Annotated in this window: 52 protein-coding genes and 1 tRNA gene (1 of these 53 running past the window's edge); 28 read left to right on the top strand and 25 right to left on the bottom strand. The window is 62.2% G+C overall.

Features of this window, described 5'->3' with window-relative positions; all coding sequences use genetic code 11:
- Nucleotides 1–346, top strand: the 3' end of a protein-coding gene (locus tag VFV96_17255; GenBank protein HEU5072154.1) for a carotenoid biosynthesis protein. 347 nt of this gene lie to the left of the window's left edge; 346 of the gene's 693 nt are visible here — the last part of the coding sequence; its start codon lies beyond the left edge, outside the window; its stop codon occupies nt 344–346.
- Here VFV96_17255 and VFV96_17250 read toward each other — a convergent pair.
- Nucleotides 343–1,650 (bottom strand): hypothetical protein, encoded by a 1,308-nt coding sequence (locus tag VFV96_17250; GenBank protein ID HEU5072153.1) that lies wholly within the window; start codon nt 1,648–1,650, stop codon nt 343–345. The two genes, VFV96_17255 and VFV96_17250, sit on opposite strands and share 4 nt — an antisense overlap.
- 94 nt (nt 1,651–1,744) lie before the next feature.
- Here VFV96_17250 and thrH point away from each other — a divergent pair, with 94 nt between their 5' ends.
- Complete coding sequence (gene thrH / locus VFV96_17245) at nt 1,745–2,356, top strand: bifunctional phosphoserine phosphatase/homoserine phosphotransferase ThrH (GenBank protein HEU5072152.1); 612 nt, start codon at nt 1,745–1,747, stop codon at nt 2,354–2,356.
- A 6-nt stretch (nt 2,357–2,362) separates the two neighbouring features.
- Here the strand turns inward: thrH and VFV96_17240 are convergent, their stop codons facing one another.
- A complete protein-coding gene (locus tag VFV96_17240) occupies nt 2,363–3,340 on the bottom strand; it encodes an NAD(P)H-dependent glycerol-3-phosphate dehydrogenase (GenBank protein ID HEU5072151.1) in 978 nt (325 codons plus the stop codon).
- A complete protein-coding gene (plsY, locus tag VFV96_17235) occupies nt 3,337–3,984 on the bottom strand; it encodes a glycerol-3-phosphate 1-O-acyltransferase PlsY (GenBank protein ID HEU5072150.1) in 648 nt (215 codons plus the stop codon). The genes VFV96_17240 and plsY overlap by 4 nt, the downstream gene beginning before the upstream one ends.
- Before the next feature lie 88 nt (nt 3,985–4,072).
- On the opposite strand from plsY, the gene VFV96_17230 reads away from it, so the two are divergent.
- From VFV96_17230 to VFV96_17215, 4 genes are read left to right on the top strand one after another with little or no spacing between them, the layout of a single operon-like run.
- Nucleotides 4,073–5,113 carry a Gfo/Idh/MocA family oxidoreductase gene (locus VFV96_17230; protein ID HEU5072149.1) on the top strand — a complete coding sequence of 347 codons (1,041 nt, stop codon included), beginning with the start codon at nt 4,073–4,075 and terminating at the stop codon, nt 5,111–5,113.
- Nucleotides 5,110–6,333, top strand: coding sequence for a lipid-A-disaccharide synthase (gene lpxB, locus VFV96_17225; GenBank protein ID HEU5072148.1), 1,224 nt, complete (start codon nt 5,110–5,112; stop codon nt 6,331–6,333). Before VFV96_17230 ends, lpxB begins: the two co-directional genes overlap by 4 nt.
- A 9-nt stretch (nt 6,334–6,342) precedes the next feature.
- A complete protein-coding gene (locus VFV96_17220; protein ID HEU5072147.1) occupies nt 6,343–6,606 on the top strand; it encodes a hypothetical protein in 264 nt (87 codons plus the stop codon).
- Entirely contained in the window at nt 6,603–7,484 is an 882-nt protein-coding gene (locus VFV96_17215; GenBank protein ID HEU5072146.1) for a hypothetical protein, read from the top strand. The genes VFV96_17220 and VFV96_17215 overlap by 4 nt, the downstream gene beginning before the upstream one ends.
- A gap of 47 nt (nt 7,485–7,531) precedes the next feature.
- Here the strand turns inward: VFV96_17215 and dxs are convergent, their stop codons facing one another.
- The 5 genes from dxs to VFV96_17190 form a co-directional block, all read right to left on the bottom strand.
- Nucleotides 7,532–9,517 (bottom strand): 1-deoxy-D-xylulose-5-phosphate synthase, encoded by a 1,986-nt coding sequence (dxs, locus tag VFV96_17210; GenBank protein ID HEU5072145.1) that lies wholly within the window; start codon nt 9,515–9,517, stop codon nt 7,532–7,534.
- The gene (locus tag VFV96_17205; protein ID HEU5072144.1) at nt 9,514–9,792 is read right to left on the bottom strand and encodes an exodeoxyribonuclease VII small subunit; all 279 of its coding nucleotides are present in this window, start codon (nt 9,790–9,792) and stop codon (nt 9,514–9,516) included. Before VFV96_17205 ends, dxs begins: the two co-directional genes overlap by 4 nt.
- 77 nt (nt 9,793–9,869) lie before the next feature.
- Complete coding sequence (locus VFV96_17200) at nt 9,870–10,487, bottom strand: FHA domain-containing protein (GenBank protein HEU5072143.1); 618 nt, start codon at nt 10,485–10,487, stop codon at nt 9,870–9,872.
- 146 nt (nt 10,488–10,633) lie between these two features.
- Nucleotides 10,634–13,708: a preprotein translocase subunit SecA gene (gene secA, locus VFV96_17195; protein HEU5072142.1), complete on the bottom strand. Its 3,075-nt coding sequence runs from the start codon at nt 13,706–13,708 to the stop codon at nt 10,634–10,636.
- 147 nt (nt 13,709–13,855) lie between these two features.
- Nucleotides 13,856–14,992, bottom strand: coding sequence for a phosphatidylserine/phosphatidylglycerophosphate/cardiolipin synthase family protein (locus tag VFV96_17190; protein HEU5072141.1), 1,137 nt, complete (start codon nt 14,990–14,992; stop codon nt 13,856–13,858).
- A gap of 162 nt (nt 14,993–15,154) precedes the next feature.
- On the opposite strand from VFV96_17190, the gene VFV96_17185 reads away from it, so the two are divergent.
- Complete coding sequence (locus VFV96_17185) at nt 15,155–17,266, top strand: protein-disulfide reductase DsbD domain-containing protein (protein ID HEU5072140.1); 2,112 nt, start codon at nt 15,155–15,157, stop codon at nt 17,264–17,266.
- A 66-nt stretch (nt 17,267–17,332) separates the two neighbouring features.
- Here VFV96_17185 and pnp read toward each other — a convergent pair whose 3' ends face one another.
- Together pnp and rpsO are read right to left on the bottom strand one after the other, a co-directional pair.
- Nucleotides 17,333–19,693 (bottom strand): polyribonucleotide nucleotidyltransferase, encoded by a 2,361-nt coding sequence (gene pnp / locus VFV96_17180; GenBank protein HEU5072139.1) that lies wholly within the window; start codon nt 19,691–19,693, stop codon nt 17,333–17,335.
- A 220-nt stretch (nt 19,694–19,913) separates the two neighbouring features.
- Nucleotides 19,914–20,171: a 30S ribosomal protein S15 gene (gene rpsO / locus VFV96_17175; protein ID HEU5072138.1), complete on the bottom strand. Its 258-nt coding sequence runs from the start codon at nt 20,169–20,171 to the stop codon at nt 19,914–19,916.
- Nucleotides 20,172–20,385: 214 nt separating this feature from the next.
- Here rpsO and VFV96_17170 point away from each other — a divergent pair, with 214 nt between their 5' ends.
- Nucleotides 20,386–21,279, top strand: a complete 894-nt coding sequence (locus VFV96_17170; protein HEU5072137.1) for a LysR family transcriptional regulator — start codon at nt 20,386–20,388, stop codon at nt 21,277–21,279.
- 3 nt (nt 21,280–21,282) lie between these two features.
- Here the strand turns inward: VFV96_17170 and VFV96_17165 are convergent, their stop codons facing one another.
- Genes VFV96_17165 through VFV96_17145 form a run of 5 tightly spaced genes read right to left on the bottom strand, consistent with a single transcriptional unit; the run spans nt 21,283 to nt 25,005 of the window.
- A complete protein-coding gene (locus VFV96_17165; protein ID HEU5072136.1) occupies nt 21,283–21,636 on the bottom strand; it encodes a hypothetical protein in 354 nt (117 codons plus the stop codon).
- Nucleotides 21,637–21,690: 54 nt separating this feature from the next.
- Nucleotides 21,691–22,740, bottom strand: a complete 1,050-nt coding sequence (locus VFV96_17160) for an arabinan endo-1,5-alpha-L-arabinosidase (protein ID HEU5072135.1) — start codon at nt 22,738–22,740, stop codon at nt 21,691–21,693.
- A 7-nt stretch (nt 22,741–22,747) separates the two neighbouring features.
- Nucleotides 22,748–23,578 carry an amidohydrolase family protein gene (locus VFV96_17155; protein HEU5072134.1) on the bottom strand — a complete coding sequence of 277 codons (831 nt, stop codon included), beginning with the start codon at nt 23,576–23,578 and terminating at the stop codon, nt 22,748–22,750.
- 21 nt (nt 23,579–23,599) lie between these two features.
- Nucleotides 23,600–24,619 (bottom strand): zinc-binding alcohol dehydrogenase family protein, encoded by a 1,020-nt coding sequence (locus VFV96_17150; GenBank protein ID HEU5072133.1) that lies wholly within the window; start codon nt 24,617–24,619, stop codon nt 23,600–23,602.
- Nucleotides 24,616–25,005, bottom strand: coding sequence for an RbsD/FucU family protein (locus VFV96_17145; GenBank protein HEU5072132.1), 390 nt, complete (start codon nt 25,003–25,005; stop codon nt 24,616–24,618). The genes VFV96_17150 and VFV96_17145 overlap by 4 nt, the downstream gene beginning before the upstream one ends.
- Before the next feature lie 360 nt (nt 25,006–25,365).
- Between VFV96_17145 and galK the strand changes: the two genes are divergently transcribed.
- From galK to VFV96_17105, 8 genes are all read left to right on the top strand, one after another.
- A complete protein-coding gene (galK, locus tag VFV96_17140) occupies nt 25,366–26,547 on the top strand; it encodes a galactokinase (GenBank protein HEU5072131.1) in 1,182 nt (393 codons plus the stop codon).
- A 55-nt stretch (nt 26,548–26,602) separates the two neighbouring features.
- Entirely contained in the window at nt 26,603–28,552 is a 1,950-nt protein-coding gene (locus tag VFV96_17135) for a sodium:solute symporter family protein (GenBank protein ID HEU5072130.1), read from the top strand.
- Nucleotides 28,553–28,607: 55 nt separating this feature from the next.
- Nucleotides 28,608–28,787 (top strand): hypothetical protein, encoded by a 180-nt coding sequence (locus VFV96_17130; GenBank protein ID HEU5072129.1) that lies wholly within the window; start codon nt 28,608–28,610, stop codon nt 28,785–28,787.
- A gap of 91 nt (nt 28,788–28,878) precedes the next feature.
- Nucleotides 28,879–29,919, top strand: coding sequence for an aldose epimerase family protein (locus VFV96_17125; GenBank protein ID HEU5072128.1), 1,041 nt, complete (start codon nt 28,879–28,881; stop codon nt 29,917–29,919).
- Nucleotides 29,920–29,939: 20 nt separating this feature from the next.
- Nucleotides 29,940–30,617, top strand: a complete 678-nt coding sequence (locus VFV96_17120; protein ID HEU5072127.1) for a GDSL-type esterase/lipase family protein — start codon at nt 29,940–29,942, stop codon at nt 30,615–30,617.
- A gap of 69 nt (nt 30,618–30,686) precedes the next feature.
- On the top strand, nt 30,687–31,358 hold the full coding sequence (locus tag VFV96_17115; protein HEU5072126.1) for a CerR family C-terminal domain-containing protein: 672 nt from the start codon (nt 30,687–30,689) through the stop codon (nt 31,356–31,358).
- A gap of 21 nt (nt 31,359–31,379) precedes the next feature.
- Nucleotides 31,380–32,780, top strand: coding sequence for a TolC family protein (locus VFV96_17110; GenBank protein ID HEU5072125.1), 1,401 nt, complete (start codon nt 31,380–31,382; stop codon nt 32,778–32,780).
- A 172-nt stretch (nt 32,781–32,952) separates the two neighbouring features.
- Entirely contained in the window at nt 32,953–33,351 is a 399-nt protein-coding gene (locus VFV96_17105) for a response regulator (GenBank protein HEU5072124.1), read from the top strand.
- 68 nt (nt 33,352–33,419) lie between these two features.
- Here VFV96_17105 and recN read toward each other — a convergent pair whose 3' ends face one another.
- Nucleotides 33,420–35,105 carry a DNA repair protein RecN gene (gene recN / locus VFV96_17100; protein HEU5072123.1) on the bottom strand — a complete coding sequence of 562 codons (1,686 nt, stop codon included), beginning with the start codon at nt 35,103–35,105 and terminating at the stop codon, nt 33,420–33,422.
- 30 nt (nt 35,106–35,135) lie between these two features.
- On the opposite strand from recN, the gene VFV96_17095 reads away from it, so the two are divergent.
- The 4 genes from VFV96_17095 (at nt 35,136) to VFV96_17080 (ending at nt 39,184) form a co-directional block, all read left to right on the top strand.
- Nucleotides 35,136–35,648, top strand: coding sequence for a hypothetical protein (locus VFV96_17095; protein HEU5072122.1), 513 nt, complete (start codon nt 35,136–35,138; stop codon nt 35,646–35,648).
- A 12-nt stretch (nt 35,649–35,660) separates the two neighbouring features.
- On the top strand, nt 35,661–36,449 hold the full coding sequence (locus VFV96_17090) for an MBL fold metallo-hydrolase (GenBank protein HEU5072121.1): 789 nt from the start codon (nt 35,661–35,663) through the stop codon (nt 36,447–36,449).
- A 61-nt stretch (nt 36,450–36,510) separates the two neighbouring features.
- Nucleotides 36,511–38,199: a TIGR03790 family protein gene (locus VFV96_17085; protein ID HEU5072120.1), complete on the top strand. Its 1,689-nt coding sequence runs from the start codon at nt 36,511–36,513 to the stop codon at nt 38,197–38,199.
- A 46-nt stretch (nt 38,200–38,245) separates the two neighbouring features.
- Nucleotides 38,246–39,184 (top strand): endonuclease/exonuclease/phosphatase family protein, encoded by a 939-nt coding sequence (locus VFV96_17080; protein HEU5072119.1) that lies wholly within the window; start codon nt 38,246–38,248, stop codon nt 39,182–39,184.
- Between the two features lie 6 nt (nt 39,185–39,190).
- Here VFV96_17080 and VFV96_17075 read toward each other — a convergent pair whose 3' ends face one another.
- On the bottom strand, nt 39,191–39,772 hold the full coding sequence (locus tag VFV96_17075; protein ID HEU5072118.1) for a YdcF family protein: 582 nt from the start codon (nt 39,770–39,772) through the stop codon (nt 39,191–39,193).
- A gap of 90 nt (nt 39,773–39,862) precedes the next feature.
- Between VFV96_17075 and uvsE the strand changes: the two genes are divergently transcribed.
- The 3 genes from uvsE (at nt 39,863) to VFV96_17060 (ending at nt 43,151) form a co-directional block, all read left to right on the top strand.
- Nucleotides 39,863–40,792, top strand: a complete 930-nt coding sequence (gene uvsE / locus VFV96_17070) for a UV DNA damage repair endonuclease UvsE (protein ID HEU5072117.1) — start codon at nt 39,863–39,865, stop codon at nt 40,790–40,792.
- A 376-nt stretch (nt 40,793–41,168) separates the two neighbouring features.
- Nucleotides 41,169–42,485 carry a M20 family metallopeptidase gene (locus tag VFV96_17065; protein HEU5072116.1) on the top strand — a complete coding sequence of 439 codons (1,317 nt, stop codon included), beginning with the start codon at nt 41,169–41,171 and terminating at the stop codon, nt 42,483–42,485.
- Nucleotides 42,486–42,488: 3 nt separating this feature from the next.
- Nucleotides 42,489–43,151: a trimeric intracellular cation channel family protein gene (locus VFV96_17060; GenBank protein ID HEU5072115.1), complete on the top strand. Its 663-nt coding sequence runs from the start codon at nt 42,489–42,491 to the stop codon at nt 43,149–43,151.
- Nucleotides 43,152–43,446: 295 nt separating this feature from the next.
- On the opposite strand, the gene VFV96_17055 is transcribed toward VFV96_17060, so the two are convergent.
- The 8 genes from VFV96_17055 to VFV96_17020 all read right to left on the bottom strand — a co-directional run bounded on the left by VFV96_17055 (nt 43,447) and on the right by VFV96_17020 (nt 53,517).
- Nucleotides 43,447–43,522: transfer RNA gene (locus VFV96_17055), tRNA-Phe, on the bottom strand.
- A 112-nt stretch (nt 43,523–43,634) separates the two neighbouring features.
- A complete protein-coding gene (locus tag VFV96_17050) occupies nt 43,635–46,115 on the bottom strand; it encodes a glycoside hydrolase family 2 TIM barrel-domain containing protein (protein HEU5072114.1) in 2,481 nt (826 codons plus the stop codon).
- 84 nt (nt 46,116–46,199) lie between these two features.
- Nucleotides 46,200–48,284: an elongation factor G gene (locus VFV96_17045; protein ID HEU5072113.1), complete on the bottom strand. Its 2,085-nt coding sequence runs from the start codon at nt 48,282–48,284 to the stop codon at nt 46,200–46,202.
- Between the two features lie 253 nt (nt 48,285–48,537).
- A complete protein-coding gene (locus VFV96_17040) occupies nt 48,538–50,022 on the bottom strand; it encodes a rhamnulokinase family protein (protein HEU5072112.1) in 1,485 nt (494 codons plus the stop codon).
- 67 nt (nt 50,023–50,089) lie between these two features.
- The gene (locus VFV96_17035) at nt 50,090–50,899 is read right to left on the bottom strand and encodes a BtpA/SgcQ family protein (GenBank protein HEU5072111.1); all 810 of its coding nucleotides are present in this window, start codon (nt 50,897–50,899) and stop codon (nt 50,090–50,092) included.
- Nucleotides 50,900–50,940: 41 nt separating this feature from the next.
- Nucleotides 50,941–51,318 (bottom strand): YkgJ family cysteine cluster protein, encoded by a 378-nt coding sequence (locus tag VFV96_17030; protein HEU5072110.1) that lies wholly within the window; start codon nt 51,316–51,318, stop codon nt 50,941–50,943.
- Between the two features lie 31 nt (nt 51,319–51,349).
- Nucleotides 51,350–52,636: a lactate racemase domain-containing protein gene (locus VFV96_17025; GenBank protein HEU5072109.1), complete on the bottom strand. Its 1,287-nt coding sequence runs from the start codon at nt 52,634–52,636 to the stop codon at nt 51,350–51,352.
- Between the two features lie 86 nt (nt 52,637–52,722).
- Nucleotides 52,723–53,517, bottom strand: coding sequence for an SDR family oxidoreductase (locus tag VFV96_17020; GenBank protein HEU5072108.1), 795 nt, complete (start codon nt 53,515–53,517; stop codon nt 52,723–52,725).
- A 107-nt stretch (nt 53,518–53,624) separates the two neighbouring features.
- Between VFV96_17020 and VFV96_17015 the strand changes: the two genes are divergently transcribed.
- From VFV96_17015 to VFV96_16995, 5 genes are all read left to right on the top strand, one after another.
- The gene (locus tag VFV96_17015; protein HEU5072107.1) at nt 53,625–54,578 is read left to right on the top strand and encodes a DHH family phosphoesterase; all 954 of its coding nucleotides are present in this window, start codon (nt 53,625–53,627) and stop codon (nt 54,576–54,578) included.
- A 68-nt stretch (nt 54,579–54,646) separates the two neighbouring features.
- On the top strand, nt 54,647–55,390 hold the full coding sequence (gene rph, locus VFV96_17010; GenBank protein ID HEU5072106.1) for a ribonuclease PH: 744 nt from the start codon (nt 54,647–54,649) through the stop codon (nt 55,388–55,390).
- Nucleotides 55,391–55,407: 17 nt separating this feature from the next.
- A complete protein-coding gene (locus VFV96_17005; protein HEU5072105.1) occupies nt 55,408–56,031 on the top strand; it encodes a histidine phosphatase family protein in 624 nt (207 codons plus the stop codon).
- Nucleotides 56,028–56,924: a 50S ribosomal protein L11 methyltransferase gene (locus VFV96_17000; protein ID HEU5072104.1), complete on the top strand. Its 897-nt coding sequence runs from the start codon at nt 56,028–56,030 to the stop codon at nt 56,922–56,924. Before VFV96_17005 ends, VFV96_17000 begins: the two co-directional genes overlap by 4 nt.
- 45 nt (nt 56,925–56,969) lie before the next feature.
- Nucleotides 56,970–57,272: a hypothetical protein gene (locus tag VFV96_16995; GenBank protein ID HEU5072103.1), complete on the top strand. Its 303-nt coding sequence runs from the start codon at nt 56,970–56,972 to the stop codon at nt 57,270–57,272.
- The last annotated feature ends 399 nt before the right edge of the window (nt 57,273–57,671 follow it).

Raw genomic sequence — 57,671 nt, 5'->3', positions numbered from 1 at the left:
TTCACACCATGGCTACCGGGTCATTGCCCTGGCCACGCTGCTCACGACGTTGTTTGGCTTTGGTTTCGCCACTACTGGCGCGACGGATGGCCATTCCCCCGGCGCATGGATTTTTTTGCTGGCCGGCTGGAGCATCATCAGCCTCCTCATTCAAACACTGATGACACCGCTGCTCATCGACAAGTTTCCTCAAACACGTCCGGCCAACTCAATGCCACTGTGGGTCTGGTGTGCGCTCTCGCTGCGTTTTGCCGGCGTGTTGCTGCGGCACAACGAATGGGCCCCGGCCACCGTCATGGCCGCCGGCGCGCTGTTCGCCGTCGGCAGCCTCCCGGGACGCCGCTAACGGCTGCCATTCTGCTCCACCAGCGAGTTTAAATACTTCTCCACATTCGGGTAACCGTCGCCGTTGAAATCGCCGTTGGCAACGCTCGCCGCCCGGGGATCAAGTCCATGAGCCACCTTCCACGCGTCGGGAATTCCGTCAGCCGCCGTGCTCAGCGGAGCGGCACCGCCCGCGAGTTCGCCGAGGCCGCCGACTTCCATCTCGCTGCGAATGATTTTTCCGCGCGCCCCGAGCGAAGCCACTTCATCAATCAAGCGCCGGTCCACCGCGTCGCGCCGCAGCGACGCGCCGGCCGTGGCCAGCACATTCGAACAAGCCGCCGCCGCGGGTTGCAGGGTCACCGGAACTGGCGGTTGCATGGAAGACCGCGGAACAAAGGTCGGCTGGTGCTCGCCGGCGCCGAAGTCCGCCGCCACCACCGCCCGGCCGTTCAATGTGCCGTCGCAATCCAGGTCGGCCACGTTGCCCTCCTGAAACACGTGGTCCGTCGCGGCAAACTGGCCGACGAAACGGTCATTCGAGGACGGCCCCTTGATGAAATAATTGCCCACCACGTCAAGTTGATGCGGCGCCGCCGAGTGACCGCCCACCAGACCGGTGACGCCCCAGTTGTAAACCACGTTGTTGAGATATTGGATGCGCCCCTTCGCCTTGGGATTGCGGCTGTGGTTGTTGATCCAGAGGTTGTGGCTGAACGTCACGTTGGTGACGGAATCCACGAGCGCGCCAAAGCGCTGCGGGTCGAGCCCTTCGCCAATCAGGCAGTGCTGGAAGGTGATGTCGTGGCTGCCGCGCGTCACCCCGAGACAATCCCAGCGGCCCCATTGAATCGAGCAATGGTCAAAAATGAGCTGGCTGCCGCCGGCGATGTTCACCGCACACTTCCCCCGGTCACCGCCGATGCCCTCACGAAAGCGCAGGTAGCGAACCACCACGTTGCTCGCACCGCTGAACGACACGGAGCGCCCGTAAAGGGCGATGCCCTCGCCCGGCGCGGACTGGCCGGCCAGCGTGACATCGCTGGCGACCGCCACATTGGACTGAAGGCGAATGACGCCCCCCACGTCGAAGACGACCGTGCGATGTGGTTTGCTGACGGCGTCACGGAACGAGCCCGGACCGGCATCCTGCAAATTCGTCACGCGATACACCTTGCCGCCGCGGCCGCCGGTGGTCAGCGCGCCGAAGCCTTCTGCGCCGGGAAACGCGGGCACGGCGCGGTCCGCCATCCGCGGCGCGGTCGCACAAGCAGCGAGTCCAAAGCTCACGCTGCCAAGAAGCAGGAAACGGCTGAATGATTTCATGGTTTTATCCGCGCAGTTGTGACACGCACCGACGGTCGAGTAAAGCCAACACAGGCTCGACAGCCCGGGTCCAAATTGGAATCCTCCGCGCCCGATGCAGCAGGCCATTGTGACCTTGGACATGGAAGGCGTTCTGACGCCGGAAATCTGGATTGCCGTCGCGGAGAGAACGGGCATTGCCGAACTTCGCCGCACGACGCGCGACGAACCGGATTACGACCGGCTCATGCGCTACCGGCTCGACATTCTCGGCCGGCACGGCATCACGCTGTCGCAGATTCAGGCCGTCATCGGCTCGCTGCAGCCCCTGCCCGGCGCACTGGAGTTCCTGAACGAACTGCGCACGCTCGTGCAGGTCATCATTCTCTCGGACACATTCGAGCAATTTGCGCAGCCGCTGATGCGCCAGCTCAACTGGCCCACGCTGTTCTGCCACCGGCTGATCGTCGAGAACGACCGCGTCACCGGCTATCAACTGCGCATTCCCGAGCAGAAGCAGCGCGCTGTGGCCGCGCTGAAGCTGTTGAATTACCGCGTCATCTCGGCCGGCGATTCCTACAACGACACCGCGATGCTGAGCGAAGCGCATGTGGGCTTTCTCATCCATGCGCCGGAAAATGTGAAGCGCGAGTTTCCGAAGTTCAAAGCCGTGGAGTCACACGCCGAGTTGTTGCGGGAAATCAAGGCCGTCCTGGCGGCCAGTTGATCAGAATTAGTCTTCCGCCTTGAACGCACGGGAAATCAATTCCCGCACCGCCAGCTTCGCATCCTTGCCCTCGTAGAGCACGCGATAGACTTCATCGATGATCGGCGTGGGCACGTCCTTTTCCTGCGCGAGGCGATACGCCGAACGCGCCGTCGGATGACCTTCGGCCAGTTTCGGGTGCGACGCCTGAATCGCCTCCATCGTTTCACCCCGGCCCAACCGGTCGCCCAGGTCGCGATTGCGGCTTTGCCGCGAGAAACAGGTCAGCATCAAATCGCCCAAGCCGCTCAGGCCGGCAAACGTGTCCGGCTGCGCGCCACAGGCCACGCCGAGCCGGCGCATTTCGGAAAGCGAGCGCGTGACCAGCCCGGCCTTCGTGTTGTCGCCATAGCCAAGGCCGTCGCTCACGCCGGCGGCGATGGCGATGACGTTCTTCAACGCGCCGCCGTATTCGACGCCGAGAATGTCCGTGCTGCGGTAGATGCGAAACTCCGGCCGGTGAAAAAGTCCCTGCACCGTGCGCGCCGTGCCGTCGCTTTCGCAGGCGCACACCACGGCGGTGGGAATGCCGAGCGCAACTTCCCGGGCAAAGCTCGGTCCAGACAGCGCCGCCACGCGATTGGCTGGTGCATGTTCCCGCAAAATGCGGCTCATGGTTTCGCCGGTTTCATATTCGATGCCCTTGGTGACACTGACCAAAATCGCCGGATGGCCGGCGAGCCGTGCCGCAACTTGACGGAACGCCTGCGACGGAATGGCCATGATCAGGCATTCGCGCCCGCCAACCGCCTTTTCAAAATCCGCTTCCACCTTCCAGTCCGTCGGCAATGGCACGCCGGGCAGCAGGCGTTCGCTGCGGCCCTGGCGCAATTCCGCGAGCAGGTCGGGGTTGATGTCCCACAACGTCACGGCGTTGCCGTTTTCATGCAGCACCTTGGCGAGTGCCGCGCCCCACGCGCCCGCTCCCAGAACAGTGATTCTCATGCCTTCCCTCCTTCCGCCCGTTTCCGGCCGAAGACGATCCGGTTTTCGGTGCCCGCCTTGAGCCGTGCGATGTTGCCGCGATGCTTCCAGATGGCGAGCCCGCCCACGGCGGTGGTCACGACGCCCAGCGGAATGCTGGATTGCGTGACCCACACAGCCGTCGGCAGCGCCACCGCCGCCACAAGCGACGCGACGGAGACGTATCGGGTCGCAACGAAGAAAATCGTCCACGCGGCGAGAGCGATGCCGGCCGCCAGCGGCGCGACCGCGAAATAAACACCGGCCGTGGTGGCGATGCCCTTGCCGCCCTTGAAGCGCAGCCAGCAGGTGAAGTTGTGGCCGAGCACCGCAATGATGCCCGCCACGACCCGCTCCGTGATGGCGTGCTCCGGCGGCACGCCGAACACGTGCAACAACGGATCGGCCATCCAGGTGCAGGCCGCGTAACCTTTCAGGCCGTCGGCGACGAGCACGAAGATTCCCGCCGGCTTGCCGAGCACGCGAAAGGCATTCGTCGCGCCGATGTTGCCGCTCCCCACGGTGCGAATGTCAATGCCCCGGGCGCACGCCACGAGGTAGCCCGTGGGAATCGAGCCCAGCAGATACGCACACAAACCAAGCAGGATGTAACCCAGAACTGGCACGCGCGCAGTCTAAGAGCGGGCGCGCGCGTGATGAAAGTTGAAAGTTCACACTGTTGCCAGCCACCGGCGCGCCATGCACACTCGGTGCATGACTACGGGCAAGGCTCCCCCCGCCGGCAAGATTCGCGTGGCCGTGCTGGGCACGGGTTCGCTCGGCAAGCAGCACGTGCGCCTTTACGCGGAACTCGCGGCGGCCGGACAGGTCGAATTCGTCGGCGTTTATGATGTGGCCGCCGAGACGGCACGCAAATTCGCCGAGCAACATCGCGTCCGCGCCTTCACCTCCGTCGCCGAAGCGGCGGCGGCCTGCGATGCGCTGAACATCGTGACGCCGACCGTCACACACTTTGAACTCGCCAGACAATTGTTGAGCGCGGGCAGGCACGTGCTGGTCGAAAAACCGATGACCGACGACACCGCGCAGGCAGGCGAGCTGGTTGAACTGGCGCGCGCGAACAATCTCGTGCTCCAGGTCGGCCACGTGGAGCGCTTCAACCCGGTGTTCCAGTATCTCCAAACCGTGGCCACCGAACCGCGCTTCATCGAAACCCACCGGCTGTCGCCTTATCCGGCGCGTTCCACCGATGTCGGCGTGGTGCTTGATTTGATGATTCACGATCTCGACGTGGTGCTGGCATTCGTGCAGGCACCGGTAACGAGCGTGGACGCCGTGGGCATCCCGGTGCTGAGTGCTTCGGAGGACATCGCGAACGCACGGCTGCGCTTTGCCAACGGCTGTGTGGCCAACCTCACGGTCAGTCGCGTCAGCCCCGAGCGGATGCGCAAGATTCGCGTGTTCAGCGGCGGCGCGTCGCCCAGCTACATCTCGCTCGATTACCGCGCTCAGGAAGGCTTCATTTACCGCGTTGCCCGCGAAGGCGAAACCGAAAGCTCGCTGCTGAAAAAGCTGCTCGCGGCGAAGGACTCCACCATCGTCAGCGAGTTTGCCGGCAAACGCATTGTGCGCGAGCCCGTGCCCATCGCAAAGGACGAGCCGCTGAAGCTGGAATTGCAGCACTTCGTCGCGTGCGTGCGCGAGAAGCAAACACCGCTGGTCAGTGGCGCCTCGGCGAAGCTGGCGCTGGATCTGGCATTTGAAATCACCCGACAGGTGCAGCAAAGCCGATGAGACCGCCATCCATCATGCTCATAGCGGGTGAAGCCAGCGGCGATACGCTGGCGGCCGAACTTGTCGGCGCGCTGCGCGAACGGCTGGTGCAGGCGCGCGCCCAGAGCGGCGCCGACGTGCAACCGCTGCGCACCGCGTTGACGCCCCATTTCTTTGGGGCCGGCGGACCCAAAATGGCCGCCGCTGGCGTCGAACTGGCGTTCGACATGACGCCCCACGCCGTGACCGGTTTGTCGGAAGCGCTCAAGGGTTATTTCAAGTTCCGCCAGCTGATGCGCGAGCTGCTGCAGCTCGCGATCCGTCGCCGGCCCGACATCATCATCTGCGTGGATTTTTCCGGCTTCAACCGCCGCTTCGCCCACGCCGTCCGCGAACGCGTCCGGTCAGAACGTGGACTGTTCAACAATTGGAATCCCAAAATCGTGCAATACGTCTCGCCGCAGGTCTGGGCCTCGCGCGAAGGCCGGGCGCAGCAAATGGCGCAGGACTACGATCTGGTGTTGAGCATTTTCCCCTTCGAGAAGGCCTGGTATGCCGCGCGCGTGCCCCGGTTGCATGTGGCGTTTGTCGGCCACCCCATGGTGGGCCGCTTCAGCAATACGAACCCGGCCGCACCGAACGCAACGGCTGCTGCTGCCGCAGCGCCACACATCGTGCTGCTGCCGGGCAGCCGCGCGGATGAAGTGCGGCGGCACCTGCCGTTGGTGGCGGAAACCGCGCGGCGCATGATCCAGGCCAGGCCGGCCGAATTCGTCGCCATTGCGCCCAATGAAACGATGGCGGCCGAAGTGCGCGCCGCGCTGGCCGCGCTCGGCCCGGCGTGCCGCGTGCAGGTCGGCGGCATCGCCGAAGCGTTGCGCACCGCCGACCTTGCCATCTCCAAGACCGGCACCGTGTTGATGGAATGCGCCATGTTCGGCGTGCCGGCGGTCACGTTTTACAAGACGTCGTGGCCGACCTACCTCATCGCCAAACGCCTGATCAAGGTAAAGTGGCTGACCATGCCGAACATTCTGGCGGACGAAGCGATATTCCCCGAGTTTGTGCAGCAGGACGCAACGCCTGAGAACCTCGCCCGGACCGCCCTGGATTTGCTCGCGGACCCGGCCCGCCGCGCGGTTATTCAAGACCGCTTACGGGAGATTGTCGCCAGCCTTGGAAGGCCGGGTGCCGCCCAGCGCGCCGCCCGCATCATCACGAATGCCTGGTTGAAAACCTGACGCGCCGTCATGAAAGACCTCACCCACCCGAACTGGATCAAGCTTAAGGGCGTGTTGTTCCTGCTGCTGGGCGTGACGGCCGCGGTCTTGGTGTGGCAGGAGCAACCGACCGGCAAAACCGCATTGCTGCTGGCGCTGGCCATCTGGTGTTTCTGCCGGGCCTACTATTTCGCCTTTTACGTCATCGAGCACTACGTGGATCCGGGTTTCAAGTTCAGCGGCCTGGGATCGTTCATCGCCTACTGGTTCCGCCGTGACAAACGCAACCCATGAAATCAACCGGCCGTAAAATCGGCGTTGTCGCATTCACGCTCGCGGCCGTCCTCGGCCTCACCGTGCTGCTCACGCGCCCCAAACCCGAGGCGCCGCTGCCCAGCCCGAACGGTTACGTCGAATTCATCAACGCCGGCGCGTTGATCCCGGCGGACTCGGCGAACTGGAAGAGTGTTTCTAAAACCGAACTCCAGGCCATGGTGGCGACCAATCAAGCGGCTCTGGATTTGGTATATCGCGGCTTGAACCAGGAATGCCGGGTCGTCCCCTACTCGCTCACAGCGACGACGAACAATCACATGGCCGAATTGGCCGGCTCGAAACGGATAGCGCAGGCGTTCGGTGCGGCGAGCCTGCTGGCGTTGCTGCAAGGACGAACCAACGACGCCGTTGTCACCGCCCTCGCGTGCCTTCGCTACGGACAGGAATTGGCGCGGGGAGGCGTCATCATCGACGGGCTGGTGGGCGCCGCGGTGCAGGCGGCGGGCCTGTCCGCGCTCGACGACGCGTTGCCAGGACTGGATGCGGCCGCCGCGCAGCAAACGGCAATGGAGCTGGAAGATTTGGCAAACAATGGGGAGCCGCCGGCGGCGGTTTTGCGCCGGGAAACTGATTGGATGCGGCGCGGACGATTTGGAACGGGCAACCTGTTCCTGCGGCTGGCTTCGCCCTGGCTCAATCGCAAGGTGCGGGCAACGGCGGAGCAAAAACTGTCCCTGGCCGTGACCAACCTCCGAAAGGCCGCCATCCGGTGCGCGGCCCGGGCTTACGAACAAGCCGAGGGGCACCCGCCGACCAGCGTAGAGCAGTTGGTTCCGCAATATCTCCAGACCCGTCCCGTGGATGCGGCGACGGGAAAGGCGTTGGAGTTGCATTGAGCGAGCGACCAGGTGTCGCTCGCTCAGCTCGCGTGGGCGCTGAAATCCTACTGCGCCAAGGCAACCAGCTTGGTGCCGGCGGCTTCCTTGCCCAACAGCTCCGTGACCCGGGCCACGAGATTTTCGGCCGTCAAACCATGCTTGTTGCGCAGGTAATCCACGGAGGTGGCGTGCTCGATGAACTGGTCGGGCCAGCCGAGCCGGTAAACGGGTGTCGCGATGTGCCGGTCCGCGAACAGTTCAAGCACGGCGGAACCGTAGCCGCCCATGAGGACGTGGTCTTCCAACGTCGCCACCACGTCGGCGGCGCGGCCGAAGAATTCGTGCACGCCGGCATCGATGGGTTTGAAGAAACGTGGATTGATGAGGGCGACGTCATGCCCCTGGGCCGTCAACAGCTCTTTGGCCTGGCGCGCCACGGGTTGCATGTTGCCAAGCGCAAACAACGCAATCTTCCGCCCGCCGTTGTTCGCGAAGTTCTGAACGACCTCGGCCTTGCCGATTTCGATGGGAACGGGTTGATCCTTGATGGCCACGCCCTCTGCGTTGCCACGCGGATAGCGGATGGCGACCGGATGCTTCTGAATCGAGGCCGTGAACATCATGTCCTGCAGTTCATCCTCGTCCTTGGGCGCCATGCCGATGAGATTGGGCAGGCAGCGCAGATAGGCGATGTCGAACAAGCCATGGTGCGTGGGGCCGTCATTCGCGGAGAGCCCCGAACGGTCCATGCAAAACGTCACCGGCAAATCCTGCAGGCACACGTCGTGGTGAATGCAGTCATACGCGCGCTGGAGGAACGTGGAATAAATGGCGCACACCGGATGGAAACCCATGGTGGCCATGCCGGCGGCAAAGATGACCGCGTGTTCCTCGGCAATGCCCACGTCGTAATAGCGGTCCGGCAGGTCGCGTTCCAAATGCTTGAGGCCCGTGCCGCTGGGCATGGCCGCAGTGATGCCGACGATGGTGTTGTCCTTGCGGCAGAGTTTCACGAGGGTCTGCCCCATCACATCCTGCCACATGGGCGCGGCACCCGGCTTGGCGGCCGGCGTGTCGCCGGTGCGCACGTCGTAAGGTCCGAGGCCGTGAAACTTCTCTGGAAATTTTTGCGCCGCCTCAAATCCGCGCCCCTTCTTGGTAAGCACGTGAATGACGATCGGCTCGCGGCAGGTCTTGGCAAATTCCAGCGTGCTGATGAGCAATGGCAGGTCATGACCATCGATTGGCCCGAGGTAGCGCAGCCCCATTTCCTCGAAGAGAATGCTGTTGCCGTGTCCGCCGCGCCCGTCGGTTCCAGCGCCGGGCGTCTGCTCCAGCGAAAGCCCCGTCATGGCGCCCTTGAGGAATTCCTCCGCCTTGTGGCCCAGCTTCAAGGCCACTTCGCCCTTGGGCATGCGGCGCAGCCACTGGGCAAAATCATGGGCCAGCTTGTTGTAGCGCGGATTGGTGGTGAGCTTGCCCAGGTAGGTGGCGATGGCACCCACGTTCTTGGCGATGCTCCATTCGTTGTCATTCAGAATGCCGATGAAGCGCTTGGTCGTGTGGGAGATGTTGTTCAGCGCCTCGAAGGAAATGCCGTTGGTCAGCGCCGCGTCGCCAAAGATGCACACCACGTTTTCATCCGAATGGCGCTGGTCCCGTGCGGCGCACATGCCCAGCGCCGCGGACAACGCCGTGCCCGCGTGGCCGGCGCCGTAGCAGTCGTGTTCACTCTCCGTGCGCAGGGCAAAGCCGTTGAGGCCGTCCGTTTGCCGGATGGTGTGGAACCGGTTTTTGCGCCCGGTCAGCAGTTTGTGGACGTAAACCTGATGGCTCACGTCCCAGACGAACTTGTCCCTGGGCGTTTGAAAGACATGGTGCAGCGCAATGGTCAGTTCGACCACGCCTAGATTGGGCCCGAGGTGACCGCCGTTCCGGGAAAGGATGGTGATCAACTCCTGGCGGATTTCCTCCGCGAGTTGCTGCATTTGCGGCAGCGTCAGTTTTTGCACGTGCACAGGGCTATCGACCATGTCGAGGTATCGGTTCATGCTTCTTCGGCAGTCGTGTCCAGCGAAAGGGGCCTCACAGCGAACGCGCCCTCCGCGGTTTTTTCCAACTTCTGAATCTTCAATTCGGCGTCGGCGATTCTGGCCTGACACACCCGGGCCAGTTTCATGCCCTCCTCGTATCGCGCAAGGAGATGTTCCAGGGAAAGCTCCTCGGACTCCATCGCATCCACGATGGATTCCAGCCGCTCCATGGCGTCTTCAAAAGATATGTTCTCGGCCCGGGCCGCTTCCGCAGCCTTGGATGGCTTGGACATGGGGAAATCCTAAGGGAAAGCCTCACCAGCGTCTAGCACTGCTTGGCGGGAGCCGGGAAAGTCCGCGAAAAAAGTGCTTACAAATCAGGCGGTTTGCGGAGCCGCCGGGTAATCAGCCGGGTCAGATGCAGCTTGTCGCTCACAAAGCCGAACCAGGATCGTTTCGGCTTCTTGGCGAATTCCGGCAGCACCTCACAAAGGCCGCTGCAATCGGGGCACAGATAAAGCGTCTTGCCGCCCCGCCGTCGCAACCGGTGGATGCACGGCGTGCACAACAGGCACGCGCAGCGCGTGCACTTCCAAACCGCCTGACGGAAGTCGTGGTGAATGCACACGTTCTTCCCGGAGGCCGTCTTCAACACCGGCGGCAGGGCGGGTGTCCGCGGCTGGGGAATGACCACGTTGACGTCGATTACTTCGACCAACAGTTCGACACTGCCGAGGCGGAGGTAGTGTCCGTTTTGCAGCGCCGCAGTCCGAACAGGTTGCCCGTTGATGTAGGTGCCGTTGGTGGAGTCGAGGTCCCGCACGGTGAGCGAATCGCCGCTCAGGAGCACTTCGCAGTGGAGCGCCGACACGGTGGCGTGGTCGATGGAAAAATCATTCTGCGGCCCCCGCCCCAGACGATTGATTCCCAATCGTAATTCCAGCGGCTGCGTGAGTCCTCCTTGACCTTGTGGGATAAGCCTGGCCATGCCAACAACTCCGAGGTGCTTGTCCCAAAGGAACAAAGGGACCGGACAGGACGCAAGCCAATTGAACCGGTTTTTGCGTCACCCGGCCGATGCGCCCGGCGGGCCGGTCGATTTTGAAACCGGCCGAGGCACGGCAAACACGCCGCTCAGCGACCGCAGCACTGCTTGTATTTCTTGCCGCTGCCGCACGGACAAGGATCGTTGCGCCCCACCTTCGGGCCGGTGCGAACGGGCTTGGCCTTTTCCAATGCCTGGGCCGCTTCGCTCACCACATCGCTGGCCGACTTGTCCTTGACGGGCGGCGCCCCGCCCCCGGCGCCAAACGCGCTGGTGTCCTGATGCAGCGTCTTCTGCGGAGCGTTGCGCAGGAAGTTTTCAAACGCCATCAGACTGGACGCGCTGCGGAAGATGTTGTGACAAATCTCGGTCTTGATGTTGACCATCAGGTCGTCAAACAGCTTGTAGGCTTCGGCCTTGTATTCAATCAACGGATCGCGCTGGCCGTGCGCCCGCAGCCCGATGCTGTAACGCAGGCTGTCCATTTCATACAAATGTTCCTGCCACAGCCGGTCGATGGCGGTCAGGATGGTGAACCGTTCAACGCTCTGCAGCGCCTCGGGCTGCTCGAAACTCACCTTGAGTTCGTAGGCCCGGCGCACGGCTTCGGTGATGAAATTGCACACCGCAAACTGCTGCGGGCTCAAGCCGTCATACAACGAACCGGCAACCGGGGATTCCTTGCCTGATTCGGCCGCCTTGCGAATCTCCTCTTCCGGCATGCCCAGCGGGAAGTTCAGGTTCACCCAGTCCGCGAGCGGCCGGATTTTCCAGTGTTCAAATTCCGTCTCGCTGGTCGTGTATTCCGCCGCCTTCTGGACGACGACCTCCTCCATGATGTCCATGAGGCGGTCACGCACGTCGTCGCCGTGGATGATCTCGTTGCGGAAGCCGTAGATGACTTCGCGCTGCTTGTTCATCACGTCGTCGTATTCGAGCGTGCGCTTGCGGATCTGGAAGTTGTGCTGTTCGACGCGCTTTTGCGCCTGCTCGATGGAACGGTTCAGCAATGGATGCTCGAGTTCCTGCCCCTCCTCGAGGCCCATGCGCTCCATGTATTTGACGATCTTGTCCGAGCCAAACAGGCGCATCAGGTCGTCCTCGAGCGAAATGAAGAAATGCGAGCTGCCCGGGTCGCCCTGGCGCGAACAACGGCCACGCAACTGGCGGTCAATGCGGCGCGATTCGTGCCGCTCGGTGGCGAGCACGTGCAGGCCGCCCAATTCGGCCACGCCCGGACCCAGTTTGATGTCGGTGCCGCGGCCGGCCATGTTGGTCGCAATGGTCACGGCGCCGCGTTGGCCCGCCCGGGCCACAATTTCGGCTTCCTGTTCGTGAAACTTGGCGTTGAGGACGGAGTGAACAATGCCCGCGCGCTGCAGCATCTTGGAAAGCTGCTCGCTGATTTCCACGGAGATCGTGCCCACCAAAATGGGTCGGCCCTGGGTGTGCACCTCCTGAATCTCCTTCAACACGGCGGCGAACTTCTCGCGCCGGGTCTTGTAAACCGAGTCGTTGCGGTCCCGGCGGATGCAGGGCCGGTTCGTGGGGATGACCAGCACGCCGAGTTTGTAAATGTCGTAAAACTCCTGCGCCTCCGTCTCGGCGGTGCCGGTCATGCCGGCCAGCTTGGTGTAGAGGCGGAAGTAATTTTGAATCGTGATCGTGGCCAGCGTCTGCGTCTCGCGCTCGATCTGGACGCCTTCCTTGGCCTCCACAGCCTGGTGCAGGCCGTCACTCCAACGGCGGCCAGTCATCAAACGGCCGGTGTTTTCATCGACGATGATGACCTTGTTCTCCTGCACCACGTATTGCACGTCCCGCAGGTAAAGGCAGTAGGCCTTGAGCAGCTGGCTGATGGCGTGAATCTTCTGCGCCTTGGCTTCGTAGTCGGCCTGCAATTTTTGCTTGGCCTCCATGCGCTTGCGCGGATCCGCCTCGGCCCCGGCGTCAATGTTGTGAATCTCGGTCGCGATGTCCGGCAGCATGAACGCCTCCGGATCGCCCGGGTTGATGGCGTTGCGCCCCTTCTCGGTCAGGTCCGCCTCGTGACTCTTTTCGTCGATGGCGAAGAACAGCTCCTCCTTCTCGGCATAGAGCTGCGTTTTCTTCTGGTCCGCGTGGAGGGAAAGCTCCGCAACGTTCATCAGGCGCAGATTGTCCGGGTTTTCGAGCAGCTTCATCAGCCCTTCGCTGCGGGGCTCGCCCATTTTCACCCGGTAAAGCAGCAGGCCGATTTCGTGCTCCAGCGTTTCCCGCTCTTTCGGTTCGGGCCCGCTTTCCGGCCGCAGCTTCTTCAGCAAATTTTCCGCATCCTGCAGGAACCGGGCACAGAGCCGGTCCTGCACGCGCACGAGATTTTCCACCGTCGGCTTCCACTGGGTGTAAATCTCGTCATAGCTGTGCACCGCCGGCCCGCTGATGATGAGCGGCGTGCGCGCTTCATCGATGAGAATGGAGTCCACTTCGTCCACGATGGCGAAATAGTGCCCGTGCTGGACCTGGTCCTCCTTGCGCGCCGCCATGCCGTTGTCGCGGAGATAATCAAAGCCGAACTCGGCATTGGTGCCGTAGGTGATGTCGCACTGGTATTGCTCCCGCCGGATGTGCGGCGGCTGGTCATGCAGAATGCAGCCGACGGTCAGGCCGAGGAATTTGTAAACGGCGCCCATCCATTCGGAGTCGCGCGCGGCGAGGTAATCATTCACCGTCACCACGTGCACGCCGCGGCCGGTGAGGGCATTGAGGTAAACCGGCAGGGTCGCGACGAGGGTTTTGCCTTCGCCCGTGGCCATTTCCGCGATGCGGCCGCTGTGCAGCGCATAACCGCCGATGAGCTGCACGTCGAACGGAATCATTTCCCAGGTCATTTCGTGACCGCGCACGAGCACCTTTTCCTTCCGTTCCGTCATGCGGCGGCAGGCGTTTTTCACAACCGCGAAGGCCTCGGGCATGATCTCGTTGAGCACCGTCTGCAATTCGGTGTTGTCGGTGATTTTCGCCAGGCGCTCCTTCCAGGCGGCGGTTTTCTGCCGCAAGACGTCGTCGGAAAGGGATTGCAGCTCCGTCTCAATGGCGTTGATGCGGGCCACCATCGGGCGGAGCTTCTTGACTTCGCGGTCGTTCTTTGAACCGAAGACCTTCTTAACCAGTGTGCCAATCATGTTTACGTGCTAGAGACTAGCCCGCGGACGTTACGGGTAAAGAACGGGAGCGTCAAACTTTACGCACCCCGGAAACGCCACCCGCGCCCCGCCAAAACGGCGGGTTCTCGGAGCGGCAGCGCCGCCAAGACGCTGCCTGACCCGCAGTTAGTCCGGCAGCGACTGCCATTGGCGCAGGGAGAGGTAAGGATCCACCCGCGCGAGGAGAAAATTCGCCAGCCGTTCCTGCCAGCGGGCAAGAAAGGTGCGCGATTTTCTCCACGTCTCGCGTTCAATGCGGCGCGAACGCGCGAGCAAGGTGTCAAAAATTTCACCGGCCCGTGCGGACACGGAGTCACTCTCAAACCGGACCATCAGCTCGTAGTTCAAATGCAGGCTGCGCGGATCGAGATTTGCCGAGCCGGCATAAACTGCCGGACCAACGATGAACAGTTTGGCGTGCAACACCTGGGGTTCATACTCGTAGATCTCGACGCCGGCCCGGAGCATTTTGCGATACAGGCTGCGGGCCGCCAGCCGTGACAGCAGCACGTCCGACTTGCCGGCCAGCAACAACTGCACGCGCCCGCCGCAGCGGGCGATTTTTTGCAAATCCCGCCGCAGCCGCCACGTCGGCAGGAAATACGCCACGACAATCCGGACGGCATCGGTGCGCACGAGATCCCGCCGCAATGCACGAAGCAATGGACTTGCGCCCCGCCCCGGTCCGCTCAACAACAATTCCTCCGTCCCCCCCACGAGCCGCCGCTTCTCGACGGTCTTGCGCAGACGAACGAACGGTTTGTGACGCAAATCAGCCCGCTGAAACAAGCGCTCGAACGAGGCTTCGAGCTGCACCGCCAGCGCACCGGTCACGCGCACACCCAAATCACACCAGCCGCGGCTCACACCATCGCCCTCGTATTCGTGGGCAACGTTGAATCCGCCGATGAAGGCCACCCGCCCGTCGCAGGCCAGGAGTTTGCGATGATCGCGGATGCCGAGCCGCCCGAGGGCGATGGGATTGAACAGGCGCACTTCGCCGCCCGCCGACTGCAACGGGTGCCAGAAGTAATCGGGCAATTCCAGCGACCCAAAAGCGTCCACCAGCACCCGCACCCGCACGCCTCGCTGCGCCGCGGCCACCAGTGCCGCCCGAAAACGTTCACCCAACTGACAATCGGCGAAGATGTAGGTCTCCAGGGAGACAGAGGTCACCGCACCGTCAATGGCCGCCAGCATGGCCGGAAACACCGCGTCCCCGCTTGTAAACCACTGCGACGAACTGGATGGTGTGGCATCCACGTGCCAAGTCTAGTCTTGGCCGCCGCCGGAATTCAAACTCCGCTTTGGATGTAAGGTTTTGGCCGGCGTTCCCCACTACATGGGCTGAGCGGCAACCTGTTTTTCTTTCAACGTTCCGTCACTTGAGGCATCTATATGAGCATGCGTGCTATCATTGCGTGGATGGCTACCGGACTGCTGACGCTGTCCGCGTGGGCGGCACCCAAGGCCCACACGACCGCGGATTTGGTGCTGCCGGTGGAGGTGGCCCGGCCCGGCGATACGGTCTGGGTCGGCGTCCGCCTGCGTATGGAGCCGCACTGGCACACCTACTGGCAAAACTCAGGAGATTCGGGCGGCCCCACGGAAATCGCCTGGTCCCTGCCCTCCGGCATCAGCGCGGGCGACATTCATTGGCCGGCGCCAGAACGACTGGATGTGGCCGGACTGACCACCTTTATATTGCAGGACGAAGCGACACTGCTGGTCCCGTTGACCCTGGCCAAGGATCTCAAGCCCGGCCCAGTAACGCTTTCCGCCCAGGTATCGTGGCTGGAGTGCAGCGACATTTGCATGCCCGGGGAAGCAACCGTCACAAACACCCTGACCATCGGTGACCGCACGAAACCATCCGCGAACGCAGCCGTCCTTGAAGCGGCGACGGCGCAGTTGCCGCAGGATGGCACTTCGCTCCAGCTCGCCACCCGGTGGGAAGCGCCGGCCACGAACCACACCCGCGGGATCGTCTTCACCTGGCCGGCGAGCGCCGGGGTAAGTCACCCGGACTTCTTTCCTTACCCCACCGAAGTTGGCGAAGTGCAGCTCACCCCCGAAATCCTGCCCGCGGCGGACGGACGTCTGGGCATGCGCGTGGCTGTCAAGGCCAGCAACTCCGGCCAATGGCCCGATGCCGTTCGTGGAGTCCTCGTGCAGACCGTCGATGGCCGCCGTCAGGCTTACGACGTGACCCTCAAACCTACGGATGGCACAACGGCATCGACCAGCGTCGCCTCCCCCGGCGCGGACAGTCCCGCTGGAAGCGGTGGAATCCTGAAATTTCTGGCGCTCGCCTTTCTTGGTGGGCTGGTCCTGAACCTGATGCCGTGCGTGCTGCCCATTCTGTCGCTGAAAATCCTCCACATCGTTCAACAACGCGGCGCGGGCGAATCGCACGCCAAAAAGCATTCGCTGTTTTATCTCCTCGGCGTGGTGATCTCGTTTTGGATGCTGGCCGGTCTGGTGCTGGCCGGGCAACTGGCCAGTTGGGGCGCGCAATTCCAGGACCCGCGCTTCGTCATTCTCATGGCGGCCTTGATGACCCTGGTGGGTTTGAACCTGTTCGGCGTCTTTGAAATCGTCCTGCCCGGGCAGACCATCAACAAGGCGTCGGAACTGAGCACGCGCGAAGGTTCCACCGGCGCCTTTTTTACCGGCGCGCTGTCCGTGGTGTTGGGCTCGTCCTGCGCCGCGCCGTTCCTGACCGTTGCCATCGGCTGGGCATTCTTCCAACCGCCCGCCGTCGTGCTGGCCACGTTCACTGCCATCGGAATCGGCCTCGCATTCCCGTTTGTGGCGCTCAGTTTTCTGCCGGCGTTGCAGAAGTTTCTGCCCAGGCCCGGCGCGTGGATGGAGCGGTTCAAACAGGCCATGGGTTTTCCCATGCTCGCCACCGCCGTTTGGCTGCTTTCACAAACGGCCGATCACTACGGCGACAGCGGACCGCTCTGGGTTGGTTTTTTCCTGTTGGTCCTGGCGCTGGCGGCATGGATCTTTGGCACCTTCGTCCAGCGTGGCCGCAAACGCCGGGTGCTGGCGGCCATCGTTCTGGTCGTCATCATGGTGCTGGGCGTCGATGGCACTTTGGAGCGCGGACTCGACTGGCGTCATCCCCCAGCGGTCATTCCCGGCAATTCCAGCTCCCCGGCCGTGAACGGCAAATCCGGCATCAACTGGCAGCCCTGGAGCCACGAAGCCGTCGCCCGTGCCCGCGCCGCCGGACATCCTGTGCTCGTGGACTTCACGGCGAATTGGTGCCCGAACTGCCTGGTCAACAAAAAGACCAGCCTCGAAATCGATTCGGTCCGCGAGAAAATCAAAACCACCGGAACCGTGGCGTTGATTGCCGATTACACGCGAAAGAATCCCGACATCACGGCCGAGTTGAGACGCTTCGAACGCTCGGCGGTTCCGCTCGTGCTGGTGTATCCCAAGGACGCAGACAAACCGCCGCAAGTTCTCCCGGCGCTGCTCACGCCAGGCATCGTGCTGGATGCGCTGACCTCCGCGGCGCAATAAGCGCATATTCCCTGACAAACAAAAAAGGCGGACCATTGCTGGTCCGCCTTGTGAAACTGAATCATCTCAGGATTGGTGACGATGACCGCCATGGTCGCCCCCGCCTTCGCGACGGGGGCCACGGTCTTCCCGACGCGGGCCACGATCACCGCCGCGATCACCACGGTGACCGCCGCGGTCGTCCCGGCGTTCGCCGCGTTCGCGGTATTCCGGACGCAGCGGGGCTTCGCCCTCGGGCGCACCCGCGGGAGCGCCTTCGCCGGCGGGCTGGCCTTCAGCGGGCGCCGCACCGGCTTCGCCGCCACCCATCGCCGCGTCGCGCTCGGCCATCGCGGCCTTGCGGGACAGGCGAATCTTGCCCTTCTCGTCGATCTCCAGAACTTTCACCCAGATCTCGTCGCCCATCTTGACGATGTCCTCGACCTGCTTGACGCGGAAGTTCGCGAGTTCGCTGATATGGCAGAGGCCGTCCTTTCCTGGCATGAATTCGACGAAGGCGCCGAATTCTTTGATCGTAACGACCTTGCCGCGATAGATCTTGCCGATCTCGGGCTTGGCGCTGATGGCCTCGATGGCGGAGCGGGCAATCTCCATGCCTTCGCCGGAGACGGAGTAAATGTTGACCGTGCCGTCGTCTTCGATGTTGATTTCACAACCGGACTCTTCGACGAGGCGCTTGATGTTCTTCCCACCGGGGCCGATGAGGGCGCCGATCTTCTCGGGATCAATCTGGAGCGTCACGATGCGCGGGGCATACTTGCTCATCTCGGCGCGCGGCGCAGCGAGCGTCTTCGCCATCTCGGCGAGGATGTGCAGCTTCGCGACGCGGGTGCGCTCGATGGTTTCGGCCATGATCTCGAGGGGGAGGCCCTTGAGCTTAAGGTCGAGTTGGAAGCCGGTGATGCCCTTCTCGGTGCCGGCGATCTTGCAATCCATGTCGCCAAAATGATCCTCGGAGCCGAGGATGTCCGTCAGCAACTGGTAACGTGCGATCTTGCCGTCGGCGCCGTATTCAGTGCAGAGCCCGCAACTGATGCCGGCCACGGGGCGAATCATCGGAACCCCCGCATCCATGAGGGCCAGCGTGCCGCCGCAAACGCTCGCCATCGAGGTGGAACCGTTCGATTCCATGATCTCGCTGGTGACGCGAATCGCATAGGGATACTCCTTCAACGGCAGCATCGGTTCGATGCTGCGTTCGGCGAGCGCACCGTGGCCAATTTCGCGACGACCCGGGCCGCTGATGCGGCCGGTTTCACCAACGGAGAAGTTCGGGAAGTTGTAATGAAGAATGAATTTCTTCTCGCTCTCGCCGCCCGTGTAGCTGTCGAACTCCTGCGCGTCCTCGTTGGTGCCGAGGGTGGCGAGGGTCATGGCCTGTGTTTCGCCGCGGGTGAAGATGGCCGAGCCGTGCGCGCGGGGCAGCACGCCGACTTCCGACCAGATCGGGCGGACGTCCGCGAAGCCGCGGCCATCAAGCCGCTTGCCCGCGTCGAGCATGAGGATGCGGACGGCTTCCTTCTGGATGTAATACTGCGCGTCCTTGATGACAAATTGCGTGACCTTCTCCGCGCCGAACTTCTCAACGAGTTTGGCGCCGACTTCTTCAAAGATGGCATTGACGGCCGCTTCGCGGGCCAGCTTGCCCTGCGTGAGCAACGCAGGAACGATGCGGTCACCCGCGAGCTTCTTGGCTTCGCTGAGAATTTCCTCGGGCACGATGTTCAGCTTGATCTGACGCTTGGCCTTGCCCGCCTTGGCGGCGAGTTCCTTCTGCGCGGCGATCTGCGGCTGGATGGCGTTCTGCGCCCAGGCGAGCGCGGCGTTGAAGTCGGCTTCGGAAATTTCCTTGGCCGAGCCTTCGAACATCACGAGTTCCTTTTCACTGCCAACATAAACGAGATCCAAATCACTCTCGGCCTGTTCGGCGTGTGTGGGGTTGGCGACGAACTGGCCATTGATGCGGCCAACGCGGACTGCGCCGAGCGGACCCGCCCACGGAATGTCAGAAACCATCAATGCGGCGGAGGCGCCGATGATGCTGAGGATGTCGGGATCGTTCTCGCCGTCCGCGCTGAGGAGGACGGTCTGAACCTGGACTTCATTATACCAGCCTTTCGGAAAGAGGGGACGAATCGGCCGGTCGGTAAGACGGCACGTGAGGATTTCCTTTTCGGTGGGGCGCCCTTCGCGCTTGAAATAACCGCCGGGGAAACGTCCTGCGGCGGCGGCCTTCTCGCGGTAATCCACCGTGAGCGGGAAGAAATCCTGACCTTCCTTGGCCTTGGTGGCGGCGACGGCGGCGACGATCACAATCGTCTCGCCCATTTGCACTGTGACGGAACCGTCCGCCTGCTTGGCGATCTTGCCGGTTTCAATAATGACCTGCTTGTCGCCCAACGGAGCGACGACTTTTTCTACTGCCATGTTTTCCTTTCGCCCGCCGCCTCCCCGAGGAACTTCAATGAACTCCGAAACAAAATTGGCTTGGTTTCGAGGCTGATTGAAATTTCCCAGGGACGGCGGGTCTTTGCTTTAGTTCGCGACCTTATTGATAACAACGAAACAACGAAAACAGGGCCGGTCGCGTTGACGGCCCTGCAAATTCAAACCATTGAACGTTCCTGCATTCGCAGGGTGCGTTTTCTTAGTGACGCAGCTTCAACTTCTTGGTCACCGCCTTGTAGCGGGCCACGTCCTTCGTTTGCAGATAATTGAGCAGCCGGCGGCGCTGGCCGACGAGCATCAGCAGGCCACGGCGCGAGCTGTGGTCCTTCTTGTTGGTCTGCAGGTGTTCGGTAAGATGATTGATGCGCTCGGTCAGCAGCGCGATTTGCACGTCGGCCGAGCCGGTATCCTTGTCGTGCGTCTTGAATTCCGCGATGGTCTTCGCCTTGGCTTCCATATTTTCGGTCAAACTTCCTAGTGCTCTTTAGTTCTCTAAGAGCGCGAAGACTAGTTTTTACGGGCCTTGGTGTAAAGGAATTAAAATCCAGCGGCAAGGTGGGGGCGGCCTTCTCCCCCTCCGCGGCACAAACCCGAACCCGCTTGAACATCCCTTTGACGGCAGCGGATTCGATTGCAGTCCGGCTCGATTTCCCCCAAATAGGCACCACCGCATGGAACTGCGCCATCTTCGATACTTCATTGCCGTTGCCGAGGAGGAAAACGTCTCGCGGGCGGCGTTGAAGCTGCACGTCTCGCAACCGGCCATCAGCCGCCAGGTCCGCGATCTGGAGGAGGAACTGGGCTTTGCGCTCCTCGAACGCAGCGCCAAATCCGTCAAGCTCACGGCCGCCGGACGGGCGTTTCTGCCGGAAGCCCAGGCCGTGCTGGTCCGGCTGGAACAAGGCCTGCAAGCCGCCCGGGCAGTGGCCTCGGGCGGACGCGGGGAATTGCACGTCGGCTACGCCCCCTCCCCCACGGCGCGGCTGCTGCCACCGACGTTGCGGGCATTCCAGACGGAATTGCCACACGTGCGCGTGCGCCTCCACGATCTGTCCACGGAAGAAATGCTGGACGGCCTGCGCACCGGCAAATTACAGCTCGCCCTGATGGTGCAACAGCCGCCCGCCTTGATGCGCGGCCTGCGGTTCGTGCCGCTGACCACGGACGTCATCCAGCTGGCCGTGGCGCCCAACCACCCGCTGGCGCAGAAACGCACGGTCACGCTGGCGGACATTGCGGCGCAGCCGCTCGTGGCGTATGGCCGCCGGGAATACCCCGATTATTACGCGTTGCTGGAGGCGCTTTTTGCCGGCGTCAAAAAAAAACCGCGGGTCGTCGAGGAACATGACGGCGTCACCAGCATCATCGCTGCCGTGGAGGCGGGCGCGGGTGTGGCGTTGCTTTCCGAATCCGTGGCGTGCATGGCCGGGCCGCGTTTGAAACTTCTGCCGCTCACGCCGGCCGTTAAACCAGCCATCATCGGCGGCGCCTTCCCTAACACACCGATGCCGCCCGTGGCGGAGCAATTTTTGAAATGCGCCCAGTCCGTGGCCACCGCCAAGTGAAGCTCAGCCGTTTTCTTCGCGGACGCGCGCCAGGTGGAAGCAAATGAAGCAACCCGCCGCCGAGAACAACACCAGCATCACGGCGAGGGCGCCCGGTTGTTTCAAGTCGTCAAGCAGGCCCATCAGATTGTAAGCCGTCTTGCCGTAGAGCAGTTGCTGGTTGCGCGCCACGATTTTCGTGTTGTCCGTATTGAGGCGCACCAAGCCGTCATCCCCGGCGATGACGCCCGCCGGACGCGCGAACCAACGCAAGGCGCCTGCCCCCACCAGCCCGAGCACCAGGATGAGCAGGCCAACCCGGCGCAGCCGGACCACGGCCCGGCGGACAGAATGGGACGATTCGGACTGGCTGCTCATGTTCGGGAATGTTCCGCACGCGCCCGCAAAAGACAACTCATGAGCGGCGGCGGCTTACTCCGCGTGCACGTGCACGTCGCCGCCGGGCGTTTCCCCGGTAATCACAGGCCACCCGGCCTCGTCCCAACGCAGTTTGCGAATGCCCAACGTGGCCCGGCCGCGTTGGGTGGCGTCGTAGTAGTGGAAGCTGAACCAATCCGTGCCACGCGCCGTAAAGATGCCCGCATGGCCCGGGCCAACGACTTTGCCCGCACTGCCCAACACGAGCGAACCGCCGCCGCCCAGCAGGTCCAAACCGTCGCGATCGCGATAGGGTCCGGTGATTTTGTCGCTCCGGCCCACCCGGATTTCGTAGGTGCTGTTCGTGCCGCGACAACATTGTCCCCAGTTGACGAAGAGATAATAGTTGGTGCCCTGCCGGTAAAGATATGCCGCCTCGATGGACTCGTTCGAGGCGAGCGAATACAACGGCGAATCCGGCGCGCGCCGCAGGCCGGTTTGTGGATCCAGTTCCACGAGTTTGATGCCGCTCCAATACGAACCGAACGCCAGCCATGGGCGCCCGTCGGCGTCGAGCGAGACCGCGGGATCAATGGTGTTGAAATCATTCGTCGGCACCGCGCGCACCACCATTCCGGCATCGTGCCAGCCGAAGCGCGGATCATCCGGATTCAGCGTGGCATTGGTGGCAAGGCCGATGGCCGAAGTGTTTTTACCCCAGCTCGACACGGAATAATACAGGAACCAGCGGTCGCGCAGATGAATCAAATCGGGCGCCCAAAAATGACCGCGATTGGCGGGCACCCATTGGCGATGCCACGCCGGCAGATTCGTCGGCGTGAACACCGGCGGACCAAAATGCCAGTCCACGAGGTTGGTGGACCATAATGAGCGGACGCCGTTGCCGGTGCAGAATGTCCAGTAACGTTCGCTGTCCTGCACGATGGTGGACGGATCATGGACGCGCAGGAACGCATCCCGCCGGGCCTGTTCCGCGCCCGGGCCGGAATTGGCAAATGACGGCGATTGCGCGTTCGCTCGCACTGCCAGCCCGGCCAGCGCGAGGACAATCAGCCAGCGACATGCGAATGTTCGTCTCTGCATATTTGAATCAGGCCAGGCCGTAAGCCTCCACCGCTGTGCCGCCCAAAATGCGCGCCTGTTCCGCCGGCGAGAGTTCACGGATGAAATCCCGGACCAGCGAAACCCAGCGGGCGTAACCACACGCCACCAGGCAGACCGGCCAGTCCGACCCGAACATCAGGCGATGCGGTCCAAACACTTCGAGCACGGTTTCCAGGTAGGGCCGCAGTTGTTCCTCGGTCCACGTGCGATAATCCGCCTCGGTGACGAGGCCGGAAATCTTGCAATACACGTTCGGCCGCTCCGCGAGTTCCGCGAGCCGCTCGCGCCACGGCGAAAGTTCGTTCACCGCAATCTTCGGCTTGGCGATGTGGTCGAGGATGAACACGTGGTCGGGATGCCGGTCCACAAAGGCAATCGTCTGCGGCAGGTGACGCTCGAAGATCAGCAGGTCATAGCGCAAATCAAATTCGCGCAGCAGGCGGATCCCGGCGTTGAAATCCGGCCGCAGCATGTAACGCTCGTCCGGTTCGCCCTGCAACACGTGACGCACGGCGCGAAGCTTTGGCTGTTCAGCCAGACGTTCGAGGTCGGCACGCACCCCGGGGGAACTCAAAGGCACCCAGCCAACCACCGCCCGGATGAAGGAATGATTCTCGGCGAGGTTGAGCAGCCATTCCGTTTCCACCAATGACTGCCGCGCCTGCACGGAAATCACGCCGTCCACCCGGGCCGCCGCGATTTCCGCCTCGAGCTGCGCGGGCAGAAAGTCGCGACGAATCGCCGCCATGGCGTCATCGATCCAGCCAAACTCCACAGCGTTGTAACGCCAAAAATGGTGGTGCGCGTCAATGGTCATGGCCTGCTGACAATGCACGCCCTACAACTCGACGTGAATCTTCGTAACCCGGCCCGGATCGGCCGCCCATTCCGCCAGCGCGGCCGCCGCGTTCGCAAACGGCACGACCCGCGTGATGGTTTCCCGCACCGGATAGCGGCCGGATTCCACGACGCCGACCACGTCCGTGAAATTCTGGGCCGTCGCGTTGCGCGAACCCAGGATGTCGAGTTCCTTCATCACAAAGTATTTCGTCTCGTAGGCCACCGGCTCCTTCGCGTAACCGATGTAAACGACCCGCCCGGCAAAGGCGACTTCGTCCACCGCGGCGCGAAAGGTGGCGGGCAATCCGACCGCCTCAATGACCACCCCCGGACCATCGCCCTGGGTCAGCGCCTGAACCTGCTCGTGCAGGTTGCCGGTCTTGGAATTGATGACCTCGGCCGCGCCGGCTTTCCGGGCCAGCGCCAGCTTGGCGTCATCCACATCCACGGCAATCACGCGCGCATTCCGCAGCAGGGCCGCGCCGGCAATGGCGCCCAGTCCAATCATGCCGCAGCCGAAGACCAGCACGGTGTCCGCCGCACCCACCCGGCCCCGCTCCACCGCATGAAAACCGACGCTGAGCGGTTCGACGAGCGTGTGCTCCGTCAGCGACAATTTTTCCGAACGCACCAGCTTCTGCCATGGCACGGCAATGAATTCGGTCAGCGCGCCGTCACGTTGCACGCCCAGCGTCTGATTGCTGCGACAGGCATTGACCCGGCCGCTGCGACACGAAGGACAGGTCCCGCACGTCGTGTAGGGAACCACGGTGACTTCCATGCCGGGCTGAAAGTGGTCGGGCACCCCCGGCGTCACTGCGGCAATCGTGGCGCCAATCTCATGACCCGGAATGCGCGGCAGCGTGACCAACGGATTGAAGCCGCGGAATGTGTTCAGGTCTGAGCCGCAATAACCCAGCCGGCGGACCTGGAGCAGCACCTCGCCCGGTTGCGGCTGCGGGGCGGCGACGTCGGCATATTGGGTCTCCCCCGGTTTGGTGATGAACAGCGCCTTCATGCCGATTGCAAAATCATGTTGGCGTATTGCACGGTGTCGCCGGTGCGGATGAGGCCGATGGCCTGGGGCACGCGCCGTTTGAACTCGGTGTGCGGTTCGTGCGCGACCGGCACGCCGGCCCACGCGGCGGCAAAGGCGGCGCGCGTTGGCTCGTCGTTGTGCTTGAGGAATTCCTCTGCCATCCAGACCTGGCCCACGACAAAGTTGGGCCGCAGCGCCCGCACGACGTCGAGCACCGTGGGAATGCCGTCCACGAGGGAAAGGTCCACCGTTTCAATCATCGGCCAGAACGGAAATCCGCGGTCGGCGATGACGAGCGTGTTGGTGTGGCGCACCCGCGCCAGCAGGGAATTCAGTTGGGGATTGAGGATGCCAGTTTTGAGCATGTTGGTTGCGCGGCTCGAATAATCGAAGTGAAGCCGGCCGGCAGTCAAGTCAACGGGCACGCGGGCCGGGAGACCAAAACAATTGGCTGGCGAAATCCCGGTGAACTTGGCACGGTGGCGCGCGTCCCGGGCTGGCCACGCCGTTCACTCCCCACCGGCTGGAGCGTCAGTCCTTTTCTGAAGATGCCAGCGGGTTTCAGACTGAAATTCAATGAACGCATGCATTAGCAAAGGCGCCGTCAATCGCGTTGCGAGGCAAGCCATGCTTCAAGGAAAGGCTCGACGCGCCGGGGATTTTTTTCATACTAACCCGCGCCCAGCACGCAGGATTACACAGGACTAAAAGACACTCAGCACAACATGATCGGTTCCAACACCCCTCTCTCTGAACTTTCCCGCACCACCGCCAACGCCTTTCGCAGGCGTGCCGGCCGCGCTGCGCAATGGATTGCCGCCGCCCCCGGCCGCGTCAATTTGATCGGCGAACACACCGACTACAACGACGGCTTCGTCTTTCCCATGGCGCTGGAGCGCTACACGGTCATCGCCGCCGCACCCAACGGCACGAACCGCATCACCTTGACCAGCGGCACCGCAAAAGGAACCGCCACCATCGACCTGGACCAGCCCATCCAACGCGGCGAACCGGCGTGGGCCAATTATTTCAAGGGCGTGCTGGTTGGGTTCCAACGACTCGGCGCCAAGCTCCCCGGTTTTGACGCGCACATCGAATCCACCGTCCCGCTCGGCGGCGGTGTCTCCAGCAGCGCCGCGCTCGAAGTGGCCACGGCCACGCTGCTCGAGGCGGTGACGCGCAAGAAGCTGACGCAAGTCCAGAAAGGACTGCTCTGCCAGAAGGCCGAGCATGAATTTGCGCTCATGCCCTGCGGCATCATGGACCAATTCATTTCCGTCATGGGCCGGCAGGACCACGTGCTCCTGCTCGACTGCCAGTCGCGCAAAACCCAGTTGGTGCCGATGAAGTCCAAGTCCGTGGCCGTGCTGGTGATCAACACCAACGTGAAGCACGAATTGACCGGCAGCGAATACCCCGACCGCCGCCGTCAGTGTGAGGAAGCCGCAAAGCTGCTCGGTGTGAAGTCGCTCCGCAGCGCGACGCTGGCGGACGTCAACGCCGCGCCCAGCCGGATGTCCAATCTGGTTTTCCGCCGCGCCCGGCACGTGGTGACCGAAATCGAGCGCACCACCACCGCCGCCCGGGCCTTTGCCCGCGGCGACTGGGAAACGGCCGGCGAACTGATGTATGCGAGCCACGGCTCGTTGCGCGGCGACTACGAGGTGAGCTGCCCGGAACTGGATGACGTGGTCGAGATTGCGCACGGCATTGGCCGGAAGGGCGGCGTCTTTGGCTGCCGCATGACCGGCGGCGGCTTCGGCGGCTGCTGCGTGGCGCTCGTGCAGGCGTCCAAGGTCAAGGCCATCGCGGCCAAAATCGCCCGGGCCTACAAGGCGAAGACCAAGATCACCCCGTCGCTATTTGTCTCCCGCCCGGGCCAGGGAGCCACCTTGTTGCAGGGCTGACCCACCACCTTTCCCGCTGACAACCCCACAAAACTAAACCTAGAAAAATCGCACTATGCACATCGACCTCAAGCTGATCGATTACGCGATCCTGGCGCTCTACACGGCGTTCGTGATCGGCATCGGTTTCGCATTGAAGAAATACATGAAGAGCTCGTCGGACTTTCTCACGTCCGGCCGCTCGATCCCCGCCTGGGTCACCGGGCTGGCGTTCATCTCGGCGAATCTCGGGGCCCTGGAACTGGTCGGCATGGCGGCCAGCGGCGCGAAATACGGCATCGCCACGGCGCACTTCTACTGGGTGGGCGCGATTCCGGCGATGGTGTTTCTGGCCGTGTTCATGATGCCGTTCTACTACGGCTCCAAGGCGCGTTCGGTGCCGGAATACCTCAAGATGCGCTTTGACGAACGGGTGCGCGCGTTGAACTCCATTTCGTTCGCCGTGATGACGGTATTTGCGTCCGGCATCTCGATGAACGCGCTGGCCAAATTGCTGAATCAGCTCCTGGGTTGGAATTATCATCTCGCGCTCTGGATTTGTTCCGCGGTCGTGCTGGTGTATGTGCTGAAAGGCGGCCTCACCTCGGCCATTTACACCGAAGTGCTGCAGTTCTTCATGATTGTGCTCGGCTTCGCCCCGGTGGTTTATCTCGGCCTGAAGGACGTGGGCGGCTGGCATCACATGAACAGCACGCTGGGCCAGGTGGCGCAGAATCCGATGGCATACGACCTGAACAGCAAGAGCTTCGCGGCCGATGCCTGGACCAGCGCGTGGAAACCTCTGCTGGGCGGGGCGTCCTCCAATCCAATGGGCGTGGACCTCTTCGCCATGGTCTTCGGCCTCGGCTTCGTGCTCTCGTTCGGTTACTGGTGCACCAACTTCCTCGTAGTCCAGCGCGCGATGGCTGCCAAGAACATGGGCGCCGCCCGGCGCACGCCCATCATTGCGGCCGTGCCGAAAATGTTGTTTCCCGCGCTGGTGATTGTGCCCGGCATGATTGCCGTGGCCCTGACCGCCATGCCGGACAAGCATTATCGCATTCCCCCGCCGATCATCGCCGACGCGGCTTATGAGAAGGCCGTCGCCACCGTGAAGGCGGCAAAGCCCGCCGAGGCCGCGGCCACCGTCACCGCCGTGGGTGAAACATTGGGCAAAAAGGTCAACGCCGACAAGCTGACGGCGTTGATTGCCGCCAATGCGGCCCAGCCCATGACCGATGAACAGATCAAGGACGGCGTTTACAACAGCGTGGCTGAATACGATTACGACGGCGTCATCCTCTCACTGGTCAAAAAGTATTGCCCGCCCGGCCTGCTTGGATTGGCGCTGACCGCCCTGCTCGCGTCGTTCATGTCCGGCATGGCCGGCAACGTGACGGCCTTCAACACGGTCTGGACCTACGACCTCTATCAAGCCTATCTCGCGCCCAACAAGAGCGACGACCACTACATGTGGATGGGCCGCGTCATCACCGTCGTCGGCATTTTGTTGAGCATCGGGGCGGCGTATTTCGCCTCCATGTATAACAATGCGATGGACATCATTCAGCTGGTGTTCGGCTTCGTGAATGCCCCGCTGTTTGCAACATTCCTGCTGGGCATGTTCTGGGCGCGCACCACGGGCACCGGCGCCTTCCTCGGGCTGCTCGGCGGCATCGGCACCTCGGCCGTGTTCCACGCCGTCACAACCACCACGACCAACTTCGCCAGCGGCCATGTGCTCAACCCGATGAAGGGTGGATACCTTGGCGTGGTGCAGCAGTTCCCCAGCGAAATGGCCCAGAACTTCTGGCTGGCCAGCTTCGCATTCATTGTCTGTCTGCTCTTGACCGCGGGCATTTCGCTCGCGACAGCACGGACCAAGACGAACGAGGAACTCAAGGGCCTCGTTTATTCCATGACGCCCAAACTCAAGGCCGAGGATGAGGCGTGGTATCTCAAGCCGGCGGTGACGGGCATCCTCCTGCTCATCGGCTGCGTCATTCTCAACTTCATCTTCTGGTAAAACCTGAAAAGGAGCTAACACTATGGGTCTCGATATTCGCCTCCCCATTGGTCTCATGTTCAGCATCATCGGTGCGCTCATGAGCATTTACGGCCTCGTCTCCGGCTCCAACAAGGAGCTTTACGAGCGGTCGCTCAACATCAACATCAACCTGATCTGGGGAGTGTTCCTCCTCATCTTCGGCATCTGGATGTTGTGGATGGCGCTCAACGCCCGGAAAAATAACAAGCCGTGATTTGTCGCCGCTCCCGTCGTGACCGCGCCGGCCACGGCGGGAGCGCTGCTGTTTTTGCGCCGGCACCGTCCGCCTTTTACCTGCACGCCCGATGAAACCTTCGGTCATCCGTTCACCCTTCGGCAAATTGTCCAACGGCCAGCGCGTGGACCTGTTCACCCTGCAAAACCGCCACGGGCTCGTCGCCAAGATCACCAATTACGGCACCATCCTCACAGAGTTGCACGTGCCGGACCGGAAAGGCCGCCTTGGCGACGTGGTGCTGGGTTTCGACAATCTCGCCCAATACCTCCGAGGCCATCCCTACTTCGGCTGCACGGTCGGACGCTACGCCAACCGCATCGCCAAAGGCCGTTTCACCCTGGCGGGCCGCACCTGCAAACTTGCGATCAATAATGGCCCGAACGCGCTGCACGGCGGCCGCAAAGGCTTTGACAAGGTGCTTTGGCAGGCCCGGCCGTTGCGGGGCGCGGCCGTAAAGTTCACCTACACGAGCGCCGACGGCGAGGAGGGTTCTCCGGGCAAGCTGGACGTCACGGTCATCATGGCCTTGACGGATGAAAACGAGCTGGCGATCGAATATTTTGCCCGCACCACCAAGCCCACGCCAGTCAACCTGACCAACCACAGCTATTTCAACCTCGCCGGGCGGGGCGACGTCAAACAGCACCGGCTGATGCTGGCCGCCGATTTTTACACCAGCGTGGACGCCAACCTGATTCCAACCGGCGAAATCCGCGCGGTGCAGGGCACCCCGCTTGACTTCACCAAGCCCACCGCCATCGGCGCCCGTTTCGCCAGACTCGGCGGCACACCACAGGGCTACGATCACAATTTCGTGCTGCGCGGTGGCGGTCAGTCGCTCGCGCTCGCCGCCCGCGTCGCGGAACCGAAATCCGGCCGCGTCATGGAAGTATTCACCACGGAGCCCGGCATCCAGCTTTACACGGCGAACTGGTTCGACGGCTCCCTGACCGGCAAGGGCGGTTGGAGCTACGGACCGCACCATGCCTTCTGCCTCGAGGCCCAGCATTATCCGGATTCCCCCAATCAGCCGCACTTTCCCACCACCATCTTGCACCCGGGACAGATTTACCGGCAGACCACCGTGCATCGCTTCTCTGCTGCATAACCTAAACCATTGGAAATCTCATGAAGTCATTGTTTGCTGTTATCTGTTTGGGACTCGTGACGGCGTTGGCTCCGCGCGCACTGGGTGCGGGTGAAACCAACCACAACTTCGCCCAATGGGAACGGGAAATTGCCGCGTTCGAACAAAGCGACCGCACCAATCCGCCGCCCAAGGGCGCGATTCTCTTTCTCGGCTCGTCCACCATCCGCTTCTGGACAACGCTGGCCGCCGATTTCCCGCATCATCAGGTGATCAATCGCGGTTTTGGCGGCTCGGAAATCGCCGACAGCACGCACTTCGCCGACCGGATTGTTTTCCCCTACGAGCCACGCGCCATTTTCTTCCGCGCCGGCGGCAACGACCTGGCCAACGGCAAATCCCCCACGCAGGTCTTTGCCGACTTTGAGGCGTTTGTAAAAACCATCCACGCCAAGCTGCCCGCCACCGACATTTATTTCATGGCCTGGAACTCAACGCCGTCCCGCTGGCAGCAGCATGACCAGGAACAGGCCATGAACGAAATGGTGGCCGCGTTCGCCAGGAAGACGCCCCACGTGAAATACGTGGATGTCTACGCCCTGTCGCTCGGGCCCGATGGCAAGCCGCGGCCGGAACTCTTCCGCCCGGACCGGTTGCACTTCAACGCCGAAGGCTACAAGCTGCTGGCGGACAAAGTGCGCCCCTACCTGCCCCAATGAGCCGCGCCCGCCCGCGCTTGCAGCGGATGCTTGACAGTTCAAACAGGTGTTTGAAACTATGACGCTACGATGGTTGCGCCCCTGCTCACCCCGCCGGCTCCGCTCGCAGCGGAAGCCGAGACGCGTCGCCGCCTGATTGAAGCCGCGACGGCGGTGTTTGACGAAGTGGGCTTCCGCAACGCCACGGTCCGGGAAATCTGCCAGCGCGCCGGCGCCAACATTGCCGCAATTCACTATCATTTTGGCGACAAGGAATCGCTTTACGCCGAAGTCCTGCGGCATTCACTCCGGGAGGCGGTGGAAAAATATCCACCCGGCATGGGGCTCGGCCCCGACGCGACCGCCGAGGAACGGCTGCACGCGTTTGTGCTTACCCTGCTCCTGCGCATCTTTGACACCGGTCCGCACGCGAGCCGCAGCCGCCTGATGCTGCGCGAAATGATCGACCCCACCCAGGCGCTCGACGAAATTGTGGAGCGGGAAATCCGGCCGATGTCGGACCTGTTGTTCACGATTATCCGGGAAATCCTCGGGCCCAAAGCCACGCCGACCGTCGTCCGGCGGGCGGGTTTGAGCGTCGTCAGCCAGGCGATATTTTATCACCATTGCCGGCCGCTGCTGAGCCGGCTGTTCCCGGATTTGACGCACAGCCATGCGCAGATTGAGGCCCTGGCCCGGCACATCACAGATTTTTCACTGGCAGCGCTCAAGCATCTGCCCGCGCCCAAGTCCCGTCACTAGGCCTTTATTGGAATCAACATCATGAGTATTCGCATCCCCCGCCCTTTGCTGTCCACCCTCTGCGCGCTTGCCACCCTGCTGCCCGGCATCGCGCTGCACGCCCAAACCACGACGATGCCGGCGACCAACGATTTCCCCGGCTGGCTCACGCAGCCGCTGTCGCTGGCTGATGCCATCAACATGGCGCTGAAGCAAAACAGCACCGTGTTGAAAAGCCGTCAGGACCTGGAAGTAGCCCATGGCATCGTGGTGCAAACCCGCGCCATCGTGCTGCCCAAGCTGACAGCGACGGGCAATTACGAATTCAACGACGCCATTGAAACCGCGACCGTGGGTCCGAACACGTTTTCCTTCCAGAAAGATCAAAACTGGAACGCCGGGCTGCGCGTGGTGCAGTCGATTTACGAGGGTGGCCGCATCGCGTCCGCGCTGCGCACGGCCGGATTGACGCGCGATCAGGCGCTCTTCCAACATCAGGCCGTCATCGCCGACACCCTGCTGGCCGTTCGCAAGGCTTATTACGACACCCTCTTGGCCGAGCAGCAAATCCACGTGCGCGAGGCCTCCGTGGAATTGTTGCAGAAGGAGCTGGAAGACACCACCCGCCGCTACGAGGCCGGCACCGTGCCGCGTTTCAACGTGCTCCGGGCCGAGGTCGAGGTGGCCAACGCCAAACCGCGGCTGAGCCGGGCCCGCAACGACTGGCGCATCGCCAAGAACAACCTCGCCAATCTGCTGGGTTTCAATCTGCCGGCCAACGTGTGGGAGGACATCCCTCTCCAGCTGACGGACCGCCTCGAAGTCGAGCCCTACCACATCGAACTGCCCGCCGCCATCGCACAGGCGCTCGCCCGCCGCCCGGAACTCAATGCGCTGCGCAAAGGCGAGGCGCTGGCCAAAGAGTCCGTCACCACCGCCAAATCGGGCTACAAGCCCAGCGTGCAACTTTACGGCGGCTACGGCTGGCGCAACTCGTCCTTCGTCGATGACCTGGCCACCGATGTGCGCGGCTGGAATGCCGGCGCGCAGTTGAGCTGGAACATCTTTGACGGCCGGCAGACGCAGGGCAAAGTCACCGAGGCACGGGCGCGGCTTGAACAATCCCACCTGCAGCTCGACGACAGCAGCCGGCAGATCGAACTGGAAGTGCGCACCGCTTATTCCACGTTCATCGAGGCCCGCGAAGTTTTGGATGCCACGCAAAAGGTCGTCGAGCAGGGCGATGAGGCCCTGCGCCTTGCCAAGTCGCGTTACGACGCCGGCACCGGCACGCAACTTGACGTGCTGAATGCCGAAACCTCGCTGACGGAAGCCCGCACGACGAAGAACGAGGCCTTGCACGATTATCTCGTGGCCCGTGCCAGTTTGGAACGCGCCATCGGGCAGGACGTGCCGGACCCCGCGGCTCCGAGGGTCAAGTAAAGCGCATCGCGTTGGCAAAAATCCGAACGCACGGAGGCCGCCCGGGACATCATCATCGTCGGGCGCGGAGGCAGACTTTAAGCAACCTCCCTTGCCGCAAGCGGCGTCAAAGTCTGACGTTGAATGCCCGGCGAAGTTGGGTCATCTTCCTGCCGCAAACCCGCTGCCTGTGATGACGCCTAAAATACTGGTGGTTGACGACGAGCCTTACATGCACGTCCTCATGAAGCACCACCTCGACCGGGCCGGCTTTGAAACGTTGAAAGCCGTCAACGGACGCGAGGCTGTCTCAGCGGCCAGTCGCGATCACCCCGCCGCGATTGTCATGGACTTCATGATGGAGGAAATGGACGGGCTCACCGCGTTGAAAGTGTTGAAAGCGGATGATGCCACCAAAGACATCCCGGTCATCATCGTCACCGCCAACGGCCACATCCTCACCCGGCAGGAGGCGGAATCCTCCGGCGCCGTGCTGTTTCTGACCAAGCCGTTCAGTCCCGCCAAATTGATGCACGAAATTCGCCGGCTCGTGCCGGAACCGCCCGGGGAACCGAGCCTGGTCCCGGGCTGATTCGCTCTGCGCTGCCCGCGCAGCCTGGCAGTTTGACCCGCCGTTTCGGTGGTTTCACTGTCGGACGGTCACGCTTGTGGTGCCTTGTCCCGCAGCATGGCCTCGGCGTGTTTGCGCGCCGCGTCGCCCTGCCCGCCCAGCATGCGCGCCAGTTCGGCCACGCGGGACTTCCGGTCCAGGCGGGCGATTTCCGAAGTCGTCCGGCCGTCGTTCACGTGCTTGGTGACGACGAAATGCACCTCCGCCGCGGCAGCGACTTGCGGCAGATGGGTGATGCACAACACCTGCCGTTGGGCCGCAATCTGCCGCATTTTTTTGCCCACGGCATGAGCGGTTTCGCCACCCACGTTCGCATCCACCTCGTCGAAAATCAGCACCGGCACCTCATCTTCCGCGGCCAGCACGGTCTTGAGCGCCAGCATCACCCGCGCAAGTTCTCCCGAGCTGGCAATGGCCCGAAGCGGCTGCGCCGGCTCGCCCGGATTCGGGGCAAACTGGAATTCCACCGTGTCCATACCGGAACTCGTGACCGAACTGACATCCTCCCGCGCCGCCGCTAATTGCACGTCCAGCCGGCTCTGTTTGAAGCCGAGGTCCGCCAGCTGCGCCGAGGCGGCCTTGCTCAGCTTGGGAATCACCTTCTTGCGCTTGGCGGAAAGTTGCTGCCCCACGCGCTGGAGGTCCGCGTCCAGCCGTTCCAGTTCCCCGTTCAAGCGCGCCAGCTCGGCATCGCGCGATTCGAGCGCCTGCAACCTGCGCTGCGCCTCGTCACCGAAGGCGATCACTTCCACCAGGGTCGCGCCGTATTTGCGTTTGAGCGCTTGCAGCAGATTCAACCGTTCCTCGAGCTCGGCCAGACGCGCAGGATCCACCTCCACGCGGTCGGCATACCGCGACAATTCGCCCTGCAAATCGCGCAATTGAGCCGTGACCTGTTCATGCAGGACAACGAGGGCGCCCGCGCCCGGATCAATCCGTTGCAGCTCCTGCAATGTGCGCCCCACCACACCGGCCTCCGTCAACACCGAGGTGTCGCTCTCCGCCAGCAGGTCCAGCGCGGCCTGACTGAGCTGCAGGAGCCTGGCGCCATTCGCGGCGCGCCGGTGTTCGGCTTCAATCTCCGCATCCTCGCCCGGTTGCAACTGTGCCCCCGTGATTTCGCGAACCTGAAAGCGCAGCAGGTCAAGCTGCTGCGCATAGGTTTTTTCATCCACCACCAGCGCGGCCTTCTCTGCTGCCAGCGCCGCGCGACGTTTCACGAGCTCCGCAAAGGCGGCCCGCTCCGCTTCGCAACCGCCAAAGGCATCGAGAATGGCCAGCTGCCGGCCGGGATGCAGCAGTGATTGATGATCATGCGGGCCATGCAAGTCCACCAGCCAGTCACCGATGGTGGCCAGCCGGTCCAGCGTCGTGGCGGACCCGTTCACGAACTGCCGGTTGGCGCCGGCGGCGGAAAAGGTCCGCTTCAGGACCAGTTGATGCTCCTCGCAGGGTTCGAGCCCGTTTTCGGCAAGGAACTCCGCCAGCGGCGCCCGCAAATGGCGGACATCGAAAACCGCCTCCACCGTGCAGCTCTCCGCGCCGGCGCGGATCAGGCCGCGGTCGGCGCGCTCGCCCAGCACGAGGCCCAGCGCGCCGATGAGGATTGATTTGCCCGCTCCGGTCTCGCCGGTGATGGCGTTGTAACCCGGCTGCAATTCGAGCGTGAGATCGGCGACCAGGGCGAGGTTTTTAATGCGTAGCGTGCTCAGCATGGTTACAGTTCGCGCGCCATTTGAGCGGACATGCAATCATTCGGCAAAAACTATTTTAGAGGGCATATCGGCGGCTGCCTCATCCTTGTAGGAATACTCTTCACATTGTTCTTACTGCTAGGTATCGCCAGCTTTACGCGAAAGACAGGGCTAATTTCCGAAAAGTGCAGTCTCAAGATCATCAGCGAACCAGAAGTTGGATTTGACTACACAAGCTTCACCTGCGTTTTCTCAAATGGAACAATTTTCGATTTAGATTGTGAATTTGGAGTCAATGACACATCAGATAATTCAACAATGACCTCCACGTTCAGCGCGGCGCCGCCTGCGCCCATCCGGGTCAAATCTCATTCGACCATAACAAATACGTGCAAGATTCAACAACGTTTCCCCCGCTGGCGTGCTGCCGCATCGTATGAGAAAAAGCGAAACGCAATCGCCCCAATTCGTTTTCTACAACGCTCAACTGATGAAGCTTTAAAAGCACACGATTGGATTATTTTCTCGGCTGAAGTATTCGGTTCCGAGAAGAGCCACGAATAAAAATTGAACGTAATGCCCTTTGAATTCACCTTTCTCGGCTCCGGCACGTCACAGGGCGTGCCGCTGATCGGCGTGGATTATCCGCCGGAGTATCTGGCGAACCCCAAAAATCACCGCACCCGGCCGTCCATTTACGTGGTCTCGGACGAAGCCCGGTTCGTGGTGGACACGTCGCCCGAATTCCGCCTGCAATGCCTGCGGGAGAACATCCGGTGGCTTGACGCGGTGCTGTTCACACATCCGCACGCCGACCACATCATGGGACTCGACGACTGCCGGCGCTTTTGTGACCTGCGCGGCGGCACCGCCCTGCCCATCTGGGCGGATGAAACGACCATGACCGCGCTGCGGCGGGTGTTCATTTATGCCTTCCACAACGGCCCCTGGCCGAGGGGCTACTTCATCCCCGAGGAACACGTGTTCAACGGGCCGTTCGCCATCGGTGATCTGCGCATCACGCCCTTTGCCGCGCCCCACGGGCGTTTTCAAAGCAACGGTTTCTTGTTCGAGCAAAACGGCCGCAAACGACTGGCCTACTTCAGCGATTGCAAGGAGGTTCCGGCGGAAGCCGTCGCCGCCATCCGCGGGGTGGAAGTCGCGGTGCTGGATGCGTTGCGTTTCAAGCCGCATCCGACGCACATGTGCCTGGACGAGGCGCTGACCGCCGCCCGCCGCATCAACGCCGACCGCACCTACCTCACACACCTGACGCACGATTACGACCACGACAAGCATCAGGCCGAACTGCCGCCCAACGTGTGGCTCGCCTACGACGGCTTGAAGGTGACTTGTCCCGCCTAAACGCTTAAAAGCCCGCGCTGTTCAAACGTCCGGACATTCGCGCGGTCCAACCAGAAGGTTCATGAGAGCAAAACTGTTCATCCTCGCCCCCCTTGGCACGCTGCTGTTCGCCGGCGGGCACGCTGCCGCCGCGCCGTCGGGCAATGAAGTCGTCGTGGTTTACAACCGCAAAGTTCCGGAATCGGAGGACGTGGCCCGGCACTATGCCGCGCTGCGTCACGTGCCGGACAACCAGGTGCTGGGCTTCAACCTCAGCACCGCCGAGGAAATGCCCCGCGCGGAATACGACGCCGAACTGGCCCAGCCGCTCGCGCACGAGCTGGAGGCGCGTCACCTCTGGGAGATCGGCACAAACCGGCTGACGGGCACCAATGCGGCCGACGTGCGGGAAGTGCGCATGCCGGTGGCCTCCCGGATTCGCTACGTCGTGTTGTGCTACGGTGTGCCGCTGAAGATTCGCAACGAGCCCGACCTGCACGAGGAAGGCGAGGAAACGCTGCGCCCCGAACTGCGGGTCAACGCGGCGTCAGTGGACTCCGAACTGGCCGCGCTGCCGTTGCCGCCGGAGATTCACAAATGCTGTGGCGTCCTGCGCAATGCCGCTTACACCACCACCAACACCGCCCTGTTGAACCCGACAAACGGCATCCTGATGGTCGCCCGGCTGGACGGCCCCACGGCCGAAATCGCGAAAGGACTGGTCGATAAAGCCATCGAGGCGGAGACCAATGGTTACTGGGGCCGGGCCTACTGCGACATCCGCAGCATCACCGATCCGAATTACAAGGTCGGCGATGACTGGATTCACGCCGCTTACGACATCTGCCGTGTGATGGGATTTGAAAGCTATCTGGACACCAACGCGACCACGATTCCGGCGGGTTTTCCCATGAGCCAGATCGCGTTTTACGCCGGCTGGTATGACGGCAGCCCGAGCGGACCTTTCCTCGCGCCCAAGATGGAGTTCATGCCCGGCGCCTTCGCGTATCACCTCCATTCGGCGAACGCGAACACGATCCGCTCCACCACCGCCGACTGGGTGGGCCCGTTGCTGGCCAAGGGCGCCACCTGCACGATGGGTTCCGTCAACGAACCGTATCTGCTCGGCACGCCGGACATCGGCACGTTCGCCGCGCGCTGGCTGATCGACGGCTTCACGTTCGGGGAAGCCGCCTACGCCGCGCAAAACGGCCTGTCCTGGCAGACGACCGTGGTGGGCGATCCGTTGCACCGTGCCTTTGCGATGATTCCCCAGTTGATGCACCTGAGGCTCGAACGCCTGCAAAGCCCGCTGCTGGCCTGGTCCCACTTGCGCATCGTGAACATGAACATCGCGCGGGGCACGCCGTTGCTGCAATTGATCAACTACCTCGACCAGCTCGATCTGACCAAACACAGTGCGGTGTTGATGGAAAAGCTCGGCGACCTTTGCGCGACCGTGGGCAAGCCCAAGTCCACCACCGATGCCTATGCCAGAGCGCTCAAGCTGGACGCCTCACCGCAACAGCGCATCCGGCTGATGTTGAAGCTGGGCAAAGGCTACGCCGCGCAGCACGACCTCAAGGAGGCAACGGACACCTATCAACAGTTGTTGACGGATTTCCCCGATTATCCCGGCAAATCCGAGGTCGCCCGGCAGATGCTGACCTGGTCGCAGGCGCCCGTCCCGCACAACGCCCAGCTGGACGCCATCGATGCAGCGTTGAGCGAGTTGAAGGGGCTCAATTCCACCAACCCGCCGGCGAAGTGAACCTTCGGCTTTGACAACGAAGTCGCGCCTGACAATTTGATCGCCCATGAGAAAACCGCTTCGCCCCGCCTGGCTGTCCCCGTTGATGATCGCGCTCGTGCTGCCGGCCACGGGCGCATTCGCCGAAACCTTTCGCGTGGCCACCTACAACGTGGAGAACTATCTCGACCAGCCGACGGAAACCCGTCATTACGCGAAGTCCGAAGCGGCCAAGGCGCAGGTGCGCGCCAATCTCAAGGCGTTGAAGCCGGACGTCGTGGCGCTGGAAGAAATCGGCCAGCTCAGCGCCCTGCAGGAATTGCAGGCCTCGCTGAAGCAGGACGGGCTCGACCTGCCTTATTCCGAATTCGTGCAGGGCTGGGACACGAACATTCATGTCGCCGTGCTCAGCCGTTTCCCCATCGTCGCACGGCGCTCGCACACCAACGAGACGTATTTGCTGAGCGGCCGCCGTTTTCACGTGAGCCGCGGCTTCTCCGAAGTGGATATCCAGGTCACGCCCGACTATCAGTTCACGTTGCTGGGCGCGCATCTGAAGTCACGCCGCCCCGTGCCCGAGGCGGATGAAGCCGAGATGCGCACCGAGGAGGCCCGGCTGCTGCGGGACAAGGTGGAGGCGCTGCTCGCCGCCAATCCCAACGCCAATGTGCTCGTCTGCGGCGACTTCAATGACAATTACGACACCGCCGGCGTCAAGGCCGTCGTCGGCCGCGGCAAGAACGCCCTGGTGGACACCCGCCCCGCCGAGCAGAACGGTGACAACCGGCCCAATCCCACCAATCCCCGCTGGTTCCCGCGCAATATCGCCTGGACGCATTACTACGGGAAGGAAGACACCTACAGCCGGCTCGATTACATCCTGCTCAGCCCGGGCATGGCCCGCGAATGGGTGAAGGACGGAACCTACGCCCTCACGCTACCGAATTGGGGCATCGGCTCAGACCACCGCCCGATTGTCGCGACGTTTACCACGACCGAAAAATGATCCGCCTTAGAATGGCGAGATGCCGTAGCGCACCCAATACCACGCTAGCTTTGCGTATTCGAGCGTGACCCATTTGCGTTGCGACGCCTCCAGCCAACCCGGTTTGGGGCAATCATTCATGGCCGGCACGGAGTAAAACTCAATCTCCGGCGCGTAGTGTTGAAAGCAATGCAGCGCGCGCCGCGAATGAAACCACGACGTCACGATGATGACGCGCCGTGCCTTTTCCTGCCGCAACCGGCGAACGACAAACACGGCGTTTTCCTGGGTGCTGCGGGCCTGGTCTTCAAGCTCGATGGCCACGGCCGGCACGCCCCGCTCCCGCAAAGCCAGCCGGAGCGGCTCCGCCTCGCCTTTGCCACTGACAATGATGCGCGGGGCCCGGCCTTGTTGAAACAATTCCGCTGCGCGCTTGGGCCGCAACACCCATTCGCCTCCCGGCACCACGATCGCGTCGGCCGGCACCGGCCGGTCGTCAAGCGCCAGCCAGACGGGTGAGAACCACAGGGCGACGAAAAATCCCGTCAGCAGCAGCATGCCCACCGCCAGGCCTGCCCACGCGAGAATCTTGCGCCGTCGCGATTTCATCGTATGGCATTCCCCGAATCAGGGATTCTTCCGGGCGAGACCCTGAGGAATTGAGGATGCGGTCGTCAACACGCAAAAGGAATTGGCCTCGTGAAGAAAGAGCCAACCAAAGCCCCGCCCTGCGGCTTGCGCCTGGGGCTGTGCTGCCAGTTTGCCCGTGAGCCGATCAAGTTCCGCACCACGACGGCCACGGCGATGCTGCGCCTGCCCAAACCGGGGCGCCTGTCGCGGCTCGCAGCCTTGTGTCTCGCCAACGCCGAGGCGCTCTTGGCCTCGCTGCGGTTCTGTGCAAACCACGGCATCGGTGCATTTCGCATCAACAGCCAGATTCTGCCCGTGAAGACCCACCCCACGGCGGGTTACACGACCTCCGAATTGCCGGGAGCCGCCGACATCCTGGCGCGCTTTCAGGCATGCGGCGCCTTTGCGCGCGCCAACCACCTGCGGCTGTCGTTTCACCCGGATCAATTCGTGGTGCTCAATTCGCCCAACCCCAGGACGCTGGCCCACTCGCTGGCCGAACTGGACTACCAGGCCGAGGTTGCGGAGTGGGTCGGCGCGGACACGCTCAACCTCCACGGCGGGGGCGCGTATGGCGACAAATCCGCGGCGCTGACCGCACTGCGCAACAACATCGAGCGCCTGCCCGGGCGGGTGCGTTCGCGGCTCACCCTGGAAAACGACGACAAGGTTTATACGCCGGCGGACTTGCTACCGGTTTGCGAGGACACCGGTGTGCCGTTGGTTTACGACGTGCATCACCACCGTTGTCTGCCGGATGGCTTGAGCGTCGCCGAAGCCACGCAGCGCGTGCGCCGGACCTGGAAGACCGAACCGCTCTTTCACATCTCCAGCCCGCTGGAAGGCTGGGACGGCTCGAAACCGGAGTGGCATCACGATTACATCGACGTCGCGGATTTTCCGCAAGAATGGTTGGGCTGGCCGCTCACGGTGGAAGTTGAGGCGAAGGCCAAGGAACTGGCCGTCGCAAAACTACTGGCCGACCTCCTCCGCCCATGAGCCGTCAACCGCGACCAACGGCCAACTCCTCACCGACCAACTGGCATGAAGGTGAAGGGCGTCCGCCTGTTTGCGCAACGTGCTGATACGAAAACAAACGAAGAATCGGAATTCTAACGCATTCGGCCGAGTTCTCAGGGGGCTTGCCATTTTCAAGCGTATTCCATGTTTCCCAGACAGTCTTCACAAGTGGAAGTCAGCGATATATACTAAAGCGCGATACGCGAATGGCTGCGCCAAATCCAGCAATGCGGCGAATGGTTGGGGATGGGCCATCGAGTGATGCGGGAACTGGTTCTGGACTTGGACAGTTCGGTGAGTGAAACCCATGGCATGCAGAAAGGCACGGCCTACAGCGAATTTGCCCTTCAACAACATGAGAACTAAAAGCGCCAAATCTCCCGGCATAAAAAACTCGAAGTCGGCTGATACTCCTTCAGACAGTCTCAAAAAGCTCCTGCCAGACTTGGAGGCGCTTTATAAAGACATTCATTCCCATCCCGAACTTTCCATGCAAGAAACCCGCACCGCTGGCCTGGCCGCCGCGCGGCTCCGCACGGCGGGTTATCAAGTAACCACTGGAGTTGGGAAAACCGGCGTCGTGGGTTTGTTGCATAATGGGAGCGGCCCCACGGTCATGCTGCGTGCGGATATGGATGCGCTGCCGGTGAAAGAATTAACCGGTTTGCCTTATGCCAGCAAGCTGACCGCAACCGATCGCGAAGGCAGAACTGTGCCCGTGATGCACGCCTGTGGTCATGACATGCATGTCACCTGGCTGATCGGCGCCATTATGCTTCTTGCCGAAGCCCGCGATACGTGGCGCGGAACCCTGCTGGTTGTTTTTCAGCCGGGCGAGGAAACCGCCGAGGGATCGCAAGCAATGATCGACGATGGGCTGTTCAAACGATTTCCCAAACCCGATGTGGTGCTTGGCCAGCACGTGATGAGCCTTTCAGCGGGAACGCTCGCCGGTCGCGCGGGTGTGATCACATCTGCCGCCGACAGTTTGCAAATCCGGTTGTTTGGTCGCGGGGCTCACGGATCAATGCCCGAGACCAGCATTGATCCAGTGGTGATGGCGGCATCAACCGTGATGCGGCTCCAAACCATCGTCTCCCGCGAGGTGGCACCCACCGAAGCCGCCGTTGTCACCATTGGTGCGCTTGAGGCTGGAACGAAAGAGAACATCATTCCCGACGAGGCAATCATCAAGCTAAACGTGCGCACGTTTGATGAAGGAGTTCGCAAACGCGTGCTTGATGCCATCAAGCGGATAGTCAATGCGGAGGCTGTCGCGTCTGGAGCCCCCCGCAAGCCGGAAATTACCCTTTTGGATCGTTATTCTCTGGTCAAGAACGATGCGGCAGCAACCAACCGGGTGGTTGAAGCGTTTCGAAAGAACTTTCCCGCTCACCAAATTCAGAACACCAAGCCAACAATGGCGAGCGAGGACTTTGGGTGCTTTGGAACCGAATGGCATGTGCCGTCCGTTTTTTGGTTCGTCGGCGGAATTGATCCAGTTCAATACGCCAAGGCTAAAAAAGCCGGACGGCTGGGAGAAATCCCCAGCAATCACAACCCCCATTTTGCGCCCGTGATTCACCCAACTTTGGAAACGGGAATCCAGACTCTGATGGTTGCGACGAAAGCCTGGCTCTCGCCCGATTCAGCCGGGTCGAAGACAACCTGACCAATGGAAAGTTTCAATCTAGCTCTTGATTTGGCTGGGACATTTGTTTTCGCGTTGAGCGGAGCCCTGACGGGCGTAAAGAGGCGGCTCGACATCTTTGGCGTCCTTGTCCTTTCTTTTCTGGCTGGCAATTCGGGCGGAATCATTCGTGACGTGGTTATCGGAGCCACTCCCCCACTGGCGATCAACGATTGGCGTTATGTAGCCGTCTCCCTGCTGGCCGGCGTAGTCACATTCTTCCGCTATTCGGATGTCGATCGACTGAAGACGGCGGTCCTGTTGTGCGATGCTGCCGGTCTGGCTCTATTTGCCGTTGAGGGCACCAATAAGGCGCTCGCGTTTCATCTTGGCCCGGTGCCCGCGGTTCTGCTCGGCATGTTGACGGGAATAGGCGGCGGGATGGTTCGGGATGTTCTTGTGGCGGAAATCCCCATCGTATTGCGTGCTGATATTTATGCGGTCGCTGCCCTAATTGGCTCCGCCGTGGTGATTTTTAGCCGCAAATTGGGTTTTTCGCCAGGATGGGCGGGAATGGCGGGTGCAACCCTATGCTTTGCGCTCAGATTTCTGGCCATTCGACGCCACTGGCATCTTCCGAACGCTGGCAAGCCCGAACGAATGACCATACGTTCGCCGAAACATTCGAACACGGAGCATCAGGGATGAGCACGCTTGTTTTAAGATGCGGCAGTGTTTTCGACGGCCTCTCCGATGTCCTGCCAGGGACAACGGAGGATGCGGAACGCGTCCTAAACACGCTGACTCCAGCCCTCGGAGCGACCGCTTGTCCTCGCCTTCATCGGATTCCTTCCGGCGGCCGTGTTCGATAGCGGCGTGGTCATCCAAATCCTACCGCGAGATCGGGACGGCGCTCGTTGAAGCATGCGCCCTCCCGGAAAGAAAAAAACCAACTAGAAGCACATTTGAGGCACACTCACGAAGTAAGTCGTTATAAAAGAAGTGGTGGCTGGAGACGGAATCGAACCGCCGACACAAGGATTTTCAGTCCTCTGCTCTACCGACTGAGCTATCCAGCCACGCAGCGGACGCAAAGTAAACTCGCGGGCTTCCGCCTTGGCAAGGTTTTATTGTCCCCCCTGGCGCAGGGATTTCAAACCCGGTCAAACTTTCCCACGAACGGTCAACTGCTCATTTCGTCGTTTCCAGGGACACTTCCGCCGGAGCCAGGCCCGCGGCCGAAACCTGCAACCGCAGCGGCCCCGGGCTTCTCCCCGCCCCGATGATGGCCAGCAGCTTGCCGTCGCGCGGCCGTTTCGTCGGGCTGCTCAAGGGTGTGGTGTCCCAAAGGTCACCGTTGTCCACACCCAGCAGACGGCCGGTTCCAGCCACGCTCACGGTGACCGGCACGGCCGCATCCGGAACCACGACGCCGTGATCATCGACCACCGAGATGACGGCGTGAGCGACCTCGCGTTGCGTCGCGCTCAATCCCTGCCGGTCCAATTCGATGTGCACCCGCGCCGGCGCGCCCGCCGTGCGCAGTTCGGTCCGGACACTTTCCCTGCCCACCGTGCGTCCAACGGCTTCCAGCGTGCCCGGTTCATACGAAAGCGAGGCGCTGGCCACACGCTCCGGCCCTACCGGCACAGTGGCGACGGCGCGACCGTTCACGCGCAACTCGACTGCTTCACAGTTGCTGAACACGGTGACGTTCACCGGGCGGTTGCTGTCGCCCCAGTTCCAATGAGCCCGGGCCGGAAAGCGTCGTTCCCGCGGCGCAGTCGCTTCCGGACGCACGACCACGTGCAGCACCGGATGGTCGCCCCAAAGCGCCTCGCGCTGCCAGCCTTCGGGCTTCAGAAAGCCGCGGGTGTCGAACAGACCGGCGCCCGAACCATGATTCGGCCAGCGCCCGGCTTCGCCCAAAAAATCAAAACCGACCCACAGAAATTGGCCGGCAACGTAATCGTTTTGCACCACCGCACGCCATTCGTTGTAGCCCTTCCCGTTCTCGCTGCCGAAGAGCGCGCGACCGGGAAACTGCCGGTGCGTTTGCGTATACAAATCCTCCTGATAATTCCCGCCCACCACGTCCAGCATGGACGCCAGCCCGATGGCGTCAGACGCCGGCCAGTTGGCCAGCGCCATCGTTACGGGCCGGGTCGGATCCTGCTCCTTGACGGCGGCGATCAACCGGGGTGCCACCGCCGTGAGGCGCGTCATGCGCGGCTGCCGTTCGTCGACCGCAAAACCTTCCACCCGCCGCGTCACGTCGAGCACATACGGGTCGGTGGGATAATCGATTTCGTTGCCCAGGCTCCAGAGGATGATGCTCGGATGATTGCGGTCGCGCCGCACCATGTCGGCGCAATCCGTCGCCGCCCAAGCTGCAAAGTCATGACTGTAACCGAAACGCCCGGCGGTCCCGACGTTGCGGCCCTCAACCCATTTGCGCTTGCCGATTTCCCATTCGTCGAACGCCTCGTCCATGACCAGCAACCCCAGCCGGTCGCACAAGTCGTAAAGCTCCGGAGCCATGGGATTGTGCGAGCATCGGATGGCATTCACGCCCATGTCCCGGCAAAGTTGCAGACGCCGTTCCAGCACTTCGCGAGGCACGGCGGCACCCAGCGCACCGGCATCGTGGTGCAGACAAACGCCCTTGATCTTGAGATTCACTTCGTTCAGGAAAAAACCGTTCCGGGCATCAAACCGGATGGTGCGGATGCCAAAGGTCGTGCGGGTTTCATCGGCAAGCTGCTCGCCGTGGAACACCCGGCAGACGGCGGTGTAAAGGTTGGGCGCGTTCAGCGACCAGCGACGCGGCTGTGCGACTTGCTGCCAGAGGGTAAACGTGAACCTCTGCCCGGCCTCGAGGTGCTGGACCTGCCGGGATTCACCGACGGATTTGCCATCCGGATCAAGCAACTGCACGACCACGCGCGTCTCACACGCCGCGGCCGCCTCGTTTCGCACATCCGCGTTGACCACCACATCGGCCGCCTGGTCCGTCACGCGCGGCGTGGTGACAAACGTTCCCCAGGTCGCAAAATGCAGCGCCTCCACCACACTCAAGCGCACGTCACGATAGATGCCGGTGCCGGGATACCAACGCGAATCCGCCACGTTGTCGCGCTCGACGCGCACCGCCAAAACATTGGTGGCATCGCCAAAGCGCAACTGCGGCGTGAGTTCGCAGGAAAAGCTGATGTAACCGTTCGGGCGATGGCCGAGATGGGTTCCGTTAATCCACACGTCGCTGTCCCGTTGAACGCCGTCAAATTCCACGAACACCCGTTTGCCCCGCGCCGATTCCGGCAGGGTGAATGATTTGCGATACCACCCGACGCCACCGGGCAGGTAGCCGGTGCAACTGGCGTTTGTTGGGGAGAAATTCCCTTCCGCACTGAAATCGTGGGGCAAGTCCAGTTGCCGCCAGGCGCCGTCGTCAAAGCGCGATTGCGCCGCTTCCGGCGCATCACCAAGATGAAATCGCCAGTCGAAGTCAAAGTTGACGGAGCGAGGGGCCGTCGGCGTTTGCGCCAGAACCGCAGCCATTCCCGCGAAGAAAATCGGCAGCACCAGCAAACCCCACGGCGCACCGCGGCGAACCAGCCGGTTCACGCCTCGTGGTTCCGGTCCCGAGCCAGGCAATGCCTTTGTCATCATGGCGAACACAATTCCGCATAGATGCAACCAAGGCCAGTTTGTTCATGCGAAATCCGTGGCCGCCCCCCCGGCCGGAACGGCCGTTCAGTGGGAGTTGTTCCGCGCCTTCTTGCTCTCCTCTACCACCCGCGCTTCCAGTTCCCGCGGCATTTCCTCGTAATGGCTGAACATCTCCTGGTGAATGCCGCGACCGCCGGTGAGTGAACGCAGGACCGTGGCATAATGATGCAGCTCGCGGGCGGGCACCTCCGCAATCAGCACCTGCAAACTGCCGTCCGCCTCCATGCCGAGCACCTTGCCGCGGCGGCTCGACACGTCGCCGATGATTTTTCCCAGACAATCCTCGGGCGCCCGAATGGTCAGCTTGTGAATCGGCTCCAGCAGGCAGGGACGCGCCTGGAGAAAGGCCTCGCGGAATGCCTCCTTGCCGGCGATTTGAAACGCCACGTCGCCCGAATCAACGGGATGCATCTTGCCGTCGTAGAAATCGACCTTCAAATCCACGACGCGGTAACCGGCCAGAATGCCCTCCTTGCACGCAGACGAAACGCCTTTCTCAACAGACGGCACAAAACCCCGATCCACGTTCTGGCCGACCAACGATTGCGTAAACTCGAAGCCGGTGTCGCGCGGCTTGGGTTCGATGCGCATCCATACTTCGGCAAATTGACCGGCGCCACCCGTTTGCTTCTTGTGCCGGTATTTGGATTCCCCGCGGCTCTTGACCGTTTCGCGATAGGCGATTTTGGGCGCGGTCAATTCCAGGTCCACCTTGAAGCGGCGCCGGAGGCGTTCGACCAGCACGTCGAGGTGCAGTTCCCCCTGCCCGGCCAGGATGGTTTGATGCAATTCCGCATCCACCGAGTAGGCAAACGAGGCGTCCTCCTCGTGCAAGGCGGCAATGCCCACGGCCAGCTTGTCTTCATCGCCCTTGGTCTTGAGTTGCAGCGCGGAAAGCACGTTGGGCGCGGGATACTGCACCTTGGGCAGCGACACCGGCCGCTTGACGGTGGACAGCGTGTTGCCGATGTGGGTGTCCCTGAGCTTGACGACGGCGCCGATGTCGCCCGCATTGAGCGAGGCGGCACTCGTCCGGTTCTTGCCGTTGACCAGATAAAGCGGACCTAGTTTTTCACTGACGCGCCGGTCGGCGTTAAACAGGTCGCTGCCCATTTTCACCTGCCCCGCATAAACCCGGAAGAAGGTCATGTCGCCGAAGCCGGATTCGTTCATGACTTTGAAGGCATAAAGCACCGGTTCGCCGTCGTTCAGGGCCACGTCCACATCATTCCCGTCGGGGTCCACGGCCGACACTTTGACGCGGTCCACCGGCGAGGAGCCGTATTTGGCGATGAAATCCATCAACCGCGCCACGCCGATGTTGTTTTCGGCCGAGACGCAGAACAACGGGATGAACGCCTGCCGTTGCACGGCGGCATGGAGCCCGCTGCGCAGCTCGTCCTCCGTCAGCGTGCCCCTGTCCATCCACTTCTCCATGAGCGAATCGTCGGCCTCGGCGATGAACTCGATGAGCTGCTCGTGCAGGGCGGTGACTTGTTTTGCGTGGGTGCCGGCGGCCGAAACCTCGGTGAATTTGCCGCTCTGGTCGGCGGCATACGTCGTCACTTCCGAACGGGGCACATCCAGCAGTTGATTGAAGCCTGGACCGGAGTTCAGCGGCAGGTTCATGGGAAACACACGCGAACCAAAATGCTCACGCACCTGCGCCAGCGCGGTTTCAAAGTCGGCCTCGGGCTTGTCGAAGCCATTCAGGACGATCATTTTCGGGATGCCGAATTCGGTGGCGTAACGCCACACCATGTCCGTGCCCACCCCCACGCCGTGCTGGGCGTTGACCACCACCAGCGCAAAGTCACTGGCGCGCAATGCGCCGAGGCTCTCGCAGATGAAATCCGAATAGCCGGGACAATCGATCACGTTGAACTTCTTCCCGAGCCATTCCAGATGCAGCAGCGTGGACTGGATGGAAATCTTCCGCGCCTGTTCAGCCTCGTGATAATCCGAAACGGTGCTGCCCGCGGCGACACTGCCCATCCGGTTGATTTCCCCGGCACAGGCGAGCATGGCTTCACTCAATGTCGTCTTGCCGGCGGAAGCGTGTCCCACGATTGAAAAGTTTCGAATATCTGCAGCTTGATACTCTTTCATACGTCACCATTTCCTGAAGGTTGCATTGATCCACTTTTTCCCGGAACTAATGGCACTGTAAGAACACCGCCGCTTCCTGCCAAGAAACGAATCATGGCAGCGATGATTTTCCGCGGGGCTGATGCAAGGCATTCGGCGGACAAATCACCAGACGTGTGACCCGCCGGCCCGACGGGACGTTCAAACGAACCAATTCCCGGTCACCGGTGGCTGGCACCGCGGCCGAACGGCAGGCGTGGGGCGCGCCGGCCGGCTACTTCACCAACGCCGCAAACCGATCCGCGGCCGCGCTCCAGTCGGCGTCGTGCTGGGGTTCGAAGTGGCCGAGTTCGGAAGACGCACGCACGACTTCGCGCATTTCCGCGAGAGAATGCAATTCACCGCTGGCACGCACCTGCGTCAGGATGTTGCCCATGACGGTGGCCTCGACGGGACCGGTGCGCACCAGCCGGCCACAGGCATTGGCGGTGAGCTGGTTGAGCAGATCGTTCCGCGAACCGCCGCCAACGATGTGGAGCACGGCCAGGCGGTTGCCGGTCAATTCCTCCAACTGCCGGAACACGACGCCGTATTTCAGCGCGAGGCTTTCCGTGGCACAGCGAATGATCTGTCCGTCGGTTTCGGGAACGGGCTGGCCGGTCTCGCGGCAAAACTCCTGAATCGCCCTGGGCATGTCGGCCGGATTCAGAAACCGCGGGTCGTCCGGGTTCACGAGCGACCGCAGCGGTTTGGAGGCCGCCGCCATGCGCGTGAGCTCGGCGTAATCATGCTTCCGCCCCGCCGCATCGAACGACCGTTTGCATTGTTGAATCAGCCAGAGCCCGATGATGTTTTTCAACAACCGGATGGTGCCGTCGAGCCCGCCTTCATTGGTCATGTTCAGTTCAAGCGCCCGCGGCGTCACGACCGGCGCGGCCACTTCCACGCCCAGCAACGACCACGTGCCCGAACTGAGGTAGGCCCAATCGGCCTTGCCCGTGTTTGCCGTCGGCACACCCGCCACGGCCGATGCGGTGTCGTGCGCGGGCGGCGCCACCACGGAGACCTCGGGCAACCCGGTGCGCGCGGCGACCGAGTTGCGGAGTTTTCCCAGGTTGGTTCCCGGCTGGATGAGGGACGGAAATATCCGCGCCGGCAGGTCGAACTTCGCCAGCAGTTCGTGGTTCCAGTCACGTTTCGCCGGATGCAGGCATTGGGAGGTGGAGGCGATGGTGTATTCCGCCACACGCGCCCCGCTCAGGCAAAAATGCAGAAAATCCGGCATGAACAGGAAGTCTGCCGCCGCACCAATGAGATCGGGATGTTGCCGGCGCAGAGCGAGCAACTGATAAAGCGTGTTGAGTTCCATGAACTGGAGACCCGTCTGCGCGTAGAGTTCCGCGCGCGGCACGATTTTGAAGGCCGCTTCCAACAGACCCTGCGTGCGGGCATCGCGATAATGATACGGCAGGCCGAGCAACTCGCCGGCTTTGGTCAGCAGCACAAAGTCCACGCCCCACGTGTCGGCGCCCACGGAAACCACCGACCGGCCATATTTTCGCCCGGCCAGCGCGAGGCCGTTCTGAATTTCCGCCCACAGACGGACCACATCCCACCGCAGGCTGTCCGCGATAAACACGCCGCCGTTGGGAAAGCGATGCACTTCCTCCAGCCGCAAACATTTGCCATTCCACACGCCCGCCATGACCCGGCCGCTCTCCGCGCCCAGATCCACTCCGAGATAAACACGCTCTGCCATATTGATGCTGTTTGCTGGATTGATTTGCCGGCAACTCTGCCACGTTTCGTCGGGAAGGAAACGACATTCACCCGCCCAGTTGCCGATGCGCTGCCATGAACTGCTCCACACGCCGCGCCTCGACTGCACCGGCCCAATGCCCGCCGGTTTTGAAATGACTGCCGATGATGAAACCATCCGCCGCGGCGTAAAACTGCCGCAGGTTTTGGCGTGTGACGCCGGAGCCGAGATAAACCGGCAATGCGCACCGGGATTTCGCGGCCTTGACGTCTCCCGCCCGCGGCGCCGCGCCCGTCACGCTCCCCGTCACGATCACTGCATCACCCCGCAGGAACGCGACCGCCTCGGCCGTCGCGGCCAGGCTGACATCCGCGGTGATGGCGTGCGAACTGTGCTTCTTTTTCACGTCGGCCCACACCTGCACCTGCTCCGCGCCAATCATTTTGCGAAAGCGCAACAACTCGGCGGCGCTGGATTGGATGAAGCCTTCATCCGCCACGTGCGCGAAGGCGAAACCTTCCGCGCGGATGAAATCCAGCCCGGCCGCATGCGCCACCGAAAGCGCCTCGCGGTTGGCACCTGCCAGCACCTGCACGCCGCACGGCACCCCCGCAACGTCCCGCACGGCCCGCGCAATCACCGACAGGGCGGAGACGATTTCCGAGCCGACACCGCCGCGCAGGTAAGGCGTGTCATGCATGTTTTCGAGCATGATCCCGTGAACGCCGGCTGCGCGATACACCCGCGCTTCCTCACAGGCCTGACGTTCAATGGCAGCGAGGCTTAGTTGATGGGCCGGCGTGCCGGGCAACGCGGCGAGGTGAATCATGGCCATCACCGGTTTGGCAGAGGTAAACAGCGAATTCGGCGGAGTCACGATGACAGGCTAACAACCGGCCGCCGCGCCGTCCATCGAACTCAAGGCAGCCGGGTGCGGCCCGTGGCGGCCTGAACGCGCCGGCGCCATTCTTCCGGCGGCACGTCCTGCGGGCGCGCCCGGCACACCTTTTCGAAGCCCGGAAAGTTCCAAAGATTGGGAAAGTCGCGGCACTGCTGAGGCTTGACCGGCTGGATGGAACAGTCGTTGCCGACGAGGAATTCACATTCGCCGTTGGCCTTTTCGAGCAGCGACAGGCCCTTGCGATCCGTGCGGAGACGCGTGTGCCGGGCGATAAATTCCGTTTCTGTGAGCCCGAGAAAATCCGCGATGCGCGCCATCTCCGCCTCCGCGAGCCGCACCTGACCCGGCCAGCGACAACACGCGGTGCAGCGCTGGCATTCGTAAAAAATCGGCACAACGACCTCCAAGTTTTGCGAACCCGCGGCGTCAGGATTCCTTCGCCCACGCCGGCGGATGCTTCAACCGGTAGAGCATTTCGCCCGCCTTCCGCACCAGCAAGACCCCTTCCTTTTCGCGATGGGCAAAGCTTTCGATGTCGATGGTTTTCGGATCGCGATAGACCAGGTTGATTTTGCGGCAGACCGCTTCCGGAACCTGCGAGGCCAGCGTGACCTGCACCCGGCATTTTTCCACGCCGTTCTCGAACGTGCCGATGCCGCGCACGTGGGTGGAATGCGCCAGCACGCCCCACGGGATGTGCTTGAACCGGTCCCACTGCTTGAGGAAGTAATCGCGGCAGTGGTAGCCCACCTCGAGAATGTGCGTTCCATGGCTCACGCAGATTTCGCTCAGGTGCGGCGCGTAAATGATGAGTTCGCCGCCGTCCGCGACGACCGGTTCGAGCTTATACATGCACTTGCCGGCGGTCCACAGCTCGTCATACATGGCCGGCGCGCAGGACAGCACCGTGTGAAAAGGCTGATCCACGTAACAGGTGTGTGTTTCCCGCGAGAGTTCGCTCGCGGCGTCCCAGGCGCGTTCCGGACTGCCCGCGAACAGGCCGACCAGCTCCCTGTTCGGCGCCACCACGAGGCAGAAGCACAGTTTCGGCACCGTCACCAGCGCGCCGGCGCGATCCACAACCTTGCGCACGGGCGTCCACTTGTTGCCGATGATCATGGGATTGGTCACCACCGCACCCAGCCAGTGAAAGAAATTCAGAATCTGCGGTCCGCCCACGCCCGGGAACAAATATTTATTGCCGCCGGAAAAACCCACCACCTCGTGCGGAAACACCGGCCCAACGATGATGACTTGATCGTAGTTGAAGAGCAGCCTGTTGATTTCCACCGGCACGTCCATGGCGAACAAACCGTTGGTCAATTCGCTGACCTCGGCGGATGTCAGGGTGCCCACCTGCTGGAGGGCCGTCGGATCATTCCACGCGTGATTGAAAAAGCCCACCTGGCCATAGCGCCCGTGACGTTCGTCGCTGGAGATTTCCAGGCGCGCACAAATCGCCGCTTCGCTCATCGGTTGGTGCGTGCCCAGCGCGACGAGGATGTCAAACGCCGCGGTCGCCGCGCCAATATGTGCGTGCAGCGTCTTGAACATCAGTCCAACCGGCGCGGTGCGCGTGCCGTCCGGCACGATCACCAGCACGCGACGGCCGCGAAAGGCTTCGACCGGACAAGCCTGCGCAATCAGTTGCTGCACCTGCGCCGGCGTGACGGACGTCCCCGCCTGCGCGACCTGTGAAATCACATCTTGCATGCCATCAGTTTAAGGGAACGTCGTCGGAAATCCATGCTGGGAACAGCATTCGCATTGTGATTTTGCGCACCCACAACGGGTCGGGTTCAGCCCTCCGTTGACCGCAAGTCATTGATGGCCCGCACCGCCTTGCGAATAACGGAGCGCGGCGCCAGGCGCACGGCAAAAGTGAGCAGCCGGTTGCGCACGCCGGCAATCGCCACGCAGCGTCCGCATCGAAAGGCCTTATGGCCAAAACGCGCCACCGCCGCGGCCGGCAAGGCTCCTTTGGTCAGCATGTCCGGGCCTTTGAACTGCGCGGTCACGCCGAAATTGGTGTCCGCCGTCGGTCCCGGACAAAGCGCCGTTGCGGTCACCCCCGAGCCGCGCAGCTCCTCGGCCAGCGCCTCGGTGAAGGAAAGCACGTAGGCCTTGGTGGCGTAATAAACGGCCATGCCGGGCCCGGGTTGAAAGGCTGCCGTGGAAGCCACGTTCAACACCCCACCGCGCCGCCGCGAGATCATGTCCGGCAAAAACAAACGGGTCAGGTGCGTCAGTGCGGTCACGTTGACCTGCACCATGTCCAGCTGCCGGGCCAGCGGCAGTTCAAGCATCCGTCCATGCGCGCCAAAGCCGGCGTTGTTGATGAGCACATCCACGCTGATGCCGGATTGTTTGAATTCCGCATGGAGTTCGGCCGGAAGGCCGGGGTTGGCCAGATCGGCCGCGCGAACAATGACCTCAATGGCATGGCATTCACGCAACTCGCGGGCCAGCGTCTCCAGCGCGCTGATCGTGCGGGCCACCAAAATGAGCCGGCTGCCGTCCGCGGCGAAGCAGCGGGCCAGTTCGCGGCCAATTCCGGAGGAGGCACCGGTCAGCAGCACCGTTTCGTTGTTCATGCGTGCTGCGAGTCTTGCAGCCGCGGCGTTTGGTCAAAAGCTCGAAATCACCGGAGGGTTCAAATCACCGCTCGCGTTGGACCAGCGGATGGCCTAGGCTGCGCCGGATGAATTTGTTGCCCCGACCCGATGTGATTTTGACCCACGAGAGCGACCTGGACGGTCTCGTGGCCGGTGTGCTGTTGCAGCGTCTGGCCAGGCATCTTTTTGAACGCGAAGTGCGTTTGGAAGCCTGGAACTATCAGGGCTGGCGCAACCGCCCCATGACTGAAACCTCCGCCTGGGTAACGGACCTGGTGTTCGAACCGCGGCTGGACCGCGCCAACTGGCTGATCGTGGATCATCACGCCACCGAAACCAAGCCGACGCAGGCGCAGTTCGTGTTTGACCTGAACAAATCCGCCAGCCTGCTCTGCTATGAATTGTGCCAGGCGCACGGGCTCGGCACGCCGGAACTTGAACGGCTCGTGCATCTGAGCAACGTGGCCGACCTCTTTCTGGAGGACGACCCCGACTTTGTGCTGGCCGGCGACTACGCGAGCCTCGTGAAGATTTATGGCTTTTGGAATCTCCACGCGTTGTTGGAAGGCCGGATTGAACGCCTGCTGGACCATCCGTTGCTCGAAGTCATGGCCGTCAAACGGCGCATCGAAGACCCGATTGGCTACGATTGGAGCCGCAACAACATCCGGGAAATCACTCCCCAGATCGGCTTTGTGGAAACAACCGTGGGCAACACCAATTTGATCGTGCATCAATTGCTCGAAAAGCAGGCCACCAAGTATCCGGTGCTCGTCACCGCGTTCCGCAAATCCACCGGCCTGGTCATCGCGAGCTTCCGCAGCCGGAATGGTGAGGCCATCAAAGCCGCCGAGAAGGTGCAGGGCGGCGGGCATGCCAACGCCAGCGCCACCACGCTGCCGCGCTCGGTCCGCAACATCAATGATGCGGTCAGCTATTTGCGGCAGGCGCTCGGCACCAAACCCAACGCCATCCGCACGGAGAATGCGTTGAACAGCCTCGCCAGCGCCTTCGACCAGCTGGATTCCATCGGCTCCTGACCCACTCGGGCGCGCGGCGTGGTTACGCGTTGCTGCGCCCGCCCGGCTGCCCTAGCATCGCGATGTTTATGGCTGACCCACAAACTTCCGGCCGCGCCGATGGCCGGCACTACAACCAGCTCCGGCCCATTCGCTTTCAGAACGGCATCGCCCCCCACGCATCGGGCTCCACCTTGATTGAATGGGGCAATACCCGCGTGATTTGCGCCGTTACAATTGACGAATCCGTGCCGCGCTGGATGAAGGAACAGGGCGTCACGGGCGGCTGGTTGACGGCCGAATACTCGATGCTCCCCTACTCCACGCTGGAGCGGAAAGCCCGGGACATTTCGCGGGGCAAAATCGACGGGCGGACGCAGGAAATCCAACGCCTCATCGGCCGGGCCATGCGCGCCGCCGTGGACCTTGAAAAGCTCGGCTCGCGCACCATCTGGGTGGATTGCGATGTGTTGCAGGCCGACGGCGGCACGCGCACGGCCTCCATCACGGGCGCCCACGTGGCGCTGTCCCTGGCCGTGCGCCAGTTGCTGGCGGCCGGCAAGCTCGCGGAGAACCCAATCCTGCATGGCGTCGCCGCCGTGAGCGTGGGGATTTGCGACAGCGCAGCCCTGCTCGATCTCTGTTACACCGAGGACGCGGCCGCCGCCGTGGATTTCAATCTGGTCATGAATTCCGCCGGCGAATTCATCGAGCTTCAGGGCAGCGGCGAGGAAGCCACCTTCACCGAGGCTCAACTGGCACAACTGCTGATGCTCGGCAAACAGGGCATCCGCGACTTGCTGGCGCTCCAGCGCGTGGCCCTCGGCGAGTAATTTTCCCCGCCTCCGCCATGCACGTCACGCGTCTGCTGTTGCTCCGCCACGCCGAGGTCGAGGAACGCTATCACCGGATTTTCGGCGGGCGCATCGACATGAACCTGTCCGCGCGCGGTCACGAGCAGGCCCGGGCGCTCGCGGCCTATCTGAAACGAAAACCGATTCAGGCCGTGTATGCGAGCCCGATGAAGCGCGTGCGACAAACCTTGGCGCCTTACGCCACAAACGGCGCACCCACGCCGGTGATCGTGCCCGACCTGCGGGAGGTTGATTTCGGCGACTGGACCGGACATGGCTGGGAAAGCATCCAGGAGAAATTTGGTTTGAGCGCCTACGACTGGCTGGAGTTGTTGACACAGGACCGAATTCCCAATGCCGAACCCAGCACCGCGTATCGCGCACGCGTCGAGGCGAGCATCAACCCCATCATCGCGCGGCATCCCGGCCAAACGGTGGCCGTCTTCTGTCATGGCGGCATCGTGCGCACGCTGCTTTCCATCCTGCTGGGCCTGCCGCTGCCCGCCTTCGCGCACTTTGACGTGGATTACGCCAGCCTCACGGAAGTTGAACTCCAGCCGCACCGGAAAACGGAAGTCCAATTATTGAACTTCACCCCCTGGCGCGACCTTCCCGCATGAAAAAAATATGGCAGGTCTGCCTGACGACCACGGCGGAAGCGGAAGAAGCCGCCCAGGAGGCGCTGTCCGCCGAATTTGGAGCCGTCGCCTCGTGTTACACGGATTCCGAAACCCACGTGGCCCAGGTTTCGGTCTATCTCGAACAACGCCCCCCGCGTTTTGCCACCGCGGCCCGCGCGATTCGTTCCCGGCTGCAAGCCGCCCGCCGCGCGGGGCTGCATATTGGTCCCGGCACGCTGCAACTGCGCGCACTCAAACGGGAAAACTGGGCTGAAGCGTGGAAACGCCATTTCAAACCGCTGTCCATCGGCCGGGCGCTGCTGCTGAAACCCAGTTGGAGCCAACGCCGCCCGCACCCCGGACAAAAGGTGATCGTGCTGGACCCCGGGCTCAGCTTCGGCACCGGTCACCACGCCACAACTGGTTATTGCCTGCGCGAAGTCGTGCGCTTTTGTCGCGGACCGGCGGGCGCGATGCTGGACATGGGCACCGGTTCCGGAATCCTGGCCATCGCCGCTGCCAAACTGGGTGCCGGACCGGTTGTCGCCTTCGACTTTGATCCGGAGGCCGTTCGCGTTGCCCGGGAAAACGCCCGCCGTAACCGCGTATTTGACCTGGTCCGGATTACGCGCGCGGACTTGAGCCAATTGCCACCACGCACCACCCGCCGTTATGCGCTCGTGTGCGCCAACCTGTTGTCCACGCTGCTGATGGGCGAAAGGGATAAAATCATCGCCCGCGTGGCGCCGCACGGAACCCTCGTCCTGGCGGGCATTTTACACACGGAATTCGATCAGGTCCGCAATGCGTTTGCCGCGGCGGGCCTGCGATTGGTCCGCCAACGCACGGAAAAGGAGTGGACTTCGGGGACGTTTATGCACGTAAACCGGTGACCGACGCGGCAAAATTTCCGCCGCCAAATTCCAATAAACTTTTGAATGCGCGTTTTGCCGACCTGTCGTAAGGTTGGAACGCGTGAAGAAGTTTTCGGACATCTCGCCGAAACCAGGGCCGGCCCGACGGGTGGGTTGGCATTCTTCCCGCTAACACAAACAACCGAGAAAGGAATACACGCCATGATAAAAACGTTTCAATTCATGAACGAGGCGATCAAAAGCACCAAGCACCCGTTTCGGAAGACGGAAAGCCAGCCCCGGAAGGCGCAAAAAAACCGTTACGAACGACGCAAGGTGAAGGAATTCCTGCATTTAAGTGATTGGGGCCAGGAAGAAATGGCCTGACACTCGACGCATCAACAATTCATTTTGGGGGCCGCACCTTCGGGTGCGGCCTTCACGTTTTCGGGAACAAAACCCGGTCTGATCCGGGCAAAACCTGTCTGAAATCAAGTCCTTCCCCACATCCATCGCTTCATGCAACACCTCCCCGACGCGCTTCGCACTGCTCCACGGGAAATCTGGCCGCCAGTTGCTCCTGACCGGCAAAACCAGTGGCTGGTTTTGGCCAGCGTGGCAGAATTAAAACCCGGGCGCCGTCCCGGTTAGATGCCATGAAGGGTTGACGAGGCGAGTGCAAACGGGCACCCGCATTGATGTATGAAAAACAATCCAACCCTTCATGACGCGACTCACCATAATCCCGCCCCCACGGCTGACAAGTCCGTAGTGCGGCACACCTTC

The sequence above is a fragment of the Verrucomicrobiia bacterium genome (assembly GCA_035765895.1).
In the GTDB taxonomy this organism is placed as follows: Bacteria; Verrucomicrobiota; Verrucomicrobiia; order Limisphaerales; family DSYF01; genus DSYF01.
Note: the sequence above shows the minus strand (reverse complement) of the source record. Positions and strands in the feature narration are given on the sequence as shown.

Coding starts and splice junctions, on each gene's coding strand:
- VFV96_17200 (HEU5072143.1), bottom strand. CDS start 10,487: ATGGCCAGGCTTATCCCACAAGGTCAAGGAGGACTCACGCAGCCGCTG.
- VFV96_17250 (HEU5072153.1), bottom strand. CDS start 1,650: ATGAAATCATTCAGCCGTTTCCTGCTTCTTGGCAGCGTGAGCTTTGGA.
- VFV96_17065 (HEU5072116.1), top strand. CDS start 41,169: ATGAGAACTAAAAGCGCCAAATCTCCCGGCATAAAAAACTCGAAGTCG.
- VFV96_17040 (HEU5072112.1), bottom strand. CDS start 50,022: ATGGCAGAGCGTGTTTATCTCGGAGTGGATCTGGGCGCGGAGAGCGGC.
- VFV96_17155 (HEU5072134.1), bottom strand. CDS start 23,578: ATGACCATTGACGCGCACCACCATTTTTGGCGTTACAACGCTGTGGAG.
- VFV96_17160 (HEU5072135.1), bottom strand. CDS start 22,740: ATGCAGAGACGAACATTCGCATGTCGCTGGCTGATTGTCCTCGCGCTG.
- VFV96_17005 (HEU5072105.1), top strand. CDS start 55,408: ATGCACGTCACGCGTCTGCTGTTGCTCCGCCACGCCGAGGTCGAGGAA.
- VFV96_17085 (HEU5072120.1), top strand. CDS start 36,511: ATGAGAGCAAAACTGTTCATCCTCGCCCCCCTTGGCACGCTGCTGTTC.
- VFV96_17090 (HEU5072121.1), top strand. CDS start 35,661: ATGCCCTTTGAATTCACCTTTCTCGGCTCCGGCACGTCACAGGGCGTG.
- VFV96_17050 (HEU5072114.1), bottom strand. CDS start 46,115: ATGATGACAAAGGCATTGCCTGGCTCGGGACCGGAACCACGAGGCGTG.
- VFV96_17080 (HEU5072119.1), top strand. CDS start 38,246: ATGAGAAAACCGCTTCGCCCCGCCTGGCTGTCCCCGTTGATGATCGCG.
- VFV96_17125 (HEU5072128.1), top strand. CDS start 28,879: ATGAAACCTTCGGTCATCCGTTCACCCTTCGGCAAATTGTCCAACGGC.
- rph (HEU5072106.1), top strand. CDS start 54,647: ATGGCTGACCCACAAACTTCCGGCCGCGCCGATGGCCGGCACTACAAC.
- VFV96_17170 (HEU5072137.1), top strand. CDS start 20,386: ATGGAACTGCGCCATCTTCGATACTTCATTGCCGTTGCCGAGGAGGAA.
- VFV96_17145 (HEU5072132.1), bottom strand. CDS start 25,005: ATGCTCAAAACTGGCATCCTCAATCCCCAACTGAATTCCCTGCTGGCG.
- VFV96_16995 (HEU5072103.1), top strand. CDS start 56,970: ATGCGCGTTTTGCCGACCTGTCGTAAGGTTGGAACGCGTGAAGAAGTT.
- VFV96_17230 (HEU5072149.1), top strand. CDS start 4,073: ATGACTACGGGCAAGGCTCCCCCCGCCGGCAAGATTCGCGTGGCCGTG.
- VFV96_17240 (HEU5072151.1), bottom strand. CDS start 3,340: ATGAGAATCACTGTTCTGGGAGCGGGCGCGTGGGGCGCGGCACTCGCC.
- VFV96_17045 (HEU5072113.1), bottom strand. CDS start 48,284: ATGAAAGAGTATCAAGCTGCAGATATTCGAAACTTTTCAATCGTGGGA.
- lpxB (HEU5072148.1), top strand. CDS start 5,110: ATGAGACCGCCATCCATCATGCTCATAGCGGGTGAAGCCAGCGGCGAT.
- VFV96_17150 (HEU5072133.1), bottom strand. CDS start 24,619: ATGAAGGCGCTGTTCATCACCAAACCGGGGGAGACCCAATATGCCGAC.
- dxs (HEU5072145.1), bottom strand. CDS start 9,517: ATGAACCGATACCTCGACATGGTCGATAGCCCTGTGCACGTGCAAAAA.
- pnp (HEU5072139.1), bottom strand. CDS start 19,693: ATGGCAGTAGAAAAAGTCGTCGCTCCGTTGGGCGACAAGCAGGTCATT.
- VFV96_17135 (HEU5072130.1), top strand. CDS start 26,603: ATGCACATCGACCTCAAGCTGATCGATTACGCGATCCTGGCGCTCTAC.
- VFV96_17075 (HEU5072118.1), bottom strand. CDS start 39,772: ATGAAATCGCGACGGCGCAAGATTCTCGCGTGGGCAGGCCTGGCGGTG.
- recN (HEU5072123.1), bottom strand. CDS start 35,105: ATGCTGAGCACGCTACGCATTAAAAACCTCGCCCTGGTCGCCGATCTC.
- secA (HEU5072142.1), bottom strand. CDS start 13,708: ATGATTGGCACACTGGTTAAGAAGGTCTTCGGTTCAAAGAACGACCGC.
- VFV96_17020 (HEU5072108.1), bottom strand. CDS start 53,517: ATGAACAACGAAACGGTGCTGCTGACCGGTGCCTCCTCCGGAATTGGC.
- VFV96_17095 (HEU5072122.1), top strand. CDS start 35,136: ATGCAATCATTCGGCAAAAACTATTTTAGAGGGCATATCGGCGGCTGC.
- VFV96_17220 (HEU5072147.1), top strand. CDS start 6,343: ATGAAAGACCTCACCCACCCGAACTGGATCAAGCTTAAGGGCGTGTTG.
- VFV96_17205 (HEU5072144.1), bottom strand. CDS start 9,792: ATGTCCAAGCCATCCAAGGCTGCGGAAGCGGCCCGGGCCGAGAACATA.
- VFV96_17000 (HEU5072104.1), top strand. CDS start 56,028: ATGAAAAAAATATGGCAGGTCTGCCTGACGACCACGGCGGAAGCGGAA.
- VFV96_17110 (HEU5072125.1), top strand. CDS start 31,380: ATGAGTATTCGCATCCCCCGCCCTTTGCTGTCCACCCTCTGCGCGCTT.
- VFV96_17165 (HEU5072136.1), bottom strand. CDS start 21,636: ATGAGCAGCCAGTCCGAATCGTCCCATTCTGTCCGCCGGGCCGTGGTC.
- VFV96_17115 (HEU5072126.1), top strand. CDS start 30,687: ATGGTTGCGCCCCTGCTCACCCCGCCGGCTCCGCTCGCAGCGGAAGCC.
- thrH (HEU5072152.1), top strand. CDS start 1,745: ATGCAGCAGGCCATTGTGACCTTGGACATGGAAGGCGTTCTGACGCCG.
- VFV96_17130 (HEU5072129.1), top strand. CDS start 28,608: ATGTTCAGCATCATCGGTGCGCTCATGAGCATTTACGGCCTCGTCTCC.
- rpsO (HEU5072138.1), bottom strand. CDS start 20,171: ATGGAAGCCAAGGCGAAGACCATCGCGGAATTCAAGACGCACGACAAG.
- VFV96_17060 (HEU5072115.1), top strand. CDS start 42,489: ATGGAAAGTTTCAATCTAGCTCTTGATTTGGCTGGGACATTTGTTTTC.
- VFV96_17120 (HEU5072127.1), top strand. CDS start 29,940: ATGAAGTCATTGTTTGCTGTTATCTGTTTGGGACTCGTGACGGCGTTG.
- VFV96_17215 (HEU5072146.1), top strand. CDS start 6,603: ATGAAATCAACCGGCCGTAAAATCGGCGTTGTCGCATTCACGCTCGCG.
- VFV96_17105 (HEU5072124.1), top strand. CDS start 32,953: ATGACGCCTAAAATACTGGTGGTTGACGACGAGCCTTACATGCACGTC.
- VFV96_17015 (HEU5072107.1), top strand. CDS start 53,625: ATGAATTTGTTGCCCCGACCCGATGTGATTTTGACCCACGAGAGCGAC.
- galK (HEU5072131.1), top strand. CDS start 25,366: ATGATCGGTTCCAACACCCCTCTCTCTGAACTTTCCCGCACCACCGCC.
- VFV96_17025 (HEU5072109.1), bottom strand. CDS start 52,636: ATGCAAGATGTGATTTCACAGGTCGCGCAGGCGGGGACGTCCGTCACG.
- VFV96_17185 (HEU5072140.1), top strand. CDS start 15,155: ATGGCTACCGGACTGCTGACGCTGTCCGCGTGGGCGGCACCCAAGGCC.